The sequence below is a fragment of the Citrobacter sp. B72 genome, from assembly GCF_016894305.1.
In the GTDB taxonomy this organism is placed as follows: Bacteria; Pseudomonadota; Gammaproteobacteria; order Enterobacterales; family Enterobacteriaceae; genus Citrobacter; species Citrobacter portucalensis.
On record NZ_CP069801.1, the window covers coordinates 3,622,868 to 3,679,656 of the forward strand.

At 52.8% G+C, this 56,789-nt stretch carries 56 protein-coding genes (2 of these 56 running past the window's edge); 24 read left to right on the top strand and 32 right to left on the bottom strand.

Features of this window, described 5'->3' with window-relative positions; all coding sequences use genetic code 11:
- The 4 genes from clpX to bolA form a co-directional block, all read right to left on the bottom strand.
- Window positions 1–53: the 5' end (the start) of an ATP-dependent protease ATP-binding subunit ClpX gene (gene clpX / locus JQN59_RS17310; protein WP_003831013.1), read on the bottom strand. It extends 1,222 nt beyond the left edge of the window; the window shows 53 of its 1,275 coding nt (coding positions 1–53); the start codon lies at window positions 51–53; the stop codon falls past the left edge of the window.
- Between the two features lie 126 nt (window positions 54–179).
- Window positions 180–803: an ATP-dependent Clp endopeptidase proteolytic subunit ClpP gene (clpP, locus tag JQN59_RS17315; RefSeq protein ID WP_003021624.1), complete on the bottom strand. Its 624-nt coding sequence runs from the start codon at window positions 801–803 to the stop codon at window positions 180–182.
- A gap of 247 nt (window positions 804–1,050) precedes the next feature.
- The gene (tig, locus tag JQN59_RS17320) at window positions 1,051–2,349 is read right to left on the bottom strand and encodes a trigger factor (RefSeq protein ID WP_003021622.1); all 1,299 of its coding nucleotides are present in this window, start codon (window positions 2,347–2,349) and stop codon (window positions 1,051–1,053) included.
- A gap of 344 nt (window positions 2,350–2,693) precedes the next feature.
- On the bottom strand, window positions 2,694–3,011 hold the full coding sequence (bolA, locus tag JQN59_RS17325; RefSeq protein ID WP_003021619.1) for a transcriptional regulator BolA: 318 nt from the start codon (window positions 3,009–3,011) through the stop codon (window positions 2,694–2,696).
- Window positions 3,012–3,317: 306 nt separating this feature from the next.
- Between bolA and JQN59_RS17330 the strand changes: the two genes are divergently transcribed.
- The 7 genes from JQN59_RS17330 to cyoE all read left to right on the top strand — a co-directional run bounded on the left by JQN59_RS17330 (window position 3,318) and on the right by cyoE (window position 10,794).
- Window positions 3,318–3,896 carry a lipoprotein gene (locus tag JQN59_RS17330; RefSeq protein WP_149607777.1) on the top strand — a complete coding sequence of 193 codons (579 nt, stop codon included), beginning with the start codon at window positions 3,318–3,320 and terminating at the stop codon, window positions 3,894–3,896.
- Window positions 3,897–3,940: 44 nt separating this feature from the next.
- Window positions 3,941–5,416 (top strand): muropeptide MFS transporter AmpG, encoded by a 1,476-nt coding sequence (gene ampG / locus JQN59_RS17335; RefSeq protein ID WP_149607778.1) that lies wholly within the window; start codon window positions 3,941–3,943, stop codon window positions 5,414–5,416.
- 584 nt (window positions 5,417–6,000) lie between these two features.
- The gene (cyoA, locus tag JQN59_RS17340) at window positions 6,001–6,948 is read left to right on the top strand and encodes a cytochrome o ubiquinol oxidase subunit II (protein WP_032942534.1); all 948 of its coding nucleotides are present in this window, start codon (window positions 6,001–6,003) and stop codon (window positions 6,946–6,948) included.
- A gap of 19 nt (window positions 6,949–6,967) precedes the next feature.
- Complete coding sequence (gene cyoB, locus JQN59_RS17345) at window positions 6,968–8,959, top strand: cytochrome o ubiquinol oxidase subunit I (protein WP_003831008.1); 1,992 nt, start codon at window positions 6,968–6,970, stop codon at window positions 8,957–8,959.
- On the top strand, window positions 8,949–9,563 hold the full coding sequence (locus JQN59_RS17350) for a cytochrome o ubiquinol oxidase subunit III (RefSeq protein WP_003831007.1): 615 nt from the start codon (window positions 8,949–8,951) through the stop codon (window positions 9,561–9,563). Before cyoB ends, JQN59_RS17350 begins: the two co-directional genes overlap by 11 nt.
- Window positions 9,563–9,892 carry a cytochrome o ubiquinol oxidase subunit IV gene (locus JQN59_RS17355; RefSeq protein ID WP_003831006.1) on the top strand — a complete coding sequence of 110 codons (330 nt, stop codon included), beginning with the start codon at window positions 9,563–9,565 and terminating at the stop codon, window positions 9,890–9,892. The genes JQN59_RS17350 and JQN59_RS17355 overlap by 1 nt, the downstream gene beginning before the upstream one ends.
- An 11-nt stretch (window positions 9,893–9,903) precedes the next feature.
- On the top strand, window positions 9,904–10,794 hold the full coding sequence (cyoE, locus tag JQN59_RS17360; RefSeq protein WP_003831005.1) for a heme o synthase: 891 nt from the start codon (window positions 9,904–9,906) through the stop codon (window positions 10,792–10,794).
- A 65-nt stretch (window positions 10,795–10,859) separates the two neighbouring features.
- Here cyoE and JQN59_RS17365 read toward each other — a convergent pair whose 3' ends face one another.
- The 3 genes from JQN59_RS17365 to JQN59_RS17375 are packed head-to-tail and all read right to left on the bottom strand — an operon-like array spanning window position 10,860 to window position 12,162.
- Window positions 10,860–11,234 carry a DUF1493 family protein gene (locus tag JQN59_RS17365; protein ID WP_087053079.1) on the bottom strand — a complete coding sequence of 125 codons (375 nt, stop codon included), beginning with the start codon at window positions 11,232–11,234 and terminating at the stop codon, window positions 10,860–10,862.
- A complete protein-coding gene (locus tag JQN59_RS17370; RefSeq protein WP_149607779.1) occupies window positions 11,219–11,668 on the bottom strand; it encodes an STM2901 family protein in 450 nt (149 codons plus the stop codon). The genes JQN59_RS17365 and JQN59_RS17370 overlap by 16 nt, the downstream gene beginning before the upstream one ends.
- An 11-nt stretch (window positions 11,669–11,679) precedes the next feature.
- Window positions 11,680–12,162, bottom strand: a complete 483-nt coding sequence (locus JQN59_RS17375; protein WP_128316813.1) for an Hcp family type VI secretion system effector — start codon at window positions 12,160–12,162, stop codon at window positions 11,680–11,682.
- 182 nt (window positions 12,163–12,344) lie between these two features.
- Between JQN59_RS17375 and JQN59_RS17380 the strand changes: the two genes are divergently transcribed.
- Window positions 12,345–13,709, top strand: a complete 1,365-nt coding sequence (locus tag JQN59_RS17380) for an MFS transporter (RefSeq protein ID WP_032942533.1) — start codon at window positions 12,345–12,347, stop codon at window positions 13,707–13,709.
- A gap of 46 nt (window positions 13,710–13,755) precedes the next feature.
- On the opposite strand, the gene JQN59_RS17385 is transcribed toward JQN59_RS17380, so the two are convergent.
- Window positions 13,756–14,247, bottom strand: coding sequence for a YajQ family cyclic di-GMP-binding protein (locus tag JQN59_RS17385; protein WP_003831002.1), 492 nt, complete (start codon window positions 14,245–14,247; stop codon window positions 13,756–13,758).
- Window positions 14,248–14,421: 174 nt separating this feature from the next.
- On the opposite strand from JQN59_RS17385, the gene panE reads away from it, so the two are divergent.
- From panE to JQN59_RS17400, 3 genes are read left to right on the top strand one after another with little or no spacing between them, the layout of a single operon-like run.
- Window positions 14,422–15,333 (top strand): 2-dehydropantoate 2-reductase, encoded by a 912-nt coding sequence (gene panE, locus JQN59_RS17390; protein ID WP_149607780.1) that lies wholly within the window; start codon window positions 14,422–14,424, stop codon window positions 15,331–15,333.
- Window positions 15,296–15,886 (top strand): protein deglycase YajL, encoded by a 591-nt coding sequence (yajL, locus tag JQN59_RS17395; protein WP_008783935.1) that lies wholly within the window; start codon window positions 15,296–15,298, stop codon window positions 15,884–15,886. The genes panE and yajL overlap by 38 nt, the downstream gene beginning before the upstream one ends.
- Window positions 15,887–15,918: 32 nt before the next feature.
- Window positions 15,919–17,001: a hypothetical protein gene (locus tag JQN59_RS17400; RefSeq protein ID WP_103015025.1), complete on the top strand. Its 1,083-nt coding sequence runs from the start codon at window positions 15,919–15,921 to the stop codon at window positions 16,999–17,001.
- 65 nt (window positions 17,002–17,066) lie between these two features.
- On the opposite strand, the gene thiI is transcribed toward JQN59_RS17400, so the two are convergent.
- Window positions 17,067–18,515 (bottom strand): tRNA uracil 4-sulfurtransferase ThiI, encoded by a 1,449-nt coding sequence (gene thiI / locus JQN59_RS17405; protein WP_149607781.1) that lies wholly within the window; start codon window positions 18,513–18,515, stop codon window positions 17,067–17,069.
- 196 nt (window positions 18,516–18,711) lie between these two features.
- Here thiI and xseB point away from each other — a divergent pair, with 196 nt between their 5' ends.
- From xseB to yajO, 4 genes are read left to right on the top strand one after another with little or no spacing between them, the layout of a single operon-like run.
- Complete coding sequence (gene xseB, locus JQN59_RS17410; protein WP_003021586.1) at window positions 18,712–18,954, top strand: exodeoxyribonuclease VII small subunit; 243 nt, start codon at window positions 18,712–18,714, stop codon at window positions 18,952–18,954.
- Window positions 18,955–19,854 (top strand): (2E,6E)-farnesyl diphosphate synthase, encoded by a 900-nt coding sequence (gene ispA, locus JQN59_RS17415; protein ID WP_008783932.1) that lies wholly within the window; start codon window positions 18,955–18,957, stop codon window positions 19,852–19,854.
- Between the two features lie 24 nt (window positions 19,855–19,878).
- Window positions 19,879–21,741: a 1-deoxy-D-xylulose-5-phosphate synthase gene (dxs, locus tag JQN59_RS17420; RefSeq protein WP_003830996.1), complete on the top strand. Its 1,863-nt coding sequence runs from the start codon at window positions 19,879–19,881 to the stop codon at window positions 21,739–21,741.
- A 56-nt stretch (window positions 21,742–21,797) separates the two neighbouring features.
- Window positions 21,798–22,772, top strand: coding sequence for a 1-deoxyxylulose-5-phosphate synthase YajO (yajO, locus tag JQN59_RS17425; RefSeq protein WP_008783931.1), 975 nt, complete (start codon window positions 21,798–21,800; stop codon window positions 22,770–22,772).
- 99 nt (window positions 22,773–22,871) lie between these two features.
- On the opposite strand, the gene pgpA is transcribed toward yajO, so the two are convergent.
- The 6 genes from pgpA to nrdR all read right to left on the bottom strand — a co-directional run bounded on the left by pgpA (window position 22,872) and on the right by nrdR (window position 26,979).
- Complete coding sequence (pgpA, locus tag JQN59_RS17430) at window positions 22,872–23,390, bottom strand: phosphatidylglycerophosphatase A (RefSeq protein ID WP_003021578.1); 519 nt, start codon at window positions 23,388–23,390, stop codon at window positions 22,872–22,874.
- Window positions 23,368–24,345: a thiamine-phosphate kinase gene (gene thiL / locus JQN59_RS17435; RefSeq protein ID WP_008783930.1), complete on the bottom strand. Its 978-nt coding sequence runs from the start codon at window positions 24,343–24,345 to the stop codon at window positions 23,368–23,370. The genes pgpA and thiL overlap by 23 nt, the downstream gene beginning before the upstream one ends.
- Window positions 24,346–24,422: 77 nt before the next feature.
- Window positions 24,423–24,842 carry a transcription antitermination factor NusB gene (gene nusB / locus JQN59_RS17440; protein ID WP_000801129.1) on the bottom strand — a complete coding sequence of 140 codons (420 nt, stop codon included), beginning with the start codon at window positions 24,840–24,842 and terminating at the stop codon, window positions 24,423–24,425.
- A gap of 19 nt (window positions 24,843–24,861) precedes the next feature.
- Window positions 24,862–25,332, bottom strand: a complete 471-nt coding sequence (ribH, locus tag JQN59_RS17445) for a 6,7-dimethyl-8-ribityllumazine synthase (protein WP_003021575.1) — start codon at window positions 25,330–25,332, stop codon at window positions 24,862–24,864.
- A gap of 90 nt (window positions 25,333–25,422) precedes the next feature.
- Window positions 25,423–26,526: a bifunctional diaminohydroxyphosphoribosylaminopyrimidine deaminase/5-amino-6-(5-phosphoribosylamino)uracil reductase RibD gene (gene ribD, locus JQN59_RS17450; protein ID WP_008783929.1), complete on the bottom strand. Its 1,104-nt coding sequence runs from the start codon at window positions 26,524–26,526 to the stop codon at window positions 25,423–25,425.
- 3 nt (window positions 26,527–26,529) lie between these two features.
- Window positions 26,530–26,979 (bottom strand): transcriptional regulator NrdR, encoded by a 450-nt coding sequence (gene nrdR / locus JQN59_RS17455; protein WP_003021571.1) that lies wholly within the window; start codon window positions 26,977–26,979, stop codon window positions 26,530–26,532.
- Between the two features lie 153 nt (window positions 26,980–27,132).
- Between nrdR and JQN59_RS17460 the strand changes: the two genes are divergently transcribed.
- Together JQN59_RS17460 and JQN59_RS17465 are read left to right on the top strand one after the other, a co-directional pair.
- Entirely contained in the window at window positions 27,133–27,672 is a 540-nt protein-coding gene (locus JQN59_RS17460) for a DUF3251 domain-containing protein (RefSeq protein WP_149607782.1), read from the top strand.
- Window positions 27,673–27,970: 298 nt separating this feature from the next.
- Window positions 27,971–28,834 carry a nucleoside-specific channel-forming protein Tsx gene (locus tag JQN59_RS17465; RefSeq protein ID WP_003021561.1) on the top strand — a complete coding sequence of 288 codons (864 nt, stop codon included), beginning with the start codon at window positions 27,971–27,973 and terminating at the stop codon, window positions 28,832–28,834.
- 45 nt (window positions 28,835–28,879) lie between these two features.
- On the opposite strand, the gene JQN59_RS17470 is transcribed toward JQN59_RS17465, so the two are convergent.
- The 7 genes from JQN59_RS17470 to queA all read right to left on the bottom strand — a co-directional run bounded on the left by JQN59_RS17470 (window position 28,880) and on the right by queA (window position 35,743).
- Window positions 28,880–29,572: a helix-turn-helix transcriptional regulator gene (locus JQN59_RS17470; RefSeq protein ID WP_048214800.1), complete on the bottom strand. Its 693-nt coding sequence runs from the start codon at window positions 29,570–29,572 to the stop codon at window positions 28,880–28,882.
- 23 nt (window positions 29,573–29,595) lie between these two features.
- Window positions 29,596–29,961: a VOC family protein gene (locus JQN59_RS17475; protein ID WP_032942527.1), complete on the bottom strand. Its 366-nt coding sequence runs from the start codon at window positions 29,959–29,961 to the stop codon at window positions 29,596–29,598.
- Window positions 29,962–30,130: 169 nt separating this feature from the next.
- The gene (secF, locus tag JQN59_RS17480) at window positions 30,131–31,102 is read right to left on the bottom strand and encodes a protein translocase subunit SecF (RefSeq protein ID WP_003021550.1); all 972 of its coding nucleotides are present in this window, start codon (window positions 31,100–31,102) and stop codon (window positions 30,131–30,133) included.
- A gap of 10 nt (window positions 31,103–31,112) precedes the next feature.
- Complete coding sequence (secD, locus tag JQN59_RS17485; protein WP_003021547.1) at window positions 31,113–32,960, bottom strand: protein translocase subunit SecD; 1,848 nt, start codon at window positions 32,958–32,960, stop codon at window positions 31,113–31,115.
- A 27-nt stretch (window positions 32,961–32,987) separates the two neighbouring features.
- Complete coding sequence (gene yajC / locus JQN59_RS17490; RefSeq protein ID WP_003021544.1) at window positions 32,988–33,320, bottom strand: preprotein translocase subunit YajC; 333 nt, start codon at window positions 33,318–33,320, stop codon at window positions 32,988–32,990.
- A 22-nt stretch (window positions 33,321–33,342) separates the two neighbouring features.
- Window positions 33,343–34,470, bottom strand: coding sequence for a tRNA guanosine(34) transglycosylase Tgt (gene tgt, locus JQN59_RS17495; RefSeq protein ID WP_003021535.1), 1,128 nt, complete (start codon window positions 34,468–34,470; stop codon window positions 33,343–33,345).
- A gap of 208 nt (window positions 34,471–34,678) precedes the next feature.
- Window positions 34,679–35,743 carry a tRNA preQ1(34) S-adenosylmethionine ribosyltransferase-isomerase QueA gene (gene queA, locus JQN59_RS17500; RefSeq protein WP_032942525.1) on the bottom strand — a complete coding sequence of 355 codons (1,065 nt, stop codon included), beginning with the start codon at window positions 35,741–35,743 and terminating at the stop codon, window positions 34,679–34,681.
- 90 nt (window positions 35,744–35,833) lie between these two features.
- Here queA and acpH point away from each other — a divergent pair, with 90 nt between their 5' ends.
- Together acpH and JQN59_RS17510 are read left to right on the top strand one after the other, a co-directional pair.
- Complete coding sequence (acpH, locus tag JQN59_RS17505) at window positions 35,834–36,415, top strand: ACP phosphodiesterase (RefSeq protein WP_032942524.1); 582 nt, start codon at window positions 35,834–35,836, stop codon at window positions 36,413–36,415.
- A gap of 168 nt (window positions 36,416–36,583) precedes the next feature.
- Window positions 36,584–37,186 (top strand): peroxiredoxin, encoded by a 603-nt coding sequence (locus JQN59_RS17510; RefSeq protein WP_003021524.1) that lies wholly within the window; start codon window positions 36,584–36,586, stop codon window positions 37,184–37,186.
- 67 nt (window positions 37,187–37,253) lie between these two features.
- On the opposite strand, the gene JQN59_RS17515 is transcribed toward JQN59_RS17510, so the two are convergent.
- From JQN59_RS17515 to JQN59_RS17525, 3 genes are all read right to left on the bottom strand, one after another.
- A complete protein-coding gene (locus JQN59_RS17515) occupies window positions 37,254–39,122 on the bottom strand; it encodes an amidohydrolase (RefSeq protein WP_136391571.1) in 1,869 nt (622 codons plus the stop codon).
- Between the two features lie 21 nt (window positions 39,123–39,143).
- A complete protein-coding gene (locus tag JQN59_RS17520; RefSeq protein ID WP_003830975.1) occupies window positions 39,144–39,689 on the bottom strand; it encodes an antibiotic biosynthesis monooxygenase in 546 nt (181 codons plus the stop codon).
- 173 nt (window positions 39,690–39,862) lie between these two features.
- Window positions 39,863–40,504, bottom strand: coding sequence for a hydrolase (locus JQN59_RS17525; RefSeq protein WP_003021513.1), 642 nt, complete (start codon window positions 40,502–40,504; stop codon window positions 39,863–39,865).
- Between the two features lie 273 nt (window positions 40,505–40,777).
- Here JQN59_RS17525 and JQN59_RS17530 point away from each other — a divergent pair, with 273 nt between their 5' ends.
- Window positions 40,778–41,680: a LysR family transcriptional regulator gene (locus JQN59_RS17530; protein WP_003830973.1), complete on the top strand. Its 903-nt coding sequence runs from the start codon at window positions 40,778–40,780 to the stop codon at window positions 41,678–41,680.
- On the opposite strand, the gene malZ is transcribed toward JQN59_RS17530, so the two are convergent.
- The 5 genes from malZ to phoB all read right to left on the bottom strand — a co-directional run bounded on the left by malZ (window position 41,674) and on the right by phoB (window position 48,845).
- Entirely contained in the window at window positions 41,674–43,491 is a 1,818-nt protein-coding gene (gene malZ, locus JQN59_RS17535) for a maltodextrin glucosidase (protein WP_204528093.1), read from the bottom strand. The two genes, JQN59_RS17530 and malZ, sit on opposite strands and share 7 nt — an antisense overlap.
- Window positions 43,492–43,629: 138 nt before the next feature.
- On the bottom strand, window positions 43,630–45,003 hold the full coding sequence (proY, locus tag JQN59_RS17540; RefSeq protein WP_003021504.1) for a proline-specific permease ProY: 1,374 nt from the start codon (window positions 45,001–45,003) through the stop codon (window positions 43,630–43,632).
- A gap of 81 nt (window positions 45,004–45,084) precedes the next feature.
- Entirely contained in the window at window positions 45,085–46,404 is a 1,320-nt protein-coding gene (gene brnQ / locus JQN59_RS17545; protein ID WP_003021501.1) for a branched-chain amino acid transporter carrier protein BrnQ, read from the bottom strand.
- 405 nt (window positions 46,405–46,809) lie between these two features.
- Entirely contained in the window at window positions 46,810–48,105 is a 1,296-nt protein-coding gene (gene phoR, locus JQN59_RS17550) for a phosphate regulon sensor histidine kinase PhoR (RefSeq protein ID WP_003830971.1), read from the bottom strand.
- Window positions 48,106–48,155: 50 nt separating this feature from the next.
- Window positions 48,156–48,845 (bottom strand): phosphate response regulator transcription factor PhoB, encoded by a 690-nt coding sequence (gene phoB / locus JQN59_RS17555; RefSeq protein ID WP_003830970.1) that lies wholly within the window; start codon window positions 48,843–48,845, stop codon window positions 48,156–48,158.
- A gap of 190 nt (window positions 48,846–49,035) precedes the next feature.
- Between phoB and sbcD the strand changes: the two genes are divergently transcribed.
- The 3 genes from sbcD (at window position 49,036) to araJ (ending at window position 54,743) form a co-directional block, all read left to right on the top strand.
- Complete coding sequence (gene sbcD, locus JQN59_RS17560) at window positions 49,036–50,238, top strand: exonuclease subunit SbcD (RefSeq protein WP_103015021.1); 1,203 nt, start codon at window positions 49,036–49,038, stop codon at window positions 50,236–50,238.
- The gene (sbcC, locus tag JQN59_RS17565; protein ID WP_149607784.1) at window positions 50,235–53,378 is read left to right on the top strand and encodes an exonuclease subunit SbcC; all 3,144 of its coding nucleotides are present in this window, start codon (window positions 50,235–50,237) and stop codon (window positions 53,376–53,378) included. Before sbcD ends, sbcC begins: the two co-directional genes overlap by 4 nt.
- A gap of 192 nt (window positions 53,379–53,570) precedes the next feature.
- On the top strand, window positions 53,571–54,743 hold the full coding sequence (araJ, locus tag JQN59_RS17570; protein WP_048216350.1) for an MFS transporter AraJ: 1,173 nt from the start codon (window positions 53,571–53,573) through the stop codon (window positions 54,741–54,743).
- A gap of 27 nt (window positions 54,744–54,770) precedes the next feature.
- Here the strand turns inward: araJ and mak are convergent, their stop codons facing one another.
- Window positions 54,771–55,679 (bottom strand): fructokinase, encoded by a 909-nt coding sequence (mak, locus tag JQN59_RS17575; RefSeq protein ID WP_149607785.1) that lies wholly within the window; start codon window positions 55,677–55,679, stop codon window positions 54,771–54,773.
- Window positions 55,680–55,770: 91 nt separating this feature from the next.
- On the opposite strand from mak, the gene rdgC reads away from it, so the two are divergent.
- Window positions 55,771–56,682: a recombination-associated protein RdgC gene (gene rdgC / locus JQN59_RS17580; RefSeq protein WP_003021479.1), complete on the top strand. Its 912-nt coding sequence runs from the start codon at window positions 55,771–55,773 to the stop codon at window positions 56,680–56,682.
- A 50-nt stretch (window positions 56,683–56,732) separates the two neighbouring features.
- Here rdgC and ppnP read toward each other — a convergent pair whose 3' ends face one another.
- Window positions 56,733–56,789: the end of a pyrimidine/purine nucleoside phosphorylase gene (ppnP, locus tag JQN59_RS17585; protein ID WP_003021477.1), read on the bottom strand. 228 nt of this gene lie beyond the right edge of the window; the window shows 57 of its 285 coding nt (coding positions 229–285); its start codon lies off the right edge, out of view — the gene reads right to left on this strand; the stop codon is at window positions 56,733–56,735.

A 56,789-nucleotide genomic window follows, 5' to 3' on the forward strand; every position in this document is an offset into this window, starting at 1 on the left:
CAAAAAGAGCAGTACAACAATTTGCCCGAGCCATCTTTGCGTTTATCTGTCATGGGTCAAAACCTCTTCTTTGTTCTTTGTGCCGCACACGACGACGCAAATGCCATTCTCAGGCGCAAGACGCTAGTCAGCGTTGTGCCGCTCCAGGTAATTATAGCGGCACACCTGCGCACTGGGCATTAATTACGATGGGTCAAAATCGAGTCGACCAGACCGTACTCTACCGCTTCAGAAGCGGAGAGGAAGCGATCGCGCTCGGTATCACGTTCAATCTGCTCAAGAGATTGACCCGTATGATGCGCCATAAGTTCGTTCATGCGCCCTTTTACCTTCAGGATTTCACGGGCATGAATTTCAATATCCGTTGCCTGGCCCTGGTAACCGCCCAGAGGCTGGTGGATCATGACGCGAGAGTTAGGCAGGCAAAAACGTTTGCCTTTCGCCCCGGCGGTCAGCAGGAACGCACCCATTGAGGCCGCCTGGCCCATACAAATGGTGCTGACGTCCGGCTTAATAAACTGCATGGTGTCATAGATAGACATCCCGGCAGTGATCACTCCACCAGGGGAGTTGATGTACAGGTAGATATCTTTTTCTGGGTTTTCTGCTTCCAGGAACAGCATCTGCGCCACGATCAGGTTAGCCATATGGTCTTCGACCTGGCCGGTCAGAAAAATGACGCGTTCCTTAAGTAGACGAGAATAGATATCAAAAGAGCGCTCACCACGTGAGGTCTGTTCAATGACCATCGGCACCAGCGCCATATGGGGTGCAAAGTTATCTCGTTCGCCGCTGTATGACATTTCCGTCTCCTGGATAAAATTTGAAAAAACCTGCTGTGCTGATTGTAACCTTATGGACGGATTATCAGCTAGTCCCTCAGTAATGGGTACGACATCGCCATAATTCAAGCATAACAATCTTTTGTTGTAACGCTAACACTGAAACGCTGTTTTCGCACTCTTCCCATGCAAAATGCGTGACAAAAAAAAACCCGCCACCAAAAGGTGACGGGCTTGCGTACGAAATTCGAGCTAAAAAAGCGACGAATTACGCCTGCTGGTTCATCAGTTCGTTGAAGGAAGTGGCTTTTTCAGTCACTTTCGCTTTCGCCAGAACGGCTTCAACAGCCTGCTCTTCCAGAGCGACGTTACGCATGTTGTCCATCAGCTCTTTGTTTTTGCTGTAGAACTCAACAACTTCTTTCGGATCTTCGTAAGCAGAAGCCATCTCTTCGATCAGGCCTTTAACGCGATCTTCGTCAGCTTTCAGTTCGTTGGTACGAATCACTTCGCCCAGCAGCAGACCAACAACTACGCGACGCTTAGCCTGTTCTTCGAACAGTTCACGCGGCAGTTCCAGAGCTTGTTTCTCGTTGCCGCCGAAACGTTGTGCAGCCTGACGACGCAGAACGTCGATTTCGCTGTCGATCAGAGCAGCCGGAACGTCGATGTCGTTAGCTTTTACCAGACCTTCGATCGCCTGAGACTTAACGCGGTTACGCACAGCGCCTTTCAGCTCGCGTTCCATGTTTTTACGGACTTCAGCGCGCAGACCTGCTACGGAACCATCTTCAACGCCGAAACGTTTGATGAATTCTTCAGTCAGTTCTGGCAGTTCGCGTTCTTCAACTTTCTTCAGGTTGATAACGAACTTCGCAGCTTTACCTTTCAGGTTTTCAGCGTGGTACTCTTCCGGGAAGGTCACGTCGATAGTGAACTCTTCGCCAGCTTTGTGGCCTTTAACGCCTTCTTCAAAGCCCGGGATCATACGACCCTGGCCCATCGCCAGTACGAAGTCAGACGCTTTGCCGCCTTCGAACTCTTCGCCGTCTACAGAACCGGTGAAGTCGATGGTTACACGGTCTTCTGCATCAGCAGCGCCGTCTTTGTCTTTCCAGGTAGCCTGCTGCTTGCGCAGGGTGTCCAGCATTACGTCAACGTCAGCGTCGGTAACTTCAACAACCGGTTTTTCAACTTCGATTGCTTCCAGGCCAGTCAGCTCAACTTCCGGGTAAACTTCAAACTCTACCGCGTAAGTAAAATCTTCACCCAGTTTGTATTCGCCCGGAACGTAGTTCGGTGCGCCAGCCGGATTGATTTTTTCTTTGATGATCGCGTCAACGAAGTTGCGGCTCATCAGGTCACCCAGAACGTCCTGGCGAACAGACGCGCCATAACGCTGAGCAACAACATTCATCGGTACTTTTCCTTTGCGGAAACCGTCAATACGCACTTTCTTCGCTACGTTGACCAGCTCGCTTTTCACAGCGGTCTCGATGCTGTCAGCAGCGATAGTAATCGTTACACGGCGGCCAAGGCCTTGAGTGGTTTCAACTGAAACTTGCATCTTGTTACCTCAAAAAATCACAGTGCTCGGTCAACTCTTCTCCGCAAGCACAGGTTGTTGGCTTCGCGGAACTGGGATGTTCTCATAAGCAATCACATTCCCTGTCGTCAGAATCATCCCGAAGACATTCCGAAAAATAAGACGCGCATTATAGCGGCATCACTTTTATGAGTCGAGAACGGTTATCGCGCGTTGCTGCGGCTTTTTTCACAATTCCCGGCTAATTTTTGTCTGAATACTGTACGACTGCCCCAGAATTCAGACAAAACAAAACGGCCCGCAGGCCGTTTTCACATAATCTGTAGCAACATACTGGAAAAGCGTCGGTTGTTGCAAATCCGTTTTTACGCGATGCTTCCCGCTCCACGACACGGAGGCGATGCAAAAATCGTATCCTGCAACGCTTCCCACTCCTTAATAGTGTAGGTATGCAGGGCAAGCGCATGAACGGTTGTGGAAAGCTCCGCCGTTAACGTGCTGTAAATCATCCGATGACGATTAAGAAAACGTTCACCTGTAAAGCGATCGCTAACCAGTACAACCTTAAAGTGGCTTTCAGAACCAGCCGGGACATTGTGACGATAGCTTTCATCCACAACTTCGAGGAACACGGGTTCGAACGCTGCCCTTAATTTTTCTTCTATTTGCTCACGAATCATCATGAAATTTTTCCTCCGACAACGCTGAGATGTCACCCATCCCTTTAAATACTAGCCGCTTTTACCGTTTTCATTACACCTTAGCAACAAAAAATTAGCGCTTGTCTGATTTTCTCATTCAAACGGATGAAGTTCACTGATTCCTCACTCCAATTTATTGCAAAAAGTCCGTTTATAGTCTCCACAAAGTCATAAAACGGACAACACAATGAATTTACATGCGTTACCCACTTCCCCTCATCGTTGGCGATGTTATGATGGCGGGAATTTTCTCTAACCATACAATTTAGATTCGCTGAGAGCCCTGGCATGTTTAAAAAAATCCTCGTCCCGTTTGTCGCGCTGTTTATGTTAGCTGGATGCGCAACACCGCCGACCACTATTGAAGTCTCCCCGAAAATTACCCTGCCACAGCAGGACCCGAGCCTGATGGGCGTGACCGTTAGCATCAACGGAGCCGACCAGCGCCAGGATCAAGCGCTGGCAAAAGTCACCCGCGACAACCAGTTGGTGACCCTGACCGCGTCCCGCGACCTGCGTTTCCTGTTGCAAGAAGTACTGGAAAAACAGATGACAGCACGTGGTTATATGATTGGACCAAACGGTGCAGTCAACCTGCAAATCATTGTTAACCAGCTGTATGCTGACGTGTCTCAGGGTAGCGTGCGCTATAACATCGCCACCAAAGCAGACATCGCCATCATTGCTACCGCCGCCAACGGCAACAAGATGACCAAAAACTACCGCGCAAGCTATTCTGTTGAAGGTGCACTGCAAGCCTCTAACAAAAATATCGCTGATGCCGTTAACAGCGTGCTGACCGACACCATCGCTGATATGTCTCAGGACACCAGCGTTCACGATTTCATCAAGCAGAACGCTCGTTAATTTCTGCCCATATGGCCCGGCGTTCGTCGGGCCTATAGAAGCCCATGTCCAGTCAATACTTACGTATTTTTCAGCAGCCACGCTCAGCTATCCTGCTCATTCTGGGGTTCGCCTCCGGTTTACCGCTCGCACTCACCTCCGGTACGCTTCAGGCGTGGATGACGGTCGAGAATATCGATCTTAAAACCATCGGTTTCTTTTCCCTGGTCGGTCAGGCCTACGTATTTAAATTTCTCTGGTCCCCGTTGATGGACCGCTATACGCCATCGTTTTTAGGTCGACGTCGCGGCTGGCTGCTGGCGACCCAGGTGCTGTTGTTAATTTCTATCGCCGCGATGGGCTTTCTGGAGCCTGGCACACAGTTACGCTGGATGGCCGCACTCGCAGTAGTGATCGCTTTTTGCTCGGCATCGCAGGATATCGTCTTTGATGCCTGGAAAACCGACGTATTGCCCGCAGAAGAGCGCGGCACCGGCGCGGCTATTAGCGTGCTGGGCTATCGACTAGGGATGCTGGTTTCAGGCGGATTGGCCTTGTGGATGGCCGATCGCTGGCTGGGCTGGCAAGGGATGTACTGGCTGATGGCTGCACTGTTGATTCCCTGTATCATCGCCACTCTGTTAGCACCTGAACCAACTGACACCATTCCGGTGCCTAAAACGCTGGAACAGGCAGTTGCGGCTCCGCTGCGAGACTTCTTTGGTCGTAACAACGCATGGCTGATCCTGCTGCTTATTGTGCTGTATAAGCTCGGGGATGCTTTCGCCATGAGCCTGACCACCACCTTTTTAATCCGCGGCGTTGGGTTTGATGCGGGTGAAGTTGGCGTGGTGAATAAGACGCTGGGGCTACTGGCGACCATTGTTGGCGCGCTGTACGGTGGGATCCTGATGCAGCGCCTTTCGCTGTTTCGCGCATTGCTTATTTTCGGCATCCTGCAAGGGGCGTCGAATGCGGGCTACTGGCTACTGTCCATCACTGACAAACACATGTTCAGCATGGCGGCGGCCGTCTTCTTTGAAAACCTGTGCGGCGGAATGGGCACGGCGGCATTTGTCGCTTTATTAATGACGCTGTGCAATAAGTCCTTCTCAGCGACCCAGTTCGCCCTGCTCTCCGCGCTTTCAGCCGTTGGTCGCGTTTACGTTGGCCCGGTAGCGGGTTGGTTTGTCGAAGCACACGGCTGGCCGACGTTTTATCTGTTCTCCGTGTTTGCCGCGATCCCCGGTCTGATACTGCTGCTGGTATGTCGCCAGACCCTGGAACATAGCTGGCAAAATGAAAGCTTCATTCCGCGCACGGAATTTCGTGGAGCATACAGTCTGGCATTAATGACGCTAGTTGTGGGCTGCTGCCTGCTGCTGGTTTGGCTGCTGCTGTTAACCATGAACGCGATGGATTACACCAACTTCTCCTTCCTGCCGGAACTGCTTGAAGTCTCAGTGGTGGTCGCGGTCTGCGGGGTCGTTTTTGGTGGATTGCTTGATTATCTGGCACTGCGCAAAACCCGTCTGGCATGATGTTGCATATTTATGCTCTAAATAATTCGAGTTACGGGAAGGCGGCGACGCAGCAAATCCCCAGGAGCTTACATAAGTAAGTGACTGGGGTGAGCGAGGAAAGCCAACACACCCGTAGCTTGAAGTATGACGAGCATATTTGGTCGTTGTAATCACCCTACGTAATTATAACGGCGAAATAAGCAACAACTGCTAAAAATAATATTTGTTATTTTGTGCGCCAAAGAATTTGGAAATTATTGACGCCTTTTATATATACTATTTTCCTTACTCGATTCAGCCAAGAAAGATTTATTTTTTGTTCCTCAATTGTCCGTTTATTGATAATCAATTGTTAAGCAATTGTTTTATTTTCGTATTGGTTATACCAATTGCCCTCAGTACGCCCCCCACCTGCCCGCTTTCGTTATAACGTGATGTTGCAACAGGTTCTTAAAGCCAAAGCGACATATATTGCAACATATGTGACATGCACGGCAGAACCCAGTAACACAGATCTAGAGATGTTTACAGTAATGTAACCTTCCCGTAAAATGCCCTCACACTTTAAACGCCACCCGGTCCCGTGGAATTGAGGTCGTTAAATGAGACTCAGGAAATACAATAAAAGTTTGGGATGGTTGTCATTAATTGCAGGCACTGCATTACTCAGTGGCTGTAATTCTGCGCTGCTTGACCCTAAAGGACAGATTGGACTGGAACAACGGTCATTGATACTGACGGCATTTGGCCTGATGTTGATTGTCGTTATTCCCGCCATCTTGATGGCTGTTGGTTTTGCCTGGAAGTATCGTGCAAGCAATAAAGATGCGAAGTACAGCCCGAACTGGTCACACTCCAATAAAGTGGAAGCTGTGGTCTGGACGGTGCCGATCTTAATCATCATTTTCCTTGCCGTTCTGACCTGGAAAACCACTCACGCTCTTGAGCCAAGCAAACCGCTGGCGCATGACGAGAAGCCCATTACCATCGAAGTGGTTTCCATGGACTGGAAATGGTTCTTCATCTATCCGGAACAGGGTATCGCTACCGTGAATGAAATCGCCTTCCCGGCGAATACTCCGGTTGAATTCAAAGTGACTTCCAACTCCGTGATGAACTCCTTCTTTATCCCGCGTCTGGGTAGCCAGATTTATGCCATGGCCGGTATGCAGACTCGACTGCATCTGATCGCCAACGAAGTCGGTACTTATGATGGTATCTCCGCAAGTTATAGCGGACCAGGCTTCTCCGGTATGAAGTTCAAGGCTATCGCAACAAAGGACCGCGCCGAATTCGACCAATGGGTTGCTAAAGCTAAACAGTCCACGAACACCATGAGCGACATGGCAGCGTTCGAGAAAGTGGCTGCGCCAAGCGAATACAACCAGGTGGAATACTTCTCCAACGTGAAACCGGATTTGTTTAAAGACGTTATTAACAAATTTATGGCTCACGGTAAGAGCATGGACATGACCCAACCCGAAGGTGAGCACAGCGCACACGAAGGCATGGAAGGCATGGACATGAGCCACGCGGAATCCGCTCACTAAGGGGCCGAGGAAGAATACGATGTTCGGAAAATTGACGCTGGATGCAGTTCCGTTCCATGAACCTATTGTCATGGTTACGATTGCTGCCATTATCATCGGTGGTGCGGCCTTACTGGGCCTTATCACTTACTTCGGTAAGTGGACCTACCTGTGGAAAGAGTGGCTAACCTCGGTTGACCACAAACGCCTTGGCATCATGTATGTCATCGTCGCAATCGTCATGTTGATTCGTGGCTTTGCCGACGCCATCATGATGCGTAGTCAGCAAGCGCTGGCTTCTGCAGGTGAAGCGGGCTTCCTGCCTCCTCACCACTACGACCAGATCTTCACGGCTCACGGCGTGATTATGATCTTCTTCGTGGCAATGCCATTTGTTATCGGTCTGATGAACCTGGTGGTTCCGCTGCAGATCGGCGCACGTGACGTTGCATTCCCGTTCCTGAACAACCTGAGCTTCTGGTTCACCGTTGTCGGCGTAATCCTGGTTAACCTTTCTCTGGGCGTGGGTGAATTCGCGCAGACCGGTTGGCTGGCGTATCCGCCACTTTCGGGAATAGAGTACAGTCCAAGCGTCGGGGTCGACTATTGGATATGGGCAGTCCAGTTGTCCGGTATTGGTACAACCCTGACCGGTATCAACTTCTTTGTGACCATCATTAAGATGCGTGCACCAGGAATGACCATGTTCAAGATGCCGGTGTTTAGCTGGGCATCTCTTTGCGCGAACATCCTGATCATCGCTTCTTTCCCAATCCTGACGGTTACCGTCGCGTTGCTGACCCTGGATCGCTATCTGGGCACCCATTTCTTTACCAACGATATGGGCGGCAACATGATGATGTACATCAACCTGATTTGGGCCTGGGGCCATCCGGAAGTGTACATTCTGGTTCTGCCAGTCTTCGGTGTGTTCTCCGAAATCGCAGCAACCTTCTCGCGTAAACGTCTGTTTGGTTACACCTCGCTGGTGTGGGCAACCGTGTGTATCACCGTTCTGTCGTTCGTTGTTTGGCTGCACCACTTCTTCACCATGGGTGCAGGCGCTAACGTAAACGCCTTCTTCGGTATCACCACCATGATTATCGCCATCCCGACCGGGGTGAAGATCTTCAACTGGCTGTTCACCATGTATCAGGGCCGTATCGTATTCCACTCAGCAATGCTGTGGACGATTGGCTTTATCGTCACCTTCTCAGTCGGCGGCATGACCGGTGTACTGCTGGCGGTGCCGGGTGCGGACTTCGTTCTGCACAACAGTCTGTTCCTGATTGCGCACTTCCATAACGTTATCATCGGCGGCGTTGTATTTGGATGCTTCGCTGGTATGACCTACTGGTGGCCAAAAGCGTTTGGCTTCACGCTGAACGAAACCTGGGGTAAACGCGCATTCTGGTTCTGGATCATCGGCTTCTTCGTAGCATTTATGCCGCTGTACGTGCTGGGCTTCATGGGTATGACCCGTCGCCTCAGCCAGCAGATTGATCCACAGTTCCATCCGATGCTGGTCGTTGCCGCCTGCGGCGCCGCGCTGATTGCACTGGGTATCCTGTGCCAGTTGATTCAGATCTTTGTTTCTATTCGCGACCGCGAGCAGAACCGTGACCTGACCGGTGACCCATGGGGTGGTCGTACGCTGGAGTGGGCAACCTCTTCCCCGCCTCCGTTCTATAACTTTGCCGTTGTGCCGCACGTTCACGAGCGTGATGCCTTCTGGGAAATGAAAGAAAAAGGTGAAGCGTACAAGCAGCCTGCGCACTATGAAGAAATTCATATGCCGAAGAACAGCGGTGCCGGTATCGTCATTACCGCCTTCGCAACACTGTTTGGTTTCGCCATGATCTGGCATATCTGGTGGCTGGCGATTGCAAGCTTCGCAGGCATGATCATCAGCTGGATTGTGAAAAGCTTTGATGAAGACGTGGATTACTACGTGCCGGTCCCGGAAGTCGAAAAACTGGAAAACCAGCATTTCGATGAGATTACTAAGGCAGGGCTGAAAAATGGCAACTGATACTTTAACGCACGCGACTGCCCACGCGCACGAACACGGGCACCACGATGCAGGCCAGACCAAGATCTTCGGATTCTGGGTCTACCTGATGAGCGACTGCATTCTGTTCTCTATTCTGTTTGCAACCTATGCCGTTCTGGTGAACGGCACCGCAGGTGGCCCGACAGGTAAGGACATTTTTGAACTGCCATTCGTTCTGGTTGAAACATTCCTGCTGTTATTCAGCTCCATTACTTACGGCATGGCAGCGATTGCCATGTACAAGAACAACAAGAGCCAGGTTATCTCCTGGCTGGCGTTGACCTTCTTGTTCGGTGCCGGATTCATCGGGATGGAACTCTATGAATTCCATCACCTGATTGTTAACGGTATGGGCCCGGATCGCAGCGGCTTCCTGTCTGCGTTCTTCGCGCTGGTCGGTACGCACGGTCTGCACGTCACCTCCGGTCTTATCTGGATGGCGGTGCTGATGGTGCAAGTTGCTCGTCGCGGTCTGACCAGTACTAACCGTACCCGCATCATGTGCCTGAGCCTGTTCTGGCACTTCCTGGATGTGGTGTGGATCTGTGTGTTCACTGTTGTTTATCTGATGGGGGCGATGTAATGAGTCATTCTAACGAGAGCGGCGGCGCATCCCATGGCAGCGTAAAAACCTACATGACAGGTTTTATCCTGTCGATCATCCTGACGGTCATTCCGTTTTGGATGGTGATGACAGGTTCTGCCTCACCGGCCGTCATTCTGGGAACTATTCTGGCAATGGCAGTGGTACAGATTCTGGTGCACCTGGTGTGCTTCCTGCACATGAATAGCAAATCTGATGAAGGTTGGAACATGACGGCCTTTGTCTTTACTGTGCTAATCATCGCCATCCTGGTTGTGGGCTCCATCTGGATTATGTGGAACCTTAACTACAACATGATGATGCACTAAGAGCGGCGATTATGATGTTTAAGCAATACCTGCAAGTAACGAAACCAGGCATCATCTTTGGCAACCTGATCTCGGTGATTGGGGGATTCCTGCTGGCCTCGAAAGGCAGCATTGATTATCCCCTGTTTATCTACACGCTGGTTGGGGTGTCACTGGTTGTGGCGTCGGGTTGTGTATTTAACAACTACATCGACAGGGATATCGACAGGAAGATGGAGAGGACCAAAAACCGCGTGCTGGTTAAAGGTCTGATTTCCCCTGCGGTCTCGCTGGTATACGCCACCCTGCTGGGTATTGCTGGCTTTATGCTGCTGTGGTTTGGCGCGAACCCTCTGGCCTGCTGGCTGGGGGTAATGGGCTTCGTGGTCTATGTGGGCGTTTATAGCCTGTATATGAAGCGCCATTCCGTTTACGGTACGCTGATTGGCTCACTCTCCGGCGCTGCGCCGCCGGTGATTGGCTACTGCGCCGTAACCGGTGAGTTCGATAGCGGTGCGCTGATTCTGCTGGCTATCTTCAGCCTGTGGCAAATGCCGCACTCTTACGCGATTGCGATTTTCCGCTTCAAGGATTATCAGGCTGCCAACATCCCTGTACTGCCAGTGGTAAAAGGCATTTCGGTCGCGAAGAACCATATCACGCTGTATATCGTGGCATTTGCTATCGCCACGCTGATGCTAACCCTGGGCGGTTATGCAGGTTATAAATACCTGATTGTTGCGGCGGCGGTAAGCGTCTGGTGGTTGGGCATGGCGCTGCGCGGTTATAAAGTGGAAGATGACAGAGTCTGGGCGCGCAAGCTGTTCGGCTTCTCCATCATCGCCATTACCGCGCTCAGCGTGATGATGTCCGTCGACTTTATGGTGCCAAACTCGCAGAACCTGCTGACTTACGTCTGGTAAGAATCTGCAGATACGAAAAAGGGTGCTTCGGCACCCTTTTTTATTACTAAGCAGTTTGGAGAGCATTAGGTCTCGTCTTTTTGTTTATCATCCCAGACCTCAAAAAGCCATTTCCCCGCTTCAGCCGACTCAGCAAACATCCTTACGGTTAACGGTATGCGTGTTGCTTCCACTTCTTCCCGGTTAGCTTTGAACCACCGAGTCAGAAGAGGCGTGTTTTCCCAAGGAAAATAGCGGGTCCAGTCAACATTCGATAAATCTACATTGAATACTTTCTGAAACTCTTCTACTGCATCTGAGAGGTCGTCTCGTGGCTCATCGAATAAATCTGTGTCCAATTCTAATGGGATCTCATTTCCGTCTTTATCGTCGTATCCAGGTATCTCCTTCCTGAATAGCTTCAACACTTCATTTTGTATGCTCATTAGAAAGATGTCCACTGTATGCGATCTTTTGGGCGGGCAATCAGATTGTATTTATTCTGTGTACGCCGTGAGATCTGGTAAATAGCGTTGGTTAACGCCACCCATCCTAACCAAGGGCAATAACGCCCAATCACAGCAGCAACCTTGTTAGTTTTCTTCATGGTAAAACCAACTGGTGTTTTAACTCTGAGACCAAAAGGTAATCGCATATCTCTCAGTATAATTCTTGCGTACTTTGAGGCAACACTTGTTCCTTTAGTCGCGTCTCGTGGTTTTTGCCTTGTCTTTAACCAGGGCTGACCAGCCAGAATAGCGGCTCCCGATTCAATGCCAATTCCTAACTCATCACAAAACTGTTCCAGAAAGATGAGATCATACAATTCCCCAGCTGATAGATTGCTGTGACCATGATACCAATAGGTTCCATTCGCTTCTTCAGTGGTGTCCATTCAATCACCCATTATGCCGTCTGCCGGTCATTCCATGCGTCGGTATAGATAATGTTCCCGTCGCAATGCTTCCAGGTGATTTTTTCGTAGCGTAATTCTATGGTTTCAAGGTGATTGTTGTTTTTGTCTTCTGGCCCAGCCATAGTAGGAGAGACCGAGACAATCCGCACGCCCTCGAGCAGCATGTTGAAATACTCCACTTCCTGACCCGCATCATTAATTTTGTACCAACGAATCTCTGCGGACTTAAGATTCTGACCAGAAGCGACCGCTTTGTATAAATACGGACTAGAGTAGTCAAACTCTTTGACTATCATCATCGGTGAATGTTGGCGAGTGCCTGTTGGCTTGCCTGTACCATTATCAGTGGGAATAGACAGATTATGATGAAAACCTTTAAATTCAATACTGTATTCTCTTCCCTTTACGTCACACCCGCCCTTTATCAGCGCGCCACCATCGTCATAAATCCACATATTGCCTGGAATTGCCATTTTCCTTTTCCCTGTTTCCATTAGTAATAACCACAAAAAGACTACACCTGTAATTATCGCAAGTAAATTAGTTGCGAAAGTAATTATTTCAATTATCCCACTACACAATTCCACATATCGTAGAGGTTTACCCCACCCCTTCCCCGCTTTACACTAGGCGCGAAATTAATACAGAGGTGGGAATGAACGATTACAAAATGACGCCCGGTGAGTTGCGCGCCACCTGGGGTTTAGGGACCGTATTCTCGTTGCGCATGCTTGGCATGTTTATGGTCCTGCCAGTTCTGACCACGTACGGTATGGCGCTACAGGGTGCCAGCGAAGCGCTGATAGGCCTTGCCATCGGCATATATGGTCTGGCTCAAGCCGTCTTCCAGATCCCCTTTGGCCTGCTCTCTGACCGCATCGGTCGTAAGCCGCTTATTGTCGGCGGGCTGGCGGTATTTGTTCTCGGCAGCATAATTGCTGCTCTCTCCGATTCAATCTGGGGAATTATTCTTGGCCGGGCCTTGCAAGGCTCTGGCGCGATTGCTGCTGCCGTAATGGCGCTACTTTCCGACTTAACCCGTGAGCAAAACCGTACCAAAGCGATGGCGTTTATCGGTGTCAGCTTTGGTATCACCTTCGCCATTGCGATGGTGCTGGGACCAATAGTTACCCATGCGCTGGGGCTACACGCGCTGTTCTGGATGATTGCAGCCCTTGCTACCACGGGTATCGTGCTGACCATTTGGGTCGTTCCCAATAGCACTACCCACGTGCTGAACCGCGAGTCGGGGATGGTAAAAGGCAGCTTCAGTAAAGTGCTGGCAGAGCCCAAACTGCTGAAGCTCAACTTTGGCATCATGTGTCTGCACATATTGCTGATGTCCACCTTCGTTGCCTTACCAGGCCAACTGGCGAAAGCAGGCTTCCCCGCCGCAGAGCACTGGAAAATTTATCTGGTGACGATGCTGCTGTCTTTTGTTTCCGTGGTGCCGTTCATCATTTACGCCGAAGTGAAGCGCCGCATGAAACGCGTGTTCCTCGCCTGCGTGTTACTGATACTTATTGCAGAGATTGTATTGTGGAGCGCTAACGTGCGTTTCTGGGGGTTGATTGCGGGCGTGCAGATATTCTTCCTCGCCTTCAACCTGATGGAAGCCCTCCTCCCCTCGCTTATCAGTAAAGAGTCTCCGGCTGGCTATAAAGGCACGGCAATGGGCGTTTACTCCACCAGCCAGTTTCTTGGCGTGGCGATTGGCGGTTCTCTCGGCGGTTGGGTGGTTGAAATGTTTGATGGTCAGGCCGTATTCCTGGCCGGTGCGCTTCTGGCGGCAGTGTGGTTATTGGTGGCGAGTACAATGAAAGAGCCGCCGTATGTCAGCAGCCTGCGGGTGGAAATCCCACCTGAAATTGCTGCGGATGACACCCTGAAGCAGCGTCTGCTGGCTAAAGAAGGGATAAGCGAAGTGTTAATTGTCGCGAAAGAACATTCGGCCTACGTGAAAATCGACAGCAAAGTCACCAATCGATTTGAGGTTGAGCAGGCCATCAGGCAGGCGTAAAGATGAGATTTGTCAGATGGCGGCTTACGCCATCTGACATAACGACTTAATCGCGGAAGTTCTTGAACTGGAACGGTTGACCGAGGTCGCCGCCGCGAACCAGCGCCATAACGGATTGCAGGTCGTCACGCGCCTTGCCGGTTACACGGATTTCTTCGCCCTGAATCTGCGCCTGCACCTTCAGTTTGCTGTCTTTGATCAGCTTAACGATCTTCTTTTGCACTGCACTTTCAATGCCTTGTTTCAGCTTAGCTTCAACAAACCAGGTTTTACCGCTGTGCACGAAGGTTTCTGGTACGTCCAGCGACGTGCCTTCAATACCGCGTTTGAGCAGCTTGGCACGCAGAATATCCAGCAACTGATTGACCTGAAAATCAGATTCGCTCAGCACCTTAATCGTCTTATTTGACTCATTCAGCTCAAAAGTCGCTTCAACGCCACGAAAATCAAAGCGTGACTCCACTTCGCGGCTGGCGTTATCTACCGCGTTACGGGCTTCCTGAAGATCAACTTCAGAGACAATATCGAAAGATGGCATCTTTTCCTCTCCCTTCATTTTTGATGCGAAGCATAATACCTGCAAAGTTACCCAACAGACAGCGCTATACTAGGCTGTATCCTTTAATTGTACGTGGTACTGATACCTGCGAACAATAATGGGGTACGGCCGATATGGATTAACACCTGGTGCTGTTGCAGGTGAGGAGGAAGAATGAAAATTACCGTACTGGGATGTGGAGCGCTAGGACAGCTTTGGCTTACCGCGCTATGCAAACATGGACATGAGGTGCAAGGGTGGCTACGCGTACCGCAACCCTATTGCAGCGTAAACCTGATCGACACGGATGGGTCAGTTTTTAATGAATCCCTGACGGCAAACGACCCCGACTTTTTGGCAAAAAGCGACCTGCTACTGGTCACCCTGAAAGCCTGGCAGGTTTCTGATGCGGTAAAAGGCCTGGCCGCAATTCTGCCTGAACCCACTCCCATTCTGCTGATTCACAACGGCATGGGGACAATTGAAGAGCTGCATAACATTAAGCAACCTCTGCTGATAGGTACCACCACCCACGCAGCACGCCGTGACGGCAACGTCATCATTCATGTCGCTCAGGGAACAACGCGCATTGGTCCTGCGCGTGAACAAGACGGTGATTTCAGTTATCTGGCTGAAGTCCTGCAAGAGGTGCTACCGGACGTCGCCTGGCACGACACTATTCGCGCCGAACTGTGGCGAAAGCTGGCCGTCAACTGCGTCATTAACCCGCTGACCGCATTATGGGATTGCCCAAACGGCGAGTTACGCCATCATCCTGAAAAAATAGCACTCATCTGCGAGGAAGTGGCCGCGGTCATTGAACGCGAAGGCCACCATACATCTGTGGATGATTTACGCTATTATGTCGAGCAAGTGATTGACAGTACGGCGGAAAATATCTCATCAATGCTGCAAGACATTCGTGCCCTGCGTCATACAGAGATCGACTACATTACCGGATATTTGTTAAAACGCGCCCGCGCGCACGGCATCGCCGTCCCGGAAAACGCCCAACTGTTTGAAATGGTAAAGAGAAAGGAAAGTGAGTATGAGCGCTCAAGCACTGGTATGTCTCGCCCCTGGTAGTGAAGAGACCGAAGCGGTCACCACTATCGATCTGCTGGTTCGCGGCGGAATTAAGGTCACTACCGCCAGCGTCGCCAGCGATGGCGACCTGACGATCGTCTGCTCACGCGGAGTGAAGCTGTTGGCGGATGCGCCATTAGTCGAAGTTGCTGACGGCGATTTCGACATTATCGTGCTGCCGGGCGGTATTAAAGGCGCCGAGTGTTTTCGCGACAGCCCGCTGCTTATCGAAACCGTGAAACAGTTTCATCGCTCCGGGCGCATTGTCGCGGCAATTTGCGCCGCGGCCGCCACCGTACTCGTCCCACACGATATTTTCCCCATCGGTAACATGACCGGTTTTCCGGCGCTGAAAGACCAAATTCCCGCTGACCAGTGGCAGGACAAGCGCGTCGTATGGGATCCGCGCGTCAACCTGTTAACCAGCCAGGGACCGGGGACTTCCATTGATTTCGGTTTGAAAATCATTGATCTGCTGGTGAGTCGCGAAAAAGCTCACGAGGTGGCGTCACAACTGGTGATGGCCGCGGGAATCTATAACTATTACGAGTAAATCTTCGAGCCACTCCCTTATAAGGAATCATAATGAAAGGATATCTGAGTGGAGTGGCTTTACTGCTCCTTTCCGGTTATGCCACAGCGACACAACTCGAAATAAAGAGTATTGAATATCGCTATCCCGGAAGCACTGAAATGCAGTATCGCTTGCCATGGTTTTCCTCGACGGATAACCCCAAAGTTGCAAAACGCATTAACGATTATATTTTCGCAAGCTTTATCAATCAGCTACCGGGTAATACTCCACAGGCCACAGTAAATCAGTTTGCGAAATCAGCCATGAATCCCACCGCAAACCTTGACTACACGGTTGAGTATCGCGACGCAAAAATCCTGACGCTCAACATGTTTATCGAAGGTTGCGGGGCGTATTGCGAGTCGTACAATGTGCCGATCAGCTTCGATTTAGCCAGCGGTGCGGCAATTACCCTTAACGATCTCTTTTCCCGGGCTACAATCGCCGAATTAAACACCCGTATCAGAAAAGATATCCGCGGCCAAATCGATACCTTTGTTACTGCGCATAATTCGCAAACACCAGAACAAATAAAAGAAGAGAAAGGTGAAGATTTTAACTATGCCGAATTCTACGCATCGTGCGCAACCTACACCGACGGTTTGTACTACATCGACAAATTCTCCCTGCAAAAAGACCATCTGGCTTTCCTGAACGGACGCTGTAGCAACCACGCCAGCCGTGCGCTCGACGAGTTGGGTGATTTCACAACGAAAATCCCAACCGCGGAACTGCAAAATCAGCTCACACCGTACGGCCAATATCTGACTACCGCAAAGAGTACAACACCAGTTTCGCCAGCGCCCGGCATTGATGGCAAAGTCATGTACGGCACGCTGGGAAAAAGCATGCGTATTGTGTTGAAGGTGGACTGCAAATACGGTGATTTTTTTGAAGGGGCTTACTTTTACCAAAAATTTGGCGCACCGATTGAATTGACCGGCAAATGCGACACAGCCGACAATCAACATTATGAACTGAAGACATCTGCGGCTGAACAAACGCAAGAGAAGATAACGCTAGAGTTAAAAGACGGTGTCTATCAGGGGGTCTGGGAGTCGAACGGGAAGACGCTTCCCGTTCGTTTTGAATAATATCGTTATATTGCCGGATGGCGGCGTAACCGCCTTATCCGGCCTACAACACGATGTTTACTCAATTACGGGCGATACACCTTCACATTTTCAAAGCCCTGCTCGCGCAGATAAAGCGCCTGCAGGCGACTCATCACCCCGCGTTCACACCACAGCAGCCAGGTTTTACTCTGGTCCAGATCGCCGAATTTAGTGCTCAGCTTGTAGAATGGCAGAGAAACGACGTCCACACCTTCAACCTTCAGCGGTTTATCATCCTGTTCATCCACAGAACGGATATCAAGGATTACGTCATTCGGGCCGAAACCGCTCACGGTTTCCACTTCTACCACTGTCTGCTGCGTCTGCTGGGCGATATCGCGAATATCGATATTGTTCGCTTCTTCAACCACTTTATCGAGGATAGAGAAATCGAAGTTTTCTTCTTCGGCCTCAATCTTCGCTTTGATCGCTTTCACCGTCGGGCTTTTTGAAATCACACCGCAGTATTCCGGCATGGTACGGGCAAAGTCCTCGGTACCAATTTCACGCGCCAGATTGATGATGTGCTCTTTATCATGGGAGATAAGCGGGCGCAGGATCAGGGTGTCAGAAACGTTATCGATCAGACGCAGGTTGGTCAGCGTCTGGCTGGACACCTGGCCCAGTGCTTCACCGGTTACCAGCGCCTGTACGCCGTAGCGCTCAGCGACTTTCGACGCCGCGCGAACCATCATACGTTTGAGAACCACGCCCATCTGGCCGTCATCAACTTTCTCCAGGATCTCACCGACCACCGGTTCAAAGTTGATAGCAACAAAACGCACGCGATGCGAACTACCGAAGCGATTCCACAGGTAATGCGCCACCTGGCGAACGCCGATTTCATGCGCTGCGCCGCCAAGGTTAAAGAAGCAATAGTGAACACGGCAGCCGCGACGCATCAGCATGTAGCTGGATACACCAGAGTCGAAACCGCCGGAAATCAGCGACAGTACGTCTTCCTGCGTCCCAATCGGGAAACCACCAATACCTTCATAGCGGCCTTTAACCAGCAGCAGACGGTCGTTTTCGATTTCAAGATTAACGGTCACATCCGGCTTCGTCAGCTTCACGCGTGCAGATTCAATATGTTGGTTCAGTCCACCGCCAACATAACGTTCCACCTCAATGGAGCTAAACTCATGCTTCCCGCGACGCTTCACGCGAACACAGAAGGTTTTACCTTCCAGTTGATCGCGATACTGCACCAGTGCTTTCTCGAAAATATCGTGCATATCGGTAAACGGCACGTCTTCTACTTCGAGAATGTGGTGGATACCCGGAATACGGGTCAGCGCGTCGCGAATATCCTGGCGCTGGCTTTCATCTTTAGCGCGAACCTCAACGTGATCCCAGTGACGAACAACAGCAAGGTCTTCATCATAGTGCTTTAAAACGTTACGAATGTTCCCTGTCAGAATTTTTATAAAGCGCAAACGCACAGATTGGCTTTTGATGGTGATTTCTGGGAACAATTTAATGATAAACTTCATGGCGGCAATGGTTCTTAGGCAAGTCTGAATGACTTGTAATGGAAAAAAATACAGCAGCCCATACCCGCGACTGCATCCAGGCGCGCAAGTATATCACCATCACGCGGCTACTGTGCACATTGCGCGTTATTTGCTTATCAGTGCGAGTCCGTTACCATAGTCTTGTGCTGCCAATACAGAGAGTCAGACATTCATTATGCCGAAGAAAAATGAAGCGCCCGCCAGTTTTGAAACCGCGCTGAGCGAGCTGGAACAAATTGTTACCCGTCTGGAAGGCGGCGACCTGCCGTTAGAAGAAGCGTTGAACGAATTCGAACGTGGCGTACAGTTGGCGCGTCAGGGACAGGTCAAATTGCAACAGGCTGAACAGCGCGTACAAATCCTGCTGTCAGATACTGAAGACGCCGCCCTTACGCCTTTTACACCGGATAATGAGTAAATGGATTTTACGCAGCAGCTACAGGCTTGCGTTGAGCAGGCCAACCAGGCACTGAGCCGTTTTATCGCGCCACTGCCCTTTCAGAACACTCCCGTGGTAGAAACCATGCAATATGGCGCATTATTAGGCGGTAAACGCCTGCGCCCGTTCCTGGTGTATGCGACCGGTCAGATGTTTGGGGTCAGCCTGAGTACGCTTGATGCTCCCGCTGCCGCCGTCGAATGCATTCATGCCTATTCGCTGATGCACGATGATTTGCCCGCGATGGATGACGATGACCTGCGACGCGGTCTGCCGACTTGCCACGTAAAATTTGGCGAGGCAAATGCGATCCTGGCCGGAGATGCGCTACAAACGCTGGCATTCTCCATTATCAGCGACGCCCCAATGCCGGAAGTCACTGACCGTGACCGCATCGCGATGATCTCTGAACTGGCTCAGGCCAGCGGCATCGCCGGTATGTGCGGCGGTCAGGCGCTGGATCTGGAAGCTGAAGGTCATCAGGTTGAGCTGGATGCGCTGGAGCGGATTCACCGCCATAAAACCGGAGCATTGATTCGCGCCGCCGTGCGTTTGGGGGCGTTAAGTGCTGGCGATAAAGGGCGAGAATGCCTGCCAATACTCGACAAATACGCAGAAAGCATCGGTCTGGCTTTCCAGGTTCAGGATGACATCCTGGATGTGGTAGGCGATACTGCAACATTGGGTAAACGTCAGGGTGCTGACCAGCAGCTTGGCAAAAGTACCTATCCTGCACTTCTGGGTCTTGAGCAAGCCCAGAATAAAGCCCGGGATTTAATCGAGGACGCCCGCCAGTCGCTAAGTCTGCTGGCCGCACAGTCACTCGATACCTCGGCACTGGAAGCGCTAGCGGACTACATAATCCAGCGTGATAAATAAACCAACATATCCCATGAGCTTGCGATGAGTTTTGATATAGCCAAATACCCGACCCTGGCGCTGGTCGACTCCACCCAGGAGTTACGTCTGCTGCCAAAAGAGAGCCTGCCAAAGCTTTGCGACGAACTGCGCCGCTATTTGCTCGACAGCGTAAGCCGTTCCAGCGGGCACTTCGCCTCTGGTCTGGGCACGGTGGAACTCACCGTCGCGCTGCACTATGTCTACAACACCCCGTTTGACCAGTTAATCTGGGATGTGGGACATCAGGCTTATCCGCACAAAATTCTGACCGGTCGCCGCGATAAAATCGGCACCATTCGTCAGAAAGGCGGCCTGCATCCGTTCCCATGGCGCGGTGAAAGCGAGTATGACGTACTGAGCGTTGGGCACTCTTCAACCTCCATCAGCGCAGGTATCGGTATTGCCGTTGCCGCCGAGAAAGAAGGTAAAGAGCGCCGTACCGTGTGTGTGATTGGTGATGGTGCCATCACCGCAGGGATGGCGTTTGAAGCGATGAACCACGCGGGCGATATTAGGCCCGACATGCTGGTTATCCTCAACGACAACGAAATGTCGATTTCAGAGAACGTTGGCGCGCTGAACAATCATCTGGCACAGCTGCTCTCTGGCAAACTCTACTCATCGCTGCGCGAAGGCGGGAAGAAAGTCTTCTCCGGCGTGCCGCCGATTAAAGAACTGCTCAAACGTACCGAAGAACACATTAAAGGTATGGTTGTGCCGGGGACTCTGTTTGAAGAACTGGGCTTTAACTATATCGGTCCGGTGGACGGTCACGACGTGCTGGGGCTTATTACTACGCTCAAAAACATGCGCGATCTGAAAGGCCCGCAGTTCCTGCACATCATGACCAAAAAGGGTCGTGGCTACGAGCCTGCGGAAAAAGATCCGATAACCTTCCACGCGGTACCCAAATTCGATCCGTCCAGCGGATGCCTGCCGAAAAGCAGCGGCGGTCTGCCGAGCTATTCAAAAATTTTCGGTGACTGGCTGTGCGAGACCGCAGCGAAAGACAATAAGCTGATGGCAATCACCCCGGCAATGCGCGAAGGTTCCGGAATGGTGGAGTTTTCACGTAAGTTCCCGGACCGCTATTTCGATGTGGCGATTGCCGAGCAGCACGCTGTGACGTTTGCTGCCGGTCTGGCGATTGGCGGCTACAAGCCGGTGGTAGCCATTTACTCGACCTTCCTGCAACGCGCCTACGATCAGGTGCTGCACGATGTAGCCATCCAGAAACTGCCGGTCCTGTTCGCCGTTGACCGGGCAGGGATTGTTGGCGCAGATGGACAAACCCATCAGGGGGCGTTCGATCTCTCCTTCCTGCGCTGCATCCCGGAAATGGTCATCATGACCCCGAGTGATGAAAACGAATGCCGCCAGATGCTGTTCACCGGCTATCACTACAACGATGGTCCAACGGTCGTGCGCTACCCACGCGGTAACGCGGTAGGCGTTGAGCTGACCCCGCTGGAACAACTGCCAATTGGTAAAGGCATCGTGAAACGTCACGGGGAAAAAGTGGCGATTCTCAACTTCGGCACCCTGATGCCGGAAGCCGCTCAGGTCGCAGAGTCGCTGAACGCCACGCTGGTCGATATGCGCTTTGTAAAACCACTGGATGAAACGTTGATCCTTGAAATGGCTGCCCAACACGAGGTGCTGGTTACCATTGAAGAGAACGCCATTATGGGTGGTGCTGGCAGCGGCGTAAACGAAGTGCTGATGGCCCATCGTAAGCCCGTCCCGGTGCTGAACATTGGCCTACCAGACTTCTTCATCCCGCAGGGAACTCAGGATGAAGCCCGTGCCGATCTGGGTTTGAATGCCGCCGGAATTGAGACCAAAATCAAGGCCTGGCTGGCATAATCCCCTCCCCGCTCCTGCTATGCTTAATTCATCACGAGCTAAGCAGGAGTGGATTGATGAAATACAACATCTTAGGAAAAACCGACCTACGGGTCTCCCGCCTTTGCCTGGGTTGCATGACATTTGGCGAACCCAATCGCGGCAATCACGCCTGGACGCTACCTGAAGAAAGCAGCCGCCCAATAATCAAACACGCCCTTGAGGGTGGCATTAACTTTTTCGATACCGCCAACAGCTACTCCGCTGGCAGCAGCGAAGAGATTGTCGGCCGCGCGCTGCGTGATTTCGCCCGCCGCGAAGATGTCGTGGTCGCTACCAAGGTTTTTCACCAGGTGGATGATTTAGCGGAAGGTTTATCCCGCGCACAAATCCTGCGCTCAATCGACGATAGCCTCAGACGCCTGGGTATGGACTATGTGGACATCCTGCAAATTCACCGCTGGGATTACAACACGCCAATCGAAGAAACGCTGGAGGCTCTAAACGACGTCGTGAAAGCCGGTAAAGCTCGCTATATTGGCGCCTCATCCATGCACGCTTCGCAGTTTGCCCAGGCTCTTGCCTTACAGAAGCAACACGGCTGGGCGCAGTTCGTCAGCATGCAGGATCACTACAACCTGATCTACCGCGAAGAAGAACGCGAAATGCTGCCGCTCTGCTATCAGGAAGGTGTCGCGGTGATCCCGTGGAGTCCGCTGGCGCGTGGTCGCCTGACGCGTCCCTGGGGAGAAACAACCGCACGTCTGGTTTCCGATGAAGTCGGTAAAAATTTGTACAACGAGAGCGATGAAAACGACGCGCAAATCGCCGCACGACTGACCGGTGTCAGTGAGGAGTTGGGTGTAACGCGGGCACAGGTTGCGCTGGCCTGGCTGCTGAGCAAACCCGGCGTGGCAGCGCCAATTATTGGCTCTTCGCGTGAGGAACAGCTGGATGAGTTGCTCAACGCGGTGGATTTAACGTTGAAGCCGGAGCAGATTGCCGAACTCGAAACACCGTACAAACAGCATCCGGTGGTGGGATTTAAATAAGCAAGGTTGTAGATTGTAGGCCGGATAAGCATAGCGCATCCGGCACTGATCGCCCGATGTCGCGGCGTTTATCGGGCCTACAATAGCCGCTGAAAAGGGTTAAATGATACCTACCGGCCAGTGATGACCGATAAAATACAAAATTCCGGCAGAGAGTATCCCGGCCACAATATCGTCGATCATGATCCCCGTCCCGCCATGCACGTTGCGATCAAACCAACGAATCGGCCACGGCTTCCACATATCCAGAATACGGAAAATCACAAATCCGGCGGCAACCCACTGCCAGTCGTTGGTCGGCAGCGCCATCAGGGTAATCCACATCCCGACAAACTCGTCCCAGACAATACTACCGTGATCGTGCACGCCCATATCTTTCGCCGTTTGATGGCACAGATAAACGCCGATACAGATAGATAACATCACCACCAGCGAATACAGCTGCCACGGCAGAAAAGTCATTAAATACCAAAAAGGGATCGCCGCCAGCGATCCCATCGTGCCTGGAACAATTGGGCTCAGCCCGCTGCCAAAACCGGTGGCTAACAGGTGCCACGGATTGCGCATACTCAGGCGGCTTTTGGCGACATCTTTTTTAAGGCGCGGCAAAATGGTCATATCCTTTCCAGTCAAACGTGACGGGTTTTCCATCGCGCGTAAAGTGAATGCCTTCCACGTCCGCGCTCATCTGCCCAATGCAGGTAAACGCTGCGCCGAGATTTCCCAGCGCCACTTCCAGCGCACCACGATTAATTTCCGGTACGGTAAAGCATAACTCATAATCTTCACCTCCCGAGAGCGCCCAGCGCAGGGCCTGTTCCGGCTCAACGTGCTGTGACAATGCCGTGGAGTATGGCAGCACATCAACGTTAACCCGTGCGCCACAGCCGCTAGCATTAACGATGTGTCCCAAATCGGAAATCAGGCCATCGGAGAGATCGATAGCCGCACTGGCCAGATCGCGCAGGGCTTGTCCCTGCAAAATACGCGGCGTGGGACGCAGATGGCGTTGCAGCAGATAGTCCGCGTCTGTTGCATCTGCAACCTGCAATCGGTTCTGCAAAATCGCCAGCCCGGCCGCACTGTCGCCCGGCGTGCCGGTAACATAAATCCAGTCACCCGGTTTCGCGCCTGAGCGTTTTAAGGCCCGCCCAACGGGGACGTAGCCATGGATACCCAGCGTCATCGACAGCGGCCCACGCGTGGTGTCACCACCAATCAGCTGCATATCATAGTAATTGAGGAGTTCAAACAGGCCATCGCTGAAGGCTTCCAGCCAGGCTTCATCGACGTCAGGTAATGTGAGCGCCAGCGTCAGCCACGCAGGATCCGCCCCCATCGCCGCCAGATCGCTCAAATTCACCGCCAGCGCTTTCCAGGCGAGATCGGTCGGATCAATGTCGGGGAGGAAGTGGTTGCCTGCCACCAGCGTATCGGTACTGATCGCCAGCGTTTGTTTTTCAGGGATGTTCAGAAGTGCGCAGTCGTCACCAATACCGGTTTCGACATCAAGACGAGAAGTTCTTACGCGGTCAAAATAACGGGCAATCAGGGAAAACTCGCCACATGCCATACGTTATGCCTCAGCAGAAAAAAAAGAAAAAGCCGGGGACAGCGGAAACAGGTTCCACCATCCAGCCGGCCTCGGGATTACTTTTTGTTGGGGCGAATCACAGGTGCTGCTTTATCCAGTACGCCGTTCACGAATTTGTGGCTATCTTCAGCGCCGAAGGTTTTTGCCAGTTCAATCGCTTCGTTGATGGCCACTTTGTACGGCACATCACTACGTTTAGACAATTCAAACAGCGCAATACGCAGTACGGCTTTTTCTACCTGACCCAGCTCTTCCAACAGACGAGACAGGTAAGGCTTCATTAATCCATCCAGGTACGCGCTGTTAGTCGCCACCCCGGACAGCAGTTCACGGAAATACAGAACGTCGACATCTTTAACGTCCTGTTCCGCCAGGAACTGGTATTCAACATCAGCGATGTCGTTCTGGGACAACTGCCAGGAGTAGAGCGCCTGGACGGCACACTCACGGGCGCGGCGACGAGCAGCAGGTTTCACGGATTTCCCCTTACAAAAATCAGGCCTTGATGGCTTTCAATACATTAATCATTTCAAGCGCAGTCAGTGCAGCTTCTGCGCCTTTGTTACCGGCTTTAGTGCCAGCACGTTCGATGGCTTGTTCAATACTTTCGGTGGTCAGAACACCGAAGGCTACCGGAATGCCACTGTCCTGAGCGACATGCGCCAGGCCATTGCTTGCACCGCCAGCCACATATTCGAAGTGCGCGGTACCGCCACGGATCACCGTACCGAGCGCAATCACCGCGTCGTATTTACCGGTTTTTGCCAGTGCGTCAGCGGCCAGTGGCAGCTCATATGCACCTGGAACCCAAACAACGGTAATGTTTTCATCTTTAACCTGGCCAATACGTTTCAGGGCGTCGATAGCACCTTCCAGCAGGCTGTCATTGATAAAGTTGTTGAAACGCGCAATGGTGATGGCGACGCGAGCGTCCGGGGTAGCAACGTTAGCTTCAATAATGTTCATATTCTTCCTTCGGGTTCGATTTATGGCCCCGTAAGGGGGGCGGATTTTATCATAATATTCTGTGCGCTGCTTCCTCTAAATCAGAAAGCCTCACGCAGTCGTTAAATGCAGGCAAACGTCCGGGCCCACCTGGCGTATCTCATTGAATTTGAAATGGGGTGCGTCAGCCAGTTTCTCAAGGCCTGGAAGCACACATAATCCTCTCGCATCGCTGCCTAACAGTTTAGGCGCAACATACACGATTAGCTCATCGACCAAACCGGCCTGTAATAATGCCCCGGCGAGCGTTGGGCCAGCTTCAACCCAAATGCTGTTAATTTGCTGTTTGCCCAGTTGCATCATTAGCACCACCAGATCCAGATGTCCGTTATGTTCCGGCACCTTCAGGCTGCGCACCGTCTCCGGCCAGCTACGAGGGTCGTCTTCAGTCCGGACAATCCAGGTTTCTCCAGGCTGTTGCACAATTCGGTGCGCCGGTGTGACCTGATTCTGGCTATCAAGAACAATGCGGATTGGCTGACGCAGCTCTTCCTGCGGGTAACTCGCCTGAGTTGACTCCCCAAGCTCCGACCAACGCACGGTAAGCTGAGGGTCGTCTGCCAGCACCGTCGCACTGCTGGTTAAAATGGCATGACTTTGCGCGCGCAAGCGTTGCACATCGCGGCGCGCCTGTGGCGAGGTAATCCACTGGCTTTCACCGCTGGCCATCGCTGTACGGCCATCAAGCGACGCGCCAAGCTTAAGCTGAAGATATGGGAATCCCGTACGCATGCGCTTGAGGAAGCCTTTATTCAATTGCTCAACTTCGCTCATCATCAGCCCGTGGCTGACGTCGATACCCGCCTGCTGCAAACGGTAGAGCCCACGTCCTGCGACCTGCGGATTGGGATCCTGCATCGCCGCAACCACACGCGACACCCCCGCCGCAATCAGCGCATCGCAACACGGCGGCGTGCGACCATGATGACTGCAGGGTTCGAGCGTCACGTAGGCAGTTGCCCCCTGCGCTTTTTCTCCAGCCATCCGCAGAGCATGAACTTCGGCATGCGGTTCGCCCGCGCGGTGATGATATCCTTCACCGACGATCTCCCCATCTTTCACAATCACGCAGCCCACGTTGGGGTTGGGGTGAGTGGTAAAACGTCCGCGCGCAGCAAGCTTTAGCGCGCGCGCCATGTACAATTCATCCTGCATGGCTTAGTCCTGTAGGCGAGCAATCTCTTCGCCAAATTCTTTGATATCTTCGAAACTCCGGTAGACAGAGGCAAAGCGGATGTAGGCGACTTTATCGAGCTTTTTCAACTGCTCCATCACCAGGTTGCCAATCATCTTGCTCGGCACCTCACGCTCGCCCGTCGCACGCAGCTGTGATTTGATATGGTTTAACGCCATTTCGACGTCATCTGCGCTGACAGGCCGTTTCTCAAGCGCTCTGAGCATGCCGCTGCGCAGCTTTTCTTCATTAAAGGGTTCACGCACATCGTTGCTTTTCACAACGCGCGGCATGACAAGTTCAGCCACTTCAAAAGTGGTGAAACGTTCGTTACAGACCAGACACTGCCGACGGCGGCGTACCGAGGAGCCCTCGCCTACAAGACGAGAGTCAATTACCTTAGTGTCTACGGCGAAACAGAATGGGCAATGCATACGGCGTCCTGTACCTCAGTGGTTAACAGAATCTATTTTACCCTGAACTGCCGTGACAACAAAGGCGCTGCGCTTTTGAGACAAAGGATCGATGCCTTCGTGCTCAGTGCACACTACCATTATGCTATCGCGACAATGAAGGAAGTAATCACAATGACAAGACGTTACCTAAGAATTCTCCTGGTGGGAAGTCTCTTTAGTCTTAGTGCCTGCGCACAGCAAAGCGAAGTACGCCAGATGCATCAAAGCGTTAGCACGTTGAATAAAGAGATGACGCAGCTTAATCAGGAAACGGTAAAAATTACGCAACAAAATATGTTGAATGCAAAATCAACCAGCGGCGCCTATCTGCTGCCGGGCTCCAAAACCCCGGCACGACTGGACAGCCAGATTGGCACCTTACGCATGTCTCTGGTGAACATTGCGCCGAACGCCGATGGTACGCGCCTGACGCTACGAATTCAGGGTGAATCCAACACGCCTTTACCCGCCTTTAGCGCCACCGTCGAGTACGGGAAAATTCAGGGCACCACGGACAACTATCAGGAAGTGAACGTTCATAACCAATTGGTCAACGCTCCGGCGAGTATTCTTGCTCCCAGCGACGTAGACATTCCGTTACAGATAAATGGCCTCACTCCAGATCAGTTAGGATTTGTGCGCATCCACGATGTCCAGCCTGTTAGCCAATAAACTTTTTTGCGGAACGTTTTGTGCGTTCCGCAACATCACTCTGCTTCTTTTTGTTACTCCCCTGACATAACCGATATTTCTGGTAAAACTTGGCAACATTCATGGGAGCCAGTACAATTCGCCGCCTAAAGTACGCAAACGTGAACGCAATCGATTACGTAAATGATAGAACTGTGAAACAAGACATATTTTTGTGAACAATGATTTTTATAATAGGCTCCGAAGAATTACGAAATATTTAGAAACGCAAATTGCGCATTTTTCACTCCCGAAAGGGATTTCAAACAGTGGCATACATATGAAAAAAACATTACTTGCAGCCGGTGCAGTGCTGGCGCTCTCCTCGTCTTTTACTGCCAACGCAGCAGAAAATGACAAACCGCAATATCTGTCCGACTGGTGGCACCAGAGTGTCAACGTGGTGGGTAGCTATCACACCCGTTTCTCCCCGAAACTGAACAACGACGTGTATCTGGAATACGAAGCGTTTGCCAAAAAAGACTGGTTTGACTTCTATGGCTACATCGATATTCCGAAAACCTTCGACTGGGGTAACGGCAACGATAAAGGTATTTGGTCTGACGGTTCCCCGCTGTTTATGGAAATCGAACCGCGTTTCTCCATCGACAAACTGACCGGTGCTGACCTGAGCTTTGGTCCGTTCAAAGAATGGTATTTCGCCAACAACTACATCTACGATATGGGTGATAACAAAGCCAGCCGCCAGAGCACCTGGTATATGGGTCTGGGTACCGATATCGATACCGGTCTGCCGATGGGTCTGTCCCTGAACGTGTATGCTAAATACCAGTGGCAGAACTATGGCGCATCCAACGAAAACGAGTGGGATGGCTACCGTTTCAAAGTGAAATACTTTGTGCCGATCACCCAGGTTTGGGGCGGCCAGTTGACCTACATCGGCTTCACCAACTTCGACTGGGGCTCAGATTTGGGTGATGATCCGAACCGCACCAGCAACTCTATCGCATCCAGCCACGTCCTGGCGCTGAACTACGATCACTGGCACTACTCCGTCGTAGCGCGTTACTTCCATAACGGCGGCCAGTGGAAAGGTGGAGATACCCTGAACTGGGGCGAAGGCGACTTCAGCGCGAAATCTACCGGTTGGGGTGGTTACCTGGTCGTAGGTTACAACTTCTAATCCAGACAATGTTTCGCAGACAAGCCAGCTTAACCGCTGGCTTTTTTATGGCTGGTCTTCACAGCGTACTTTACGCAAAAAGTCACTTAGCGAGCGATCTGCCGATTCGCGAAAATGCCTGTCGAGTGGCGTAATCTTCAGACATCGATCAACGCGAAAGCAACGATAATCGTCACGCTTCTCGCACCAGCCAACCAGCAGCCAGTGCTCGCCCCAGAAAAATAATCCCAGCGGCTGAACGTCGCGCCAGGAGAGATTCCCGGGCTCATCACGATAATGCAGCGCCAGCACCTGCTGTGCTGAAACCGCGCGATGTATGAGATCGAAGGCACTACGTGAATGCGGCTGATTACCAAAATCTGGCGCGAAAATCCGCGTTTGCTCGGCTCTGCGCCGACTCTCTGGCGGCAATATCGCCAACACTTTTTCCTGCGCGGATTCCAACGCCTGTGAGAGTGAATCCCCACCCCATGTTTTCAGCAATCGAATCGCTACCATCAATGCTTCTGATTCGTGATGCGTTAACATCAACGGCGGTAGATCAAACCCGGCCATTAAGCGGTATCCGCTGCCCACTTCGCCTTCAATAGGCACACCGGATAAAGAGAGATCGCGGATATCGCGATAAATCGTCCGTTCAGAAACCTCAAGACGCTCTGCCAGCAGCGCCGCCGTTGTCACTCGCCTGCCACGCAGGATTTGCACAATCTGAAACAAGCGGTCGGCGCGTCTGCTCATTTTAATCCTCAGTGCTGAAAATATTACGCGGGTTGATGTAAACCAACACGATTGCCTTCGCTGTCAGTAAATAGCGCAATCGTACCAATGTCCTGCCCCAGTTCGAGTGGGCCAAACACACACTGACCGCCAGCAGTGGCGACGCGTTCAAGCGTTGCAGCCAAATCGTCCGTATGCAGATAAATAATAGCGCCCTGCGCTGAAGGCGTAATACCGTCAAATTTAGCCAGCGCCCCGCCGGGAGCGGGATCCTGATGCGGAAATACGGCGAGCTCAGCGCAGTCCATGTTCTCCCGGCGCAAAGAAACCTGCATTACTGGCTCATAAAAAGCGATGGCGCGATCCATTTGTACCACGGGGATTTCAAACCAATTAATTACATTGCTCATACTTCCTCCTGCCTGTGTGGGTAATCTCAGGAGGACTATATGACAGGGCTACTGACAGCATACTGTCAGTAGTGTGGCGACAGGAAAAGATAATTACCTGTCGCTAATTCACAGGCAAAAAAAATCCCGACCTTGCGATCGGGATTCCACTATCTTCACTCTTAATGGGTTAAGGCAGAATTGACGGCTGATCCGCCCCTTCTTTCTCGACCTTCTGCTGCAGCATGTGCTCACGCTTCATACCCAGCTTCAGCGCCAGCGCCGATGCTACGTAGATAGAAGAAGCAGTACCGATGGAAACACCGATAAGCATGGTCAGCGAGAAGCCTTCCAGTACCGGACCACCGAACAGGAACAGCATCAGAATAACCATCAACGTCGTACCGGAGGTAATCAACGTACGGTGCAGCGTCTGAGTCAATGACACGTTAAAGATTTCGTAAGGCGTACCGCGACGAATTTTGCGGAAGTTTTCACGAATACGGTCAGAGACGACGATACTGTCGTTCAGCGAGTAACCGATTACCGACATCAGTGATGCGACGATAGTCAGGTCAATCTCGATATGGAACAACGACAGGATCCCAAGTGTGATAATCACGTCGTGCGCCAGCGCGATAACTACCCCTGCCGCCAGTCGCCATTCAAAGCGGAAACCGACGTACACCAGGATGGAGATCAACGCCGCCATCAGCGCCATCGCACCGGTTTGCGCCAGGTCTGCACCCACGCTCGGACCCACGAATTCAATTCGCTTCACCGCGGCGTTTTGGTTGGTGGATTCGTTAATCACACTCAACACTTTGCTACCCAGCACCTGACCGCCGTCTGCACCTTCAGTTGGCGGCATACGTACCATAATGTCGTGGCTGCTGCCGAAGTTCTGCAGAAGCGGATCAACGAAGCCCGCTTTCTCCAGCGCATCGCGCATCACGTCCATATCGGCCGGTTTTTCCAGCGTGATTTCAATAACCGTACCACCGGTGAAATCGAGACCCCAGTTAAACCCGCGTACGCCCATCACCACGATGGCCGCAATCAGCAGGAAACCTGAAATGCCGAAAGCCCAGTAGTCCCAGCGCATAAAGTCCCAGACTTTACGGCCGTGGTTCAATTGTTCAACAGTATATTCCTGTGCCACTTCGCACTCCTCAGATTGACAGCTTTTTGACGCGCTTGCCGCCATACAACAGGTTTACGATGGCACGTGTACCGACAATCGCGGTAAACATCGACGTCGCCACACCAATACCGGTAGTAATCGCGAACCCTTTAATTGCCCCGGTGCCAACTGCGTACAGGATGATGACCTTGATCAGCGTGGTAATGTTCGCATCAAAGATGGAGCTAAATGCGCCCGCATAACCTTCATTGATGGCCTGCTGCACCGAGCGCCCGTTACTCAACTCTTCTTTGATACGTTCGTTGATCAGTACGTTCGCATCGACCGCGACGGCAAGGGTCAAGACGATCCCCGCAATCCCCGGCATACTCAGCGTAGCCCCCGGCAGCAACGACATAATACCGACAATCAGCACCAGGTTAGCAATCAGTGCACTGGTCGCAATCAGACCGAACTTCTTATAGAAGAAGATCATGAACAGGATAGACACCACCAGACCGGCCAGACATGCTTCCAGACCCTGTTTGATGTTCTGCATACCCAGGGTTGGGCCGATGGTACGTTCTTCAACAATCTGAATCGGCGCAATCAACGCACCGGCACGTAACAGCAGGGAAAGCTGGCGTGCTTCGTTCGGGTTGTTGATACCGGTGATACGGAAGCTGTTACCCAGGCGAGACTGGATATTGGCGATGTTAATCACCTCTTCCTGTTTCACCAGTACTGCACGACCGTTGGCATCTTTCTTACCGCTGTCTTTGTACTCCACGAACAGGGTCGCCATCGGCTTACCGATGTTGTCCTTGGTGAAGTTGGACATGATGTTACCACCTGCGCTATCCAGCGAGATGTTAACCTGCGGCTGATTGTATTCGTCCTGGCTGGAAGTGGAGTCGGTGATATGGTCACCGGTCAGGATCACGCGCTTGTACAGCACAACCGGCTGACCTTCACGAGATTGTTTCACTTCCGAGTCACCCGGTACACGCCCGGATGCCGCAGCAGACTGGTCAACGTTGGTATTTACCAGACGGAATTCCAGCGTCGCGGTTGCGCCCAGAATTTCTTTCGCACGCGCGGTATCCTGAATACCCGGCAGTTCGACCACAATGCGGTCAGCACCCTGACGTTGTACCACGGGCTCAGCAACACCCAGTTGGTTAACACGATTACGCAGAATGTTGATGTTCTGCTGTACTGCGTATTCACGGGCTTCGCTCAGGCGCGCATCGGTCATTACCGCACGCAGAGCATTGCTGCCCTGGCTGGAAATAACCAGATCCTGGTGACGTTTGCTCAGGTAAGAGATAGCTTCATCACGGGCGCTGCTATCACGGAAAGTGATGCTCAGACCGTAGTTATCTTCTTTGCGAACGGTAGTATAAGGAATGCCCTTTTCACGCAGATCGCTGCGCAGGCTATCGATATTTTGTTCCTGCAACTTACTCAGCGCGGTGTCCATATCCACTTCCATCAGGAAGTGAACGCCGCCACGCAGGTCAAGACCGAGTTTCATCGGTTCTGCGTGAATGGCAGCCAGCCAGCGCGGGGTTGCCGGAGCAAGGTTAAGCGCCACGACGTACTGATCGCCCAGTACGCCCATTAATACTTCACGTGCGCGCAGTTGGGTATCAGTGGAGTCGAAGCGCGCGAGAATAGCACCCTCTTCCAGAGCCACAGACTTAGGTGTGATTTTATCTTCTTGTAACGTTTTCTGGACCTGGATCAGCGTTTGCTCACTGGCGGCGGCACCGCGCACGCCAGTGATTTGAACAGCCGGATCCTCACCATACAGGTTGGGAAGCGCATAGAGCAGACCGACGACAATAACGACGATCAGCATGACATACTTCCACAAAGGATAACGGTTTAACACGGCAGTTCCCTTTGGGAAAACAATAAATTACAGCGCCTTCATGGTGCCTTTCGGCAGAACGGCAGCTACGAAATCACGTTTGATAACCACTTCAGTGGTGTCGTTCAGCGCGATAGCGATGTAGCCAGATTCTGCTACTTTAGTCACGCGACCCACCAGACCACCGTTAGTCAGTACTTCATCGCCTTTCGCAATGGAGTTCATCAGGTTCTTGTGTTCTTTGGTACGCTTTTGCTGTGGGCGCAGGATCATGAAATAGAAAATCAGACCAAACACCACCAGCATCAGAATCAGAGACATCGGGCTGCCCTGCGCCGGAGCACCTGTTGCCGCTACCGCATCAGAAATAAAAAAGCTCATTCAAATTCCCTCATTATTAAAATTAATCAACGTTCACAGGTGGAACTGGTCTACCCTGACGTTGGTAAAAATCGGTCACGAAGCTCTCTAATTTACCCTCTTCAATAGCCTTGCGTAAACCCGCCATCAAACGCTGGTAGTAGCGAAGGTTATGAATCGTGTTGAGTCGCGCGCCCAATATTTCGTTGCAACGGTCGAGATGATGCAAGTAAGCGCGCGAATAATTGCGACAGGTGTAACAATCACACTCAGCATCGAGCGGACTGGTGTCGCTTTTATGTTTCGCGTTACGAATTTTTACCACGCCGTCAGTCACAAACAAATGACCATTACGGGCATTTCGCGTTGGCATCACGCAGTCAAACATATCGATACCGCGACGCACGCCTTCAACCAGATCTTCTGGTTTGCCGACGCCCATCAGGTAACGCGGTTTATCTGCCGGAATCTGCGGGCAAACATGTTCCAGAATGCGGTGCATATCTTCCTTCGGCTCACCGACAGCCAAACCGCCGACAGCGTAGCCATCAAAGCCGATATCTACCAGACCTTTGACGGAGATATCACGTAAATCTTCGTAAACACTGCCCTGAATGATGCCAAAAAGCGCATTTTTGTTGCCGAGACTATCAAAACGGTCACGGCTGCGCTTCGCCCAACGCAAAGACATCTCCATTGAGCGTTTAGCATAGTCCCAGTCGGCCGGATACGGTGTACATTCGTCGAAGATCATCACGATATCGGAACCGAGATCGTATTGAATCTCCATTGACTTCTCAGGATCGAGGAAAATCGGATCGCCGTTGATCGGGTTACGGAAATGCACGCCCTGCTCAGTTATCTTACGGATATCGCCCAGACTGAACACCTGGAAGCCGCCGGAGTCGGTGAGGATCGGCCCTTTCCACTGCATGAAATCGTGCAGATCGCCGTGCAGTTTCATGATTTCCTGACCCGGGCGCAGCCACAGGTGGAAAGTATTGCCGAGGATAATCTGTGCGCCGGTCGCTTCAACTTCTTCCGGCGTCATGCCTTTTACTGTGCCGTAAGTACCGACCGGCATAAAAGCAGGCGTTTCTACTACGCCACGATCAAAAACCAGGCGGCCGCGGCGCGCGCGACCGTCTGTGGTATCCAGTTCAAATTTCATTTTTTCTCCTGCATCAGAGAGACAGTCTGATGATTAAACTTTCCCCACGGAATCACTCCACGGAGTAAAAATATATTAACCCACTGGCGAAGGCGCAATCGGCGCAGCCAGTTTGGGGGCGACCAGCGCACAGCCACCGGAGCGTACACGCAGTACGTGAGGATGGCGAGCACTGCCCGACATCAAAATGGCAAGTGAGATAGCCTTCTCACGGTCGCTCAGAAATAGCCTGCGGATTGTACGTGATAAACATGGCATCCCCGTAACTAAAAAAGCGATATTCCGCTTTTACCGCTTCATGATAGGCGTGCATGGTGTTTTTATAACCAGCAAATGCGGAAACCAGCATAATCAGCGTCGATTCCGGCAGGTGGAAGTTGGTGACCAGAGCATCAATCACCTGATATTTATAGCCTGGATAAATAAAGATCTGTGTATCGCCGAAGAACGGCTCGATGAGATCGTTTTTGGCCGCCTGCGCCGCACTTTCCAGTGAGCGAACGGACGTTGTTCCCACGGCTATCACGCGATTACCGCGCGCTTTCGCCGCCAGCACCGCGTCCACCACATCCTGCGGCACTTCCGCATATTCAGAATGCATAATGTGGTCTTCGATGGTGTCTACGCGCACCGGCTGGAAAGTACCCGCTCCAACGTGCAGGGTGACGAACGCCATTTCAATGCCTTTATCGCGCAGTTTAGCCAGCAGCGGATCGTCAAAATGCAGACCCGCGGTCGGCGCAGCGACGGCACCCGGTTTTTCGCTGTATACGGTCTGGTACAGCTCGCGGTCGGCGTCTTCATCCGGACGGTCGATATACGGCGGCAACGGCATATGGCCGATGGCGTTGAGGATATCCAGCACGCTGCGTTCGTCGTTAAACTCAACTTCAAACAGCGCGTCATGGCGGGCGACCATCGTCGCTTTAATACTTTCGTCGTCGCCCAGCAGCAGCTCGGCACCCGGTTTCGGCGCTTTCGAGGCACGAATATGCGCCAGAATACGTTTGTCATCCAGCATACGCTCGACCAGCACTTCAATCTTGCCGCCGCTGGCTTTACGACCAAACAGACGCGCAGGAATGACGCGGGTGTTGTTAAAGACCAGCAAGTCTCCAGGGTTGAGCTTATCGAGCAAATCGGTGAAAGTACCGTGCGTCAGCGCGCCCGTCGGCCCGTCCAAAGACAGCAAGCGACAGCTACTGCGCTCAGCTTGCGGATAGTGGGCAATCAGGGATTCGGGTAGTTCAAAGGTGAAATCGGTAACGCGCATGACACTGACTCAGACTAAAATAAGAGGCGGGTAGTCTAGTGCCGGGGCGTTCTCCCTGCAACCTTTACCCCTCTGGATAAACGTTTAACTATGAATTTTCTTGCACATTTGCATCTCGCTCATCTTGCCGATAGCTCGCTTTCCGGCAATCTGCTGGCCGATTTTGTCCGGGGTAATCCGGAAACGCACTACTCGCCTGATGTGGTAGCAGGCATCTTCATGCATCGTCGTATCGACGTGATGACCGATAACTTACCGCAGGTGCGTGAAGCCAAAGAGTGGTTTCGTAGCGAAACACGCCGTGTCGCGCCGATTACGCTGGACGTTATGTGGGATCATTTTCTGTCGCGTCATTGGTCGGAAATCTCCCCTGACTTCCCGCTGACGGACTTTGTGCGCTATGCCCGTACCCAGGTAACCACTATTTTGCCGGAATCGCCGCCGCGCTTTATCAATCTGAACAACTATATATGGTCAGAGAAATGGCTTGAGCGTTATCGGGATATGGATTTTATCCAGAACGTCCTGAACGGCATGGCCAGCCGCCGTCCACGGCTCGATGCCCTACGCGACTCATGGTATGACCTCGATACGCATTACGATGCGTTAGAAGAACGATTCTGGCAGTTTTATCCGCAAATGATGGAACAGGCGCGACGTAAAACCCTTTGATCGCAGCCCGCATTCCCCGCCGGATAAGCTGTAGCCGCCGTCCGGCAAAAGATTGATAGACAAAACCTGTCTCATTGATTGCCAGCGCCTCTTTGTCTTATTCCCGAACACTCTCTATACTGGCCCGCGTTGCGTTCCAAAAACCCCTTAACTTTGCAGGAGAATTATATGGTACTGGTAACTCGTCAGGCTCCGGATTTCACAGCAGCTGCGGTACTGGGTAGCGGTGAGATCGTTGAAAACTTCAACTTCAAACAGCATACCAACGGTAAAACCACCGTTCTGTTCTTCTGGCCGATGGACTTCACCTTCGTTTGCCCGTCTGAACTGATCGCATTCGACAAACGTTACGAAGAATTCCAGAAGCGCGGCGTTGAAGTTGTTGGCGTTTCCTTCGACTCTGAATTTGTCCACAACGCATGGCGTAACACCCCTGTCGACAAAGGCGGCATCGGTGCAGTGAAATACGCAATGGTTGCTGACATCAAACGCGAAATCCAGAAAGCCTACGGCATCGAGCACCCGGAAGCGGGCGTTGCGCTGCGCGGTTCTTTCCTGATCGATGCTAACGGCGTTGTTCGCCACCAGGTGGTTAACGATCTGCCGCTGGGTCGTAACATCGACGAAATGCTGCGCATGGTTGACGCGCTGCAGTTCCACGAAGAGCACGGCGACGTTTGCCCGGCACAGTGGGAAAAAGGTAAAGAAGGTATGAACGCGTCTCCGGACGGCGTGGCAAAATACCTGACCGAGAACGTTTCCAGCCTGTAATTGGCATGAATCGACAAAAGGCCCGCAAATGCGGGCCTTTTTTATTGTTAGCAGATCCGATAAGCGATTAAAACGCGAAGCAGGAACAGCCAAGCGCGCCCCAGAAAGCCCGGTCATCTGACACCGGAATCCCCGATTTCCGCGCAATATCATGCTGGTGACCGTGTACATCGCAGCTACCGCAGCACTGGTGCATCTGCACCATTGCGCCAATTTTCGCCGCAGCAGGTGGCGCTGAGCGATAGTGCCCCGGCACCTTCACCACTGGCGACCAGTCCGGCACAATCGGAATAGCAGGTGGTGCCAGCGGGGTGAAATGCCCGGCGGCGTAAACCACTTTGCCATCAACAACGGTCATCACCGACTCAATACCTTTGATCTCTTCTTCCGGCACGCTGAAGTAATCTTTAGACAGCACCACCAGGTCGGCCAGTTGATCTTTCTCGATGCGCCCTTTCTTACCCTGTTCGCTGGAAAACCAGGCGCTCCCGGCCGTCCACAGTTCCAGCGCCACATCACGCGGCAGACGGTTGTTATCATCGTACATTGCCATCCCGCCAACGGTACGGCCCGAAACCAGCCAGTAGAGCGCGGTCCACGGGTTGTAGCTGGCCACGCGGGTGGCGTCAGTCCCCAGCCCGACCGGAACGTCAGCCGCCAGCATTTTCGCCACCGGCGGCGTATGTTTAACCGCGTCTTTGCCGTAGCGATCGACAAAATACTCTCCCTGGAACGCCATACGGTGCTGGACCGCAATCCCGCCGCCCAGTGCTTTTACACGCTCGATGTTCCGTTCGGTAATTGTTTCGGCGTGATCGAAGAACCAGTGCAGGCCATTGAACGGGATATCACGATTAACTTTCTCAAATACGTCCAACATTCGGCTGATAGATTCATCGTAGGTGGCGTGCAGGCGGAACGGCCAGCGATGCTCCACCAGGTGACGAACCACGCGCTCCAGCTCATCTTCCATACCCTCCGGCAGATCCGGACGTGGCTGAAGGAAGTCTTCAAAATCCGCTGCAGAAAAGACCAGCATTTCCCCTGCCCCGTTGGCACGATAGAAGTCGGTTCCCTGCCCTGGCTTGAGCATATCGGTCCAGCGTTCAAAGTCTTCCAGTTCCTGCTTTGGACGCTGGGTAAACAGATTGTAGGCAATACGCACCGTCATCTGTTTGTTGGCGTGTAACTGCTCAATGATCTCGTAATCTTCCGGGTAGTTCTGGAAGCCGCCTCCCGCATCGATGGCGCTGGTCAGTCCCAGACGGTTCAGTTCACGCATAAACTGGCGGGTCGAATTAACCTGCATTTCCAGCGGCAGTTTTGGTCCCTTTGCCAGCGTCGAGTAAAGGATCATCGCGTTCGGTTTAGCGATCAGCATTCCGGTCGGGTTGCCGTTGCTATCACGCACAATCTCACCGCCCGCCGGATCCGGCGTCGCTTTGGTGTAGCCAACCGCTTTCAGCGCGGCGCGGTTGAGCAAAGCCCGGTCGTAGAGATGCAGAACAAAAACCGGAGTATCCGGAGCGGCTTCATTCAGTTCTTCGAGGGTTGGCATGCGACGTTCGGCAAACTGGAATTCACTCCAGCCGCCCACCACGCGTACCCATTGTGGCGACGGCGTTCTGTCAGCCTGGTCTTTGAGCATGCGTAGCGCGTCCGCCAGTGACGGCACGCCTTCCCAACGCAATTCCAGGTTGTAATTCAGTCCACCACGAATAAGGTGCAGGTGCGAATCGTTCAGGCCCGGAATCACCGTATGTCCTTGCAGATCGACAACCTGCGTCCCTTCGGCGGCAAAGCTCATTACCCGATCGTGGCTACCGGTCGCCAGGATCTTTCCGTTGGCGATCGCTACCGCCTCGACCTGCGGACTTTGCCTGTCGAGAGTATGAATTTTTCCGTGAGTCAGAATCAGTGTGGCAGTTTGAGACATAACAATCTCCTGAGATACCGGTCAGGCTTTTTTCAGCCATCCGGCAAACAGACGGGTTACGATGGGCATCCAGAACCAGACCACCAGCGCAACCACAAAGGCATCATTGATGAGATGCAGGAGTAACGAGCCCTTCATTGCAGGCAGCACAATGCCGGTCAACCACGGCACCAGATTGGTGCTGGGAAATATCACTAGCAGGGTTATCAGAAACTGTTTCCAGCGTTTGGGCTGGCGTACATGGGGCGCGGGCGGCGTAAACCAGAATGCTGCTTCGGTGCGAATTTCGGTTTTGTCACCTTCAGCCAGCAGTGGAGCAATCTCTTCGACCAACACGCGGCGCGTATCGGACTGGGTCCAGCTATACAGATGCTCAAGCGTGTCGAAGCGGATAATGATGTTCCACAGGTTGTTGCCATCTGCCGGGCGAATCACGTTCGCCCCGAGATGACCGGGAAATTCAGCCGCTACAGGCATGATTTTCCCCAGCCACTGCTCATACCTCTGCGCCTGCTCAGGTAGCAGAGTGTGAGTAATTACCAACGTCACATGTTTGTTCTGCGCCATGAAGGGTTCCTTGTTGAGAGGAAATAGGCCACTTAGGCCAAGAAAGCAATACACAAAATCATTCATGGTGCATCGAGGCGGCAAGGTTGTGGATCCCCGGGAGCTTACATAAGTAAGTGACCGGGGTACGCAAGCGAAGCCAACAAAGATGCAACATGAAGGATGACATGTATTTAAGCTTTACGTTCCGGCGCGCCATGCACCATGGTATAGGCATAATCCACGCCCATACCGTAGGCGCCGCTGTGCTCGCGTACCAGATCCATTACGGCGTCGTAGGTTTCTTTGCGGGACCAGTCGCGCTGGTACTCGAGAAGAACCTGTTGCCAGGTTACGGGTACGGCACCTGCCTGTACCATGCGGTCGATAGAACGCTCATGAGCATCTACGGACGTGCCGCCGGAGGTATCAGTTACCACATAAACTTCATAGCCTGCCTCCAGTGCCATTAGCGCCGGAAAAGTCAGGCATACTTCGGTCCACAGCGCGGAGATAATCAGTTTTTTACGCCCGGTCGCTTCCACCGCTTTCACAAACGCCGCATCTTCCCAGGAGTTCATTGAGGTGCGTTCAATGGGTTTGACATCAGGATGAACCGCTAACAATTCCGGCCAGATATATCCGCTAAAACTTTTGGTTTCTACAGAAGTATAAATCACCGGAACATTGAATATTTTCCCGGCTTTCGCTAATGCAACGGTATTATTTTTTAAAGTCTGGCGATCAATATTCGCCACACCGAATGACATTTGCGGCTGATGATCAATAAAAATAAGCGTAGAGTTTTGAGGGTCAATCAGTTCCCGAATAGACATAGCACACCTTCTTAATCAATAAGTTAAAAGGCAACGGTCTGTATCTGCCGTCAGCAGCAGGATCCTGAATCAGAAAGCTTGTTGAGTATAGCGGGAAATTTCTAACGAGTTATTAAAGAAAACTTACCATCCTGTGAAACTATTAATTTTGTGTTGCGATATATCCTAAACAACATCAAAAAAATGCGCATGACTCATCTAATTTATTCACTGGCATTGTTTTTCTTCATTCGGTACAACAGAAGGGTTTAATTTTCAGGATATTTTCTGCTTATGCGCATTAATCTGGATGTTTTGCTTATTCTCGACGCACTCGACAAACAGGGTTCATTTGCCGCAGCGGCCGAGTCGCTGTTTAAAACCCCTGCCGCACTCAGCTATATGATTCAGAAGCTGGAAAGCGATTTGAATATCGAGCTGCTTGACCGTTCCGGGCACCGGGCAAAATTTACCGATACCGGACAGATGATGCTGGAAAAAGGGCGTTTGCTGCTGAATGCGGCAAAAGATCTCGAAAAGCAGGCGGTACAGCTGAGTTCAGGCTGGGAAAAAGAGCTGGCAATTGCGCTGGACGACTCCTTCCCTTTCGCCGCGCTGTTGCCCATTATCGATGAATTTCATGCGCTGAATAAACAAACTCGCCTCAGTTTTACCCACCATACGCTGGCGGGCTCCTGGGAGGAGCTGACCCATAATGGAGCCGATATTATTCTGGGGGCAATTAATGAACCGCCAACGTCTGCAGCCTGGTCCTATAAAATGCTCGGCACGTTGGACAATGTGTTTGTCGTTGCGCCTGAGCATCCGCTGGCCGCAGCAGCAGACGGCCTGACCAACGAACAGTTATGCCTGCATCGGGCGATTGTTATCAGCGACAGCGCCCGCTTCTGCCATCCGTTGCAAACCAATCTGATGGAGGAACAGGCGCAAATCCGCGTCGATGACTTCCACAGTAAGGTGATGCTACTACGAGCCGGTATGGGCTGCGGATTTCTCCCCCGCCATATTGCCAGCCCGTGGCTTACCACGGGCGAGCTGGTGGAAAAAACGGTTATCTCATTTCGCCAAAAAGACGTGGCTTATATGGCATGGCGCAATAACCGCGATGGGCTGGCACAGCGGTGGTGGCGGGAAACGCTGCTGGCAAGCCCGGAAATTGCGCGCTTATATCAATGACCTATCCATACTGAGGCGGAAATCGCCGGCAACGTCAGGATATCGTCGGCAAGCATGCCGTTGCCCTCTTTGTGCTGCCATTGACTCACGCTCAGTAATGGCGAGGCAGGCAGGACCACTTCACAAGCGTGGCCACGGTTAATCGCCACCATTACGCGCTGTCGGTTTAGCACGCGAACAAACACTACCACGTTATCCTCGGCGTAAATCACCTGGCAACCACCGTGGCGCAGCGCCTGATTCTGGTGGCGTAATTTTGCCAACCGCTGATACAACGCCAGCAGAGCAGCGTCCTGTTTTTCAGGCTGCCACGGGAACGGTTTGCGACAAAACGGATCGTTGTTCCCGTCCAGCCCCACTTCGTCACCGTAGTAAATACAGGGCACGCCAGGCCAGGTAAACAGCCATACCACCGCTAGCGGTAACCGTGCGACGTCTTTACCGAGCAGAGATTTAAAGCGGGCGGTATCATGGCTGTCGAGCTGATTAAACATCCGCAGCTGTTGCTGATGCGACAACCCCGCGCGGTAGTTATCCATCCACGCCATACAGGTCTGGGCATCAATGGATTGCGGGTCGTATGAGATATCGGTATTGGCGAGGAATCCCCAGAGGGGGAAAGTAAAGCCGCGATAGTTCATGGCGGCATCTTCTGCATCAGCCTGCAACCACTGGCGCGCATCGCCAAAATGCTCACCCACCACATACGCCTCTGGCTGGGTTTCTTTTGCCGTCTGCGTAATTCCGGCCACATGTTGTAGGTTGTTACGTGCGCCTCCGGCCTCTCCCAGCATATGCACCACATCAAGACGCCAGCCGTCCATACTCCACGGCGCTTTCAGCCAGTGGCGGACGATACTGTCTTCACCACGATAAATTTCATTCACCAGGCTTTCCGAGGAAAAGTCCAGCTTAGGTAAGCTGGAATATCCCAGCCAGTCGAGCGCAACGCCGTCGGCTGAAAAATGATACCAATCGCGCCAGGGGGATTCTGGGTTATGGCACGCCCCGTCTGTTCCCCGATTATGTCGGTCAAACCAGGCGTGCGAATCGCCGCTATGGTTAAAGACGCCGTCGAGAATCAGACGCATGCCCTGCTGTTGGGTGTTGTGCCGCAGACGCAGTAGCGCCCTGTCGCCGCCAAATTGCGGATCAACATGACGGTAATCTTCGGTATCGTATTTATGCACGCTCGGGGCGGTAAAAACAGGATTCAGATACAGCGCCGTGACCCCTAACGTTTTCAGGTACGGTAGTTTTTCGCTGATGCCGTCCAAATCGCCGCCATAAAACGTAGAGCCACCGGCCTGAGTCGTAAGCGGTTCGTCCCATTCGCACCGCACGATGTCGTGTCCGGCGGCGTGGTGGTAATAGACATTATCCTGGCCCGCTTCACGCGACTGGCTGCGGGCAAAACGGTCCGGGAAAATTTGATAGAAAATCTGATCGGCAACCCACTGCGGACCATTATCCGGCACATCAACCGCAAACTGCTCCAGACGCGCAGGCGGAAAACGGCCGAATCCCTGCGGGGTGAACCATAGCTGACGATCGGGCCAAAGTAATTTAAAGCTATAGCGTCGACGAGGCTGCCCGCTGGAGAGATCGATCGCCGCTCGCCACGCGGTCACGCCCGGCTGCGGCTGGCTACGCTGCTTGTGCATAGCCAGCGAAATCTCTTCGTTATCGTTTTCTGCGCGTAGCGTCACCCGCTGGGGTGGATTTTCCCCCGCCAACCATAATGTAATCGTCAGTTGATCTTTGTTTTGCTTAACAAATGGGGCAACCGGAAGGTGCCAGGCGTTCAACATCACGTATCCCCTTTGATGATAATGACGTCACCTTGCCATAGCGAAGTGCAGGATCACTCCTCATCTTAACGTTTATTGGGGGAGGAGTTCGGGGGAGGAGAAAATTGCCGGGTAACGCAAAGCTACCCGGCAAAAATATTACTGTGCTTCAGCCAGTTGGCGCTCGCGACGGCGCTTGAATCCCCATCCGACCAGCAGCAGGACAATCCACGCAAAGCCGACGTACAGCGAAATGCGGGTATCCGGATGATAGCCGATGAGCGCGATGATAAAGACCAGGAAAATCAGGCCAACAACGGTCGTCGTTACCCCACCCGGAACTTTAAATTTCAGCGCTTTGACCTCTTCCGGCGGCAGACGACGACGGAAAGCAATCTGCGACAACAGGATCATAATCCACACCCATACCGTGGCGAAAGTCGCCAAAGAGGCGATCACCAGGAAGACGTTTTCCGGCATGATGTAGTTAAGGTACACCGCAAACAGCAGCGCGATAGTCATCACCATTACCGTCACCCACGGCACGCCACGACGCGACGTCTTGGCGAACATTTTCGGGGCACTGCCCTGCTCCGCCATGCCGTGTAGCATACGCCCCACACCGAAGACGTCAGAGTTAATAGCCGACAACGACGCAGTCAGAACCACAAAGTTGAGGATCCCGGCAGCAAAGGTAATGCCCATATGCTGGAACGTCATAACGAACGGGCTACCGTCGGTACCCACCTGGTTCCACGGGTAGATAGACATAATGACGAACAGCGTCCCCACATAAAACACCAGGATACGCATTGGTACGGAATTGATGGCGCGCGGAATAGATTTTTCCGGGTCTTTGGCTTCGCCTGCGGTAATCCCGATAATCTCAATCCCGCCATAGGCAAACATCACCATTTGCAGCGACATCACCATGCCGAGCCAGCCGTTGCTGAAGAAGCCACCGTTGCTCCATAAGTTATGGATACCGGTAGGTTGCCCACCGTTGCCAATCCCCCAAATGATGATACCGAAACCGGCGACAATCATGATGATAATGGTGGCGACTTTGAAGAACGAGAACCAGAACTCCAGCTCACCAAATACCTTCACGCTCATCAGGTTGATGGCGCAGATAATCAGCACCACGCTGAGTACCCAAATCCAGTGCGGTACCGCCGGGAACCAGACGCCCATGTATATGCCGAAGGCTGTCACGTCGGCAATGGCGACAATCAGGATTTCAAAACAGTAGGTCCAGCCGGTAATGTAGCCTGCCAGCGGTCCGAGGTTTTCCTGCGCGTAGCGCGAGAAGGAGCTGGCTGCCGGGTTATGAACAGACATTTCGCCCAGCGCACGCATAATAATGTACGCCGCGACACCGCCGATAATATAGGCCAGCAATACGCTTGGCCCCGCCATTTTGATAGCGTCGGCCGAGCCGTAAAACAGCCCGGTACCAATTGCTGAACCTAATGCCATAAAGCGGATGTGCCGGGTGCTCAGCCCACGCTTTAGCTTGTTATTACTTTCCATCGATTCCTAACCTGTTAACACAATAAAAAAACCACGGGGCCATGTTAATAGCCCCGTGGTTAAAACTTATTGTCAGTGATATTAGTGTGCGCTGGAGGTCACTTGTCGACCCGCGGCGCGATCCCAGATAACTGCCAGGACCACCATCACGACTGTTGGCATCAACCACGCCAGCCCCTGCTCCGCCAGCGGTAAACGCTGGGTCCAGGCCGGTAACACGTCGCCAATTGCAGAAGCTTTAATGCCATCAAGGATACCAAAAATCAGGCTGATAAACATCGCAGGTGCAATGACGCGGGAAGAATTATGCCACCATGAGCGGGTAAAGCTTAATACAACCAGTGCGATACATGGCGGATAGATAGCCGTCAGCACCGGAATAGAGATCTGAATCAGATGGCTCAGACCCAGGTTAGAAACCACCATCGAGAAGCCGCCGAGGATAAATACCAGCGTACGATAAGACAGTGGAACGTACTGGGCAAAGAACTCTGCGCACGCACAGGTCAGGCCAACCGCGGTGACCAGACAGGCGATGAAAATCAGCGCAGCCAGCAGGAAGCTTCCTGCACCGCCAAAGGTGTGCTGAACATACGCATGCAGAATCGCCGCGCCGTTAGCAGACTGATCGACCAGAATCGCGCTATCTGAACCCAGACGGAACAGCGCGAGATACAGCAGCGTTAAGCCCACACCCGCCATTAAACCCGCCCAAACGGTGTAACGGGTCAGCAGACGCGCTTCAGTAACACCACGCGAGCGAGCGGCGTTAACGATAACAATACCAAACACCATCGCGCCCAGCGTATCCATGGTCAGATACCCGTTCACGAAGCCATTAGAAAACGCCGCAGTTTGATAGGCTTCCATCGCATTACTGATCGGGCCAGCTGGCCAGACGATTGCAGCGACAGACAGGACCACCAGTGCCAGAATTTTCAGCGGTGCCAGGAAATTGCCCACCGTATCCAGCAGTTTGCCCGGATAAAGCGAAACCAGAATGACAATCGCGAAATAGATAACGCTATAGATAAACAGCGGCAGCGCAGAGTCACCAGTCAGCGGTGCAATCCCGACTTCGAAAGAGACCGTCGCGGTACGCGGGGTAGCAAATAACGGCCCAACGGCCAGATAGCAAACGGTCGCCAGCAGCAGACCGGCAACTTTACCGATAGGCGTGCTCAGTCGGTCCACACCACCGCCGACTTTCGCCAGCGCAACAACGGTAAGTACCGGCAGGCCAACGGCCGTAATCAAAAAGCCAAAAGCCGCAGTCCAGACGTGTTCACCTGCCTGCAAACCAACCATTGGGGGGAAGATGATGTTACCTGCACCAACGAACAGTGCAAATGTCATAAATCCCAAAGCGATAATATCGCGCGATTTTAACTGATGGGTCATAAAGTCTTACTGCCTGTGGATGTGGTGTTGAAAATAGTAAATTTTTGCCTTTCCCTGGGGGACAATACAGCGGCATTTTTGCTCAATTCCAGCGGGAAACACTCCCGACCTGGCGCGGCGAAGAATAGTTTTTCGATTTACCGCGTAAATGCAGTCGGTATGACAGCACCTGGAGCGCAATTTAAACGCTTATAACGTTTTAAAGCAAGGTGGGATCCAAAAACCAGAACAATATAGCGATATGAAAAATAGGGTTAGCACAAAACACCATTTCATGGAAAAAGGTATGGGTAATAGTTCGAACAAAAAACAATCAAACGTTGTGAAATTCAGGAGGCATCTATTGACCATATAAAAAAAACCAGCTTGCGCTGGCTTTTGGAAAGATTATCTTACGAATACGTCTTAGCCGTTACTTTTGGCAATGAAACGTTCCGGGATCATGAAACTAAATCGCGTCCCTTTGCCTGGTTCGCTTTCGATGTTCAAACGGCTGTCGTGATGATGCAGCGCATGTTTCACGATAGCCAGACCCAGCCCGCTACCGCCCGTTTGTCGCGATCTCGCCTTATCCACACGATAAAAACGTTCGGTCAAACGTGGAATATGCTCGGGGGCAATGCCCGGACCGTTGTCTTCCACGCAAAACTCCGCCCCCGACGCCACATGCTGCCAGCGTACGGTAATATGCGTTCCCGCTGGTGTGTGGTTCACCGCGTTGTACACGAGATTCGAGATAGCACTACGCAACTGCTCCTCGTTGCCTCGCACGTTCAGGCTGTTATCGACATCAAAGGTAAACGTATGTTTATGCTGGCTCAGGGTTTGCGCTTCGTGCTCGATCACGCGCAGCATCATGGGCACATCGACTTTCTCATTCAGCTGCAACGTCGGCGCAGCTTCAATTTTTGACAGCGTCAGCAGCTGCTTCACCAGGCCTTCCATACGGTACGTTTGCTCACGCATGGTATGCAATGCTTTTTCGCGCGTTGTCCCTTCCAGCGGGTGCTCCTGCATCATTTCCAGGTAGCCTTGCAACACCGTCAGCGGTGTGCGCAACTCATGGCTGGCGTTGGCGAAAAAGTTACGCCGTGAACCTTCCAGTTGGTGCATCTGGGTAACGTCGCGCGCCACCATCAACAATTGCTTATCGGTATAGGGCATCACGCGAATTTCCAGATGCCGTCCGGTATTTAGCACCAGATTGATTGGCCGGCTAAAATCGCGCGTTTTCAGATATTGTGTGAATTCCGGGTAGCGCAGCAGGTTAAGAATATTTTGCCCGCTATCGTCCGGCCAACGCAGTCCCAGAACCTGCTGAGCCAGTCCGTTACACCAGAAGATACCGCCTTCTTCGGTGGTCAACACCACCGCGTCGGGTAGTGATTCCGCCCCGCTGCGAAAACGTTTAATCAGGTTACCCAGTTCTCGACGGCGCTTTTTGTTGCGAAGCTGCATTTGATGCAGCCCATATAACAACGGCTCCCAACTGCCTCGCCCCGGTGGCGGCGTCATACTTCTGTCGACCCATAACCACCAGGATAAACGTAATAAATTCCAGAAATGCCAGATAAGCAGGCCCGTTACCGACGCCAGTAAAAACCAGGGCAGGTAACCGAAAAAAGCGCTAAGGATAAATGCCGGTATGCAGCACAGGATCAGCTCCAGTACCAACCTTTTCCATGACAATCGTTCTAGCAAACGTCTTACTCCATAAACGGCCTAATCCATCAGGCCCTGATTCTTGTCAGTCAGAAGCGGGTCGAAAAACGATATCCCGTCCCGCGAACTGTCTGCACCATTCGATCGTGTCCGCTGTGCTCCAGCGCTTTACGTAAGCGGCGGATATGCACATCCACTGTCCGGTCTTCTACGTAGACATTGGTTCCCCAGACATGATTGAGGAGTTGTTCACGGCTGTAGACGCGCTCGGGGTGAGTCATAAAGAAGTGCAACAGTTTGAATTCGGTCGGCCCCATATCCAGCGGTTCTTCGCCGGTCATCACGCGATGCGAAGTGGGATCAAGACTCAGCCCCTGCATCTCAATAACCTCTTCCACCGCCATGGGGGAAATACGACGCAGCACAGCTTTAATACGCGCCACCAGCTCCTTGGGAGAAAACGGCTTGGTAATATAATCATCCGCACCGGTTTCCAAACCCCGGACGCGATCTTCCTCTTCTCCCCTCGCCGTCAGCATCATCACGGGGATGTCCCGCGTCATGGCTTCGCGCTTGAGATGCTTAATAAACTGTAGACCCGAGCCGCCGGGAAGCATCCAGTCAAGCAGGACGAGATCCGGCCAGGGTTCATTGAGTTGGTTCACAGCACTGTCATAGTCTTCGGCTTCTACGGGTTGAAAACCGTTTTGCTCGAGCACGAAGCAGACCATTTCACGAATTGGAGCTTCATCTTCTACGACCAGAATACGTCTCGCCATGATTTGCCCTGTTTATAATTAAATCGTTTGCCATCAATACGGTGCCATTATGCGTCAGTTTTATGACAGATTTATGAAAAGATAGTCCAGGTTTAACGCAGCCAGACGAATTATGACAGCCCGGAGACAAGATATTACCGTCCTTGAGAGGTTATAATCCCCGCCACTGTTTTATCGTCATGGAACTCTTATGCGCATCCTTCACACGTCTGACTGGCATCTGGGCCAAAATTTCTACAGCAAGAGCCGCGCCGCTGAACATCAGGCCTTTCTCGACTGGCTGCTGGAGACGGCACAATCCCAGCAGGTGGATGCCATTATTGTGGCGGGCGATATTTTCGATACCGGCTCACCGCCAAGCTACGCCCGTGAGCTGTATAACCGTTTTGTCGTCAATCTGCAGCAAACCGGTTGTCATCTGGTCGTGCTGGCAGGCAACCACGATTCTGTCGCCACGCTCAATGAATCCCGCGATATTCTGGCGTTTCTCAACACCACGGTCGTTGCCAGCGCCGGCCATGCGCCGCAGGTGCTGCCGCAACGTGATGGCACGCCGGGAGCAATCCTGTGTCCGGTTCCTTTCTTACGACCACGTGACATCATTACCAGCCAGGCCGGGCTAACCGGACAAGAAAAACAGCAGCATCTGCTGGGGGCGATCACCGACTATTACCAGCAGCAGTATCAGGACGCCTGCACGCTGCGTGGCGATCGAAACCTGCCCATCATTGCGACCGGGCATTTGACCACCGTTGGCGCCAGTAAAAGTGACGCCGTACGCGACATTTATATCGGTACGCTGGACGCCTTTCCGGCGCAAAACTTTCCACCCGCGGACTACATCGCACTGGGGCATATTCACCGGGCGCAGATTATCGGCGGCACGGAACATATTCGCTACTGCGGTTCACCGATTGCCCTCAGTTTTGACGAGTGCGGCAAAAGCAAATGTGTACATCTGGTGAGTTTCGAAGCGGGGAAACTCAGGGCCGTTGAAAATCTCACCGTACCGGTCACCCAGCCGCTTGCGGTACTGAAAGGCGATTTAGCCGCCATTACCGCCCAGCTTGAGCAGTGGCGTAACGTGCCACAAGAGCCGCCGATATGGCTGGATATTGAAATCACCACCGACGACTATCTGCATGACATGCAACGTAAGATCCAGGCCTTAACCGAAGATTTACCGGTCGAGGTGTTATTAGTGCGCCGTAGTCGAGAACAACGTGAACGTATTATGGCCAATGAACGACGCGAAACGTTAAGCGAGCTAAGCGTAACGGAAGTTTTTGACCGCCGCCTGGCGTTGGAAGAGCTCGAGGAGCCTCAGCGCAAGCGGTTGAATCAGCTGTTTAGCGCAACCTTACACACGCTTGCCGGGGAGAGTGAAGCATGAAAATTCTCAGCCTGCGCCTGAAGAACCTCAACTCCCTGAAGGGAGAATGGAAAGTCGATTTCACAGCAGAACCTTTTGCCAGCAACGGGTTGTTCGCCATTACCGGGCCAACGGGCGCGGGGAAAACCACCCTGCTGGACGCGATTTGCCTCGCCCTGTACCACGAAACACCGCGCCTGAATACCGTGTCACAGTCGCAAAACGACCTGATGACCCGCGACACCGCGGAGTGTCTGGCCGAGGTCGAGTTTGAGGTGCGCGGCGAAGCCTACCGCGCATTCTGGAGCCAGAACCGGGCACGCAACCAACCTGAGGGCAATCTGCAGGTCCCACGCGTAGAGCTGGCCCGCTGCGCGGACGGTAAAATCCTCGCCGATAAAGTCAAAGACAAGCTGGAGATGACCGCCGAGCTTACCGGGCTGGATTACGGGCGTTTTACCCGTTCGATGCTGCTGTCTCAGGGCCAGTTTGCCGCCTTTCTTAATGCCAAACCGAAAGAGCGCGCCGAGCTTCTGGAAGAGTTAACTGGTACTGAGATCTACGGCCAAATCTCCGCCATGGTGTTTGAAAAGCACAAGTCAGCGCGTACGGAGCTGGAAAAACTGCAGGCCAAGGCCAGTGGCGTGGCGCTGTTAGCACCAGAGCAGGTGCAGTCCCTGACGGAAAGTTTGCAGGTACTTACTGACGAAGAAAAACAATACCTTACCAGCCAACAAACCCAGCAACAGCACTTCAACTGGCTTATTCGGCAAAATGAGCTTCAGACGGACATAAACCGCCACCAGCAGGCATTACAGGCAGCACTTCAGGCGCAAGAAGACGCGCAGCCGCAGCTGGCAGCGCTGAGCCTGGCGCAGCCGGCCAGAGCATTGCGCCATCACTGGGAGCGAATCCAGGAACAAACGGCTACTATCGAGCGTACGCGCCAGAAGATTCAGGAAGTGAATGCTCGCTTACAAAGCAGCTTAGCGCTGCGCGGACGCATCCGTCAGCAGGCGCACACGCAGTCAGCCGCTATGCTGGCCGAACAACAGACGTTAACCGACTGGCTGAACGAGCATGACCGCTTCCGCTTATGGAGTAGCGAACTGGCTGGCTGGAAAGCGCTGCTGGCGCAACAGTCCGACGCCAGCACCCAGCTACGCCAGTGGCAGCAGCTGCGGGAGAATGACACACGTAAGCTCGATGCACTGGCGCTTCCTGCACTGACGCTTTCGCCGCAGGAAGTGACAGAAGCGCTGGCGCAACATGTGCAGCTTCGTCCGCTACGCCAGCGGCTCAGTAATCTGCACGGGCAAATCGCCCCGAAGCAAAAGCAGCTGGCACAGTTACGCGCTACGCTTGTACAACGTCAGCAAGAACTGACCCAGCGCAACGCGGTACTCGCCGAGAAACGCCAGCGCTATAAAGATAAAAACCAGCAGCTTACCGATGTGAGACTCATTTGCGAGCAGGAAGCCCGCATCAAAGATCTGGAAAGCCATCGGGCATTACTGGAATCCGGCAAACCTTGTCCGCTTTGTGGCTCTACTACACATCCGGCTATCGAGCGTTACCAGACGCTTGAGCTGAGCGTAAATCAGGCACGACGTGAAGCGCTGGAAAAAGAGGTCAAAACGCTGGCCGATGAGGGCTCAACCCTGCGCGGGCAGCTTGAGGCGATAACGCAGCAACTTCAGCGCGATGAACATGAAGCACAGAGGCTTTCTCAGGAGGAGCAAGCACTTACTCAAGAGTGGCTGACCGTTACCGCCAGCCTCAACGTATCGCTACAACCGCAGGATGACATTGCCCCGTGGCTGGCCGCTCAGGAAGAGTACGAACAACAGCTCCACCAGTTAAGCTTGCGTCATACCCTGCAGGCGCAAATCGCCGCGCATACCGAACAGATTACTCAACTCCAACAGCATATTGACCAGCGCCAGGCGACGTTAACCTCAGAGCTGGACCGTCATGGCCTGGCCCTTCCGCCCGAGGATGAAGTCTCCTCATGGTTAAGCGAACGGGCGAACGAAGCGCAAATGTGGCAACAGCGCCAGAATGAACTGACTGAGTTACAGGCCCGGATTGCCCAGCTTGCGCCGCTGCTGGAAACGCTGCCAGAATCTGAGGTGCTTTCTGAAAACATTGAGGATCTGTCGCTGGAAAACTGGCGGCAGGTGCACGACGATTGCCTCTCTTTACAGGGACAGTGGCAAACCTTGCAGCAGCAAGAAGCACAGGACGTTCAGCACGCCGCAGAAATTCAGGCACAATTTGATGCCGCATTGCAGGCCAGCATCTTTGACAATCGTGACGCCTTTATCGCCGCCCTGCTGGATGAAGAGACCTTCAACCGTCTTGAGCAGTTGAAACAATCGCTGGAAGTCCAGCAACAACAGGCACAAACGCTGCTTAATCAGGCCCAGCAGGCGCTGGCGACTCATCAACAGCAGCAACCAACCGGGGTGGATCTCACGCTCACGGCACAACATCTTCGAGACACGCTGGCGCAGCTCACCCAACTGCTGCGGGATAACACCACTCGTCAGGGAGAAATTCGCCAGCAACTCAGGCAGGATGCTGAAAACCGCCAGCAACAGCAGGCGCTGATGCAGGAGATTGATAACGTCGCGCAACAGGTCGAAGACTGGGGCTATCTGAATGCGCTGATCGGCTCGAAAGAGGGAGATAAGTTCCGCAAATTTGCCCAGGGACTGACGCTGGATAACCTGGTCTGGCTTGCCAACAACCAGTTAACCCGTCTGCACGGTCGCTATCTGTTGCAGCGCAAGGCCAGCGAAGCGCTGGAGCTGGAGGTGGTCGATACCTGGCAAGCCGATGCGGTGCGTGACACGCGTACGCTCTCCGGCGGCGAGAGCTTCCTGGTGAGTCTGGCGCTGGCGCTGGCATTGTCCGATCTGGTCAGCCACAAAACACGAATTGACTCCCTGTTCCTCGATGAAGGCTTCGGCACGCTGGACAGCGAAACGCTGGATACCGCTCTGGACGCGCTGGATGCGCTCAACGCTAGCGGTAAAACCATTGGCGTGATCAGCCACGTCGAAGCAATGAAAGAACGCATTCCGGTGCAGATCAAGGTGAAAAAAATCAACGGTCTGGGCTACAGCAAACTCGACAAAATGTTTGCGGTGGAGTAATCGGCCAGCGGATGTGGTGTCACAGGCCGGATAAGCGTCATCGCTATCCGGCACGCTATGTAGCACAATAATGCATACTCAGGGACGGATATGAAATGGCATTCCACTTCGCTTATCCGCAAGCTATCGCTATTGGCGGCGAACGTTCGCCGCTATGACGCACATCCTGCGTCTTTCTTGTTGGCAGGTGGTATGAAAAAAGTCATTTTCTCTTTAGCGCTGGGAACATTTGGGCTGGGCATGGCCGAGTTTGGCATCATGGGCGTTCTCACCGAATTGGCGCGGGACGTGGGAATTTCCATTCCTGCCGCTGGCCATATGATTTCGTTTTACGCCTTTGGCGTGGTGCTTGGCGCGCCCATTATTGCACTCTTTTCCAGCCGCTTTTCGCTCAAGCATATTCTGCTGTTTCTGGTCACGCTGTGTGTGATTGGCAACGCCATTTTCACCCTCTCCTCCTCGTATTTTATGCTGGCGGTGGGCAGGCTGGTTTCAGGCTTCCCGCACGGCGCGTTTTTTGGCGTTGGCGCAATTATCCTGTCGAAGCTCGCCCGCCCGGGAAAAGTCACCGCCGCTGTCGCGGGCATGATTTCGGGGATGACCGTTGCCAATCTGGTTGGCATTCCCGTCGGCACCTGGCTGAGTCAGGAATTTAGCTGGCGCTATACGTTCCTGCTGATTGCCGTCTTTAATATCGCCGTGATGGTCTCGGTCGCTTTTTGGGTGCCCAACATCAGCGATGAAGCAAAAGGAAACCTGCGCGAACAATTTCACTTTTTGAAAAGCCCCGCCCCGTGGCTCATTTTCTCCGCCACCATGTTTGGTAACGCCGGGGTTTTCGCCTGGTTCAGCTACGTCAAACCGTACATGATGTTCATCTCCGGCTTTTCCGAAGCGCTGATGACCTTCATCATGATGCTGGTGGGATTAGGAATGGTGTTGGGAAATCTGCTGAGCGGTCGGCTGTCTGGTCGCTATACGCCGCTGCGCATTGCGGTGATAACCGACTTCGTGATTGTGCTGGCTCTGCTGTTGCTCTTTGCCTTTGGCGGGATCAAAGCCGCGTCGCTGACCTTCGCCTTTATTTGCTGCGCGGGCCTGTTTGCCCTGTCGGCACCGCTGCAAATTTTGCTGCTGCAAAATGCTAAAGGAGGGGAGCTGCTGGGTGCGGCTGGCGGGCAAATTGCCTTTAATCTCGGTAGCGCGATTGGCGCTTACTGCGGTGGCATGATGCTGACGCTGGGCTTTGCCTACAACTACGTGACGCTGCCGGCGGCACTGCTGTCGTTTTCTGCGATGTCGTCACTGCTGCTGTACGGTCGCCTGAAGCGCGCAGTCCCCCAGATGACACACGCGGCCGGATAGCATCTGCGCTACCCGGCTACGCGAACCTTACTCCTGCGGCCACAGCCAGGCCGCACCGCGTACACCGCTGGAATCCCCGTGTAGCGCCTTGCGTAGAGGCGTTTCGCACTCGCCACCAAAGACAAACTGCTTAATCAACGCCGGAACATTTTGATACAGTCGGTCGACATTGCTCATTCCGCCCCCCAGCACAATGACGTCCGGATCGAGAATATTCACCACATGTGCCAATGATTTCGCCAGACGACGCTCATAGCGGCTCAACGCTTGCTCCGCAAGAGCATCCTGCGCAGTAACAAGGCTGATAATTTCATTGCCTTTGAGCTGCTTACCGCTCAGACGCTGGTAGTCGGTGGCAAAGCCGGTCCCGGAAATGAAGGTTTCAATGCAGCCTTGTTTACCGCAATAACAGGGGACTTCCTGTCGAAAACGCAGCTCATCTTCGTCCATCCATGGCAGCGGATTATGCCCCCACTCGCCCGCTGTACCGTTACCGCCCGTGTGCGCCCGACCATTCAGTGCCACGCCTGCGCCACATCCGGTGCCGATAATCACCGCAAACACGGTTTGCGCCCCGGCCGCCGCACCATCCACCGCTTCTGAAACCGCCAGACAGTTGGCATCATTTGCCAACCGCACTTCACGATTCAGACGCGAACTCAGGTCTTTGTCAAAAGGTTGTCCGTTAAGCCAGGTCGAGTTGGCATTCTTTACCACCCCGGTGTAAGGCGAGATTGAACCTGGAATGCCCATTCCCACGGTTCCCGTCTGCCCGGTGGCGTTTTCCGCCATCTCCACCAGCGTGGCGATGGTTTCTATCGTTTGCCGATAATCATCACGCGGCGTGGGCAGGCGATGGCGAAAAAGCTGTTCGCCCGCCTCGCCAAGCGCAATAACTTCCGTTTTCGTACCGCCCAAATCGATACCTATACGCACTGTTTGCTCCTCTTCCCGATTAACAATGCAAGCATAGCGACAATTCGCTATCATGCCCGCTGGATTTAACGACAAGGCCGTGGAAATTATCATGCTGTGGTTCAAAAATTTAATGGTTTACCGTCTTAGCCGCGATGTTTCTTTGCGTGCCGAAGAGATGGAAAAACAGCTGGCATCAATGACGTTCACCCCTTGCGGTAGCCAGGATATGGCAAAAATGGGCTGGGTTCCGCCGATGGGATCGCACAGCGATGCATTAACGCATACCGCCAATGGCCAAATTATTATCTGCGCCCGCAAAGAAGAAAAAATTCTGCCGTCGCCGGTTATCAAACAGGCGCTGGAAGCCAAAATATTCAAACTGGAAGCTGAGCAAGGTCGCAAACTTAAGAAGACCGAAAAAGACTCGCTGAAAGATGAAGTTCTGCACTCATTGCTGCCGCGCGCCTTTAGCCGCTTCAGCCAGACAATGATGTGGATCGATACCGTCAACGATCTGATCATGGTTGATTGTGCGAGCGCGAAAAAAGCCGAAGATACGCTGGCGCTGCTGCGTAAGAGTCTCGGTTCGCTGCCGGTCGTTCCGCTGACGATGGAAAACCCTATTGAGCTGACGCTGACCGAATGGGTTCGCTCCGGCACCACGGCGCAGGGCTTCCAACTGCTGGATGAAGCTGAACTGAAAGCGATCCTTGAAGACGGCGGTGTGATCCGCGCGAAAAAGCAGGATCTGGTCTGCGACGAAATCGCCGTGCATATCGAAGCGGGCAAACTGGTTACTAAGCTGGCCCTCGACTGGCAGCAGCGCATTCAGTTCGTTATGTGTGACGACGGCTCCATTAAGCGTCTGAAGTTTAGCGACGAGCTGCGCGATCAGAACGAAGATATCGACCGCGAAGATTATGCTCAGCGTTTTGATGCCGATTTCATCCTGATGACAGGTGAACTGGCGGCGCTGATTAAAAGTCTGGTGGAAGGATTAGGCGGCGAAGCGCAACGTTAAGCCGTGTTTAGCGAATGGCGACTCAATATCGCCATTCGTCATTTTTACGCTTACAGGTAACGGCAAAGATAGGATGTTGGCTCTGCTACCTGCAGATGAAACTCGCT

What these genes read in the sequence shown, in the direction of transcription:
- JQN59_RS17355 (WP_003831006.1), top strand. Translation starts at nt 9,563, where the DNA reads ATGAGTCATTCTAACGAGAGCGGCGGCGCATCCCATGGCAGCGTAAAA.
- JQN59_RS17460 (WP_149607782.1), top strand. Translation starts at nt 27,133, where the DNA reads ATGACAAGACGTTACCTAAGAATTCTCCTGGTGGGAAGTCTCTTTAGT.
- ampG (WP_149607778.1), top strand. Translation starts at nt 3,941, where the DNA reads ATGTCCAGTCAATACTTACGTATTTTTCAGCAGCCACGCTCAGCTATC.
- sbcC (WP_149607784.1), top strand. Translation starts at nt 50,235, where the DNA reads ATGAAAATTCTCAGCCTGCGCCTGAAGAACCTCAACTCCCTGAAGGGA.
- JQN59_RS17515 (WP_136391571.1), bottom strand. Translation starts at nt 39,122, where the DNA reads ATGTCTCAAACTGCCACACTGATTCTGACTCACGGAAAAATTCATACT.
- JQN59_RS17520 (WP_003830975.1), bottom strand. Translation starts at nt 39,689, where the DNA reads ATGGCGCAGAACAAACATGTGACGTTGGTAATTACTCACACTCTGCTA.
- JQN59_RS17350 (WP_003831007.1), top strand. Translation starts at nt 8,949, where the DNA reads ATGGCAACTGATACTTTAACGCACGCGACTGCCCACGCGCACGAACAC.
- JQN59_RS17510 (WP_003021524.1), top strand. Translation starts at nt 36,584, where the DNA reads ATGGTACTGGTAACTCGTCAGGCTCCGGATTTCACAGCAGCTGCGGTA.
- yajO (WP_008783931.1), top strand. Translation starts at nt 21,798, where the DNA reads ATGAAATACAACATCTTAGGAAAAACCGACCTACGGGTCTCCCGCCTT.
- JQN59_RS17380 (WP_032942533.1), top strand. Translation starts at nt 12,345, where the DNA reads ATGAACGATTACAAAATGACGCCCGGTGAGTTGCGCGCCACCTGGGGT.
- acpH (WP_032942524.1), top strand. Translation starts at nt 35,834, where the DNA reads ATGAATTTTCTTGCACATTTGCATCTCGCTCATCTTGCCGATAGCTCG.
- dxs (WP_003830996.1), top strand. Translation starts at nt 19,879, where the DNA reads ATGAGTTTTGATATAGCCAAATACCCGACCCTGGCGCTGGTCGACTCC.
- JQN59_RS17375 (WP_128316813.1), bottom strand. Translation starts at nt 12,162, where the DNA reads ATGGCAATTCCAGGCAATATGTGGATTTATGACGATGGTGGCGCGCTG.
- JQN59_RS17385 (WP_003831002.1), bottom strand. Translation starts at nt 14,247, where the DNA reads ATGCCATCTTTCGATATTGTCTCTGAAGTTGATCTTCAGGAAGCCCGT.
- cyoB (WP_003831008.1), top strand. Translation starts at nt 6,968, where the DNA reads ATGTTCGGAAAATTGACGCTGGATGCAGTTCCGTTCCATGAACCTATT.
- phoB (WP_003830970.1), bottom strand. Translation starts at nt 48,845, where the DNA reads ATGGCGAGACGTATTCTGGTCGTAGAAGATGAAGCTCCAATTCGTGAA.
- proY (WP_003021504.1), bottom strand. Translation starts at nt 45,003, where the DNA reads ATGGAAAGTAATAACAAGCTAAAGCGTGGGCTGAGCACCCGGCACATC.
- ispA (WP_008783932.1), top strand. Translation starts at nt 18,955, where the DNA reads ATGGATTTTACGCAGCAGCTACAGGCTTGCGTTGAGCAGGCCAACCAG.
- JQN59_RS17465 (WP_003021561.1), top strand. Translation starts at nt 27,971, where the DNA reads ATGAAAAAAACATTACTTGCAGCCGGTGCAGTGCTGGCGCTCTCCTCG.
- nrdR (WP_003021571.1), bottom strand. Translation starts at nt 26,979, where the DNA reads ATGCATTGCCCATTCTGTTTCGCCGTAGACACTAAGGTAATTGACTCT.
- tgt (WP_003021535.1), bottom strand. Translation starts at nt 34,470, where the DNA reads ATGAAATTTGAACTGGATACCACAGACGGTCGCGCGCGCCGCGGCCGC.
- malZ (WP_204528093.1), bottom strand. Translation starts at nt 43,491, where the DNA reads ATGTTGAACGCCTGGCACCTTCCGGTTGCCCCATTTGTTAAGCAAAAC.
- brnQ (WP_003021501.1), bottom strand. Translation starts at nt 46,404, where the DNA reads ATGACCCATCAGTTAAAATCGCGCGATATTATCGCTTTGGGATTTATG.
- sbcD (WP_103015021.1), top strand. Translation starts at nt 49,036, where the DNA reads ATGCGCATCCTTCACACGTCTGACTGGCATCTGGGCCAAAATTTCTAC.
- panE (WP_149607780.1), top strand. Translation starts at nt 14,422, where the DNA reads ATGAAAATTACCGTACTGGGATGTGGAGCGCTAGGACAGCTTTGGCTT.
- JQN59_RS17475 (WP_032942527.1), bottom strand. Translation starts at nt 29,961, where the DNA reads ATGAGCAATGTAATTAATTGGTTTGAAATCCCCGTGGTACAAATGGAT.
- pgpA (WP_003021578.1), bottom strand. Translation starts at nt 23,390, where the DNA reads ATGACCATTTTGCCGCGCCTTAAAAAAGATGTCGCCAAAAGCCGCCTG.
- bolA (WP_003021619.1), bottom strand. Translation starts at nt 3,011, where the DNA reads ATGATGATTCGTGAGCAAATAGAAGAAAAATTAAGGGCAGCGTTCGAA.
- JQN59_RS17370 (WP_149607779.1), bottom strand. Translation starts at nt 11,668, where the DNA reads ATGGACACCACTGAAGAAGCGAATGGAACCTATTGGTATCATGGTCAC.
- yajL (WP_008783935.1), top strand. Translation starts at nt 15,296, where the DNA reads ATGAGCGCTCAAGCACTGGTATGTCTCGCCCCTGGTAGTGAAGAGACC.
- araJ (WP_048216350.1), top strand. Translation starts at nt 53,571, where the DNA reads ATGAAAAAAGTCATTTTCTCTTTAGCGCTGGGAACATTTGGGCTGGGC.
- ribH (WP_003021575.1), bottom strand. Translation starts at nt 25,332, where the DNA reads ATGAACATTATTGAAGCTAACGTTGCTACCCCGGACGCTCGCGTCGCC.
- thiI (WP_149607781.1), bottom strand. Translation starts at nt 18,515, where the DNA reads ATGAAGTTTATCATTAAATTGTTCCCAGAAATCACCATCAAAAGCCAA.
- cyoA (WP_032942534.1), top strand. Translation starts at nt 6,001, where the DNA reads ATGAGACTCAGGAAATACAATAAAAGTTTGGGATGGTTGTCATTAATT.
- rdgC (WP_003021479.1), top strand. Translation starts at nt 55,771, where the DNA reads ATGCTGTGGTTCAAAAATTTAATGGTTTACCGTCTTAGCCGCGATGTT.
- JQN59_RS17400 (WP_103015025.1), top strand. Translation starts at nt 15,919, where the DNA reads ATGAAAGGATATCTGAGTGGAGTGGCTTTACTGCTCCTTTCCGGTTAT.
- JQN59_RS17525 (WP_003021513.1), bottom strand. Translation starts at nt 40,504, where the DNA reads ATGTCTATTCGGGAACTGATTGACCCTCAAAACTCTACGCTTATTTTT.
- JQN59_RS17470 (WP_048214800.1), bottom strand. Translation starts at nt 29,572, where the DNA reads ATGAGCAGACGCGCCGACCGCTTGTTTCAGATTGTGCAAATCCTGCGT.
- JQN59_RS17530 (WP_003830973.1), top strand. Translation starts at nt 40,778, where the DNA reads ATGCGCATTAATCTGGATGTTTTGCTTATTCTCGACGCACTCGACAAA.
- xseB (WP_003021586.1), top strand. Translation starts at nt 18,712, where the DNA reads ATGCCGAAGAAAAATGAAGCGCCCGCCAGTTTTGAAACCGCGCTGAGC.
- clpP (WP_003021624.1), bottom strand. Translation starts at nt 803, where the DNA reads ATGTCATACAGCGGCGAACGAGATAACTTTGCACCCCATATGGCGCTG.
- queA (WP_032942525.1), bottom strand. Translation starts at nt 35,743, where the DNA reads ATGCGCGTTACCGATTTCACCTTTGAACTACCCGAATCCCTGATTGCC.
- thiL (WP_008783930.1), bottom strand. Translation starts at nt 24,345, where the DNA reads ATGGCATGTGGCGAGTTTTCCCTGATTGCCCGTTATTTTGACCGCGTA.
- tig (WP_003021622.1), bottom strand. Translation starts at nt 2,349, where the DNA reads ATGCAAGTTTCAGTTGAAACCACTCAAGGCCTTGGCCGCCGTGTAACG.
- ribD (WP_008783929.1), bottom strand. Translation starts at nt 26,526, where the DNA reads ATGCAGGATGAATTGTACATGGCGCGCGCGCTAAAGCTTGCTGCGCGC.
- yajC (WP_003021544.1), bottom strand. Translation starts at nt 33,320, where the DNA reads ATGAGCTTTTTTATTTCTGATGCGGTAGCGGCAACAGGTGCTCCGGCG.
- cyoE (WP_003831005.1), top strand. Translation starts at nt 9,904, where the DNA reads ATGATGTTTAAGCAATACCTGCAAGTAACGAAACCAGGCATCATCTTT.
- JQN59_RS17330 (WP_149607777.1), top strand. Translation starts at nt 3,318, where the DNA reads ATGTTTAAAAAAATCCTCGTCCCGTTTGTCGCGCTGTTTATGTTAGCT.